Genomic DNA, 57,671 nt, shown 5'->3' on the forward strand with positions numbered 1-57,671 from the left:
CAGGCTGCTGAATACGTTACCCTGTCACATCAAGTGGATTGATGAACGCGCGGCGTTGCTTGCCAACGCGCCGGAAGGCGTCACCGTCTGCCACAGCGACGACCCGGCGGCGTATGTCGCCCGGTTGCCCGCCGACAGCTACTTTGTGGTAATGACCCATCATCATCCGCTCGATCTGGCGATCTGCGAGGCGATTCTGCGGCGCGACGACTACCGCTACGCCGGGGTGATCGGTTCCCAGACCAAACGCCAACGCTTCGAATATCGTCTCAGCGGCAAAGGCTTTAGCCCGCAGCAGCTGGCGCGCCTGCGCTGTCCGATCGGGCTGCCGGAGGTGAAGGGGAAGCTGCCGGCGGAAATCGCCGTTGCCGTCGCAGCAGAAATTATTGCTGTTTATCAGCGGACGGCGAATGCTGGCATGGGCGGGTAACTGCACCTATGATTCTGACTTTACAGGCAAGGAACAGGAGAGTAAGGATATGCGGTTATCGGTGTTATTTTTCGCCGTCGGTCTGGCGTTGAGCGGCAACGCTCTGGCGGCCGATGCGACAGCAGACCACGTTCGGGAGAAAAATATGTCAGTCCAGCACAATCCCTTCAGCCAGCCCAGCACATTGCCTTTCCAGGCGCCGCCGTTTGATCGCATCAAGGACAGCGACTATCTGCCCGCTATCGAAGCTGGCATTGCCGAAAAACAGCAGGAGGTAGCGCGCATCGCCAGCGACCCGCAGCCGCCGACCTTTGAAAACACCTACGTGGCGCTGGAAAAAAGCGGCCAGCTGCTACAGCGCGTAATGAACGTGTTCGGCGCGATGACCTCCGCCAATACCAATGACACACTGCAAAAAATTGACGAAGAGACCGCGCCGAAACTGGCGGCGCTGGATGACGAGATCCATCTTAACAGCCAGCTTTTCGCCCGCCTCGATGCGGTGTATCAGCAGCGCGACCAGCTGAAGCTGGATGCGGAGTCGCGTCGCCTGGTGGAAGTGACCTGGCAATCTTTCCAGCTGGCGGGCGCCAGCCTGAGCGAACAGCAGAAAACCGAGCTGAAAGCGCTCAATCAGGAAGCGGCGACCCTCAGCACCCAGTTTACCAACCGTTTGCTGGCGGCGACCAAAGCGGGCGGCCTGGCAGTTAGCGATAAGGCGGCGCTCGCCGGACTGAGCGAAGGCGAGATCGCGGCGGCGGCGGAAGCGGCCGAGGCGCGCGGCCTGAAAAACCAGTGGCTTCTGGCGTTGCAGAACACCACCCAGCAGCCGGAACTGCAAAGTCTGTCAAACCGCAGCACGCGCGAAGCATTGTTTAACGCTTCCTGGAACCGTGCGGAAAAAGGCGACGGCAACGATACGCGCCAACTGATCGCACGCCTGGCGGCAGTGCGGGCGCAGCAGGCGAAACTGCTGGGCTTTAACAGCTATGCGGAATGGAAATTGCAGGATCAGATGGCGAAAACGCCGCAGGCGGCGCTCGATTTTATGCGTAATATCGTACCGGCGGCCACCGCGCGCGCCACGCGTGAGGCTGCGGATATCCAGGCGGTGATTGACCAGCAGAAGGGCGGCTTTAAGCTGGCGCCCTGGGACTGGACTTTTTATGCTGAACAGGTGCGCCGCGCCAAATACGATCTTGATGAGGCGCAAATCCGTCCTTACTTCGAGCTGAACAACGTTCTGGAAAACGGCGTGTTTTACGCCGCCAATCAGCTGTACGGCCTGACCTTTAAACAGCGCAAGGATATTCCGGTTTATCAGCCCGACGTGCGCGTCTATGAAGTGTTCGATAAGGACGGCAGCTCGCTGGCGCTGTTCTATACCGACTTCTTTAAACGCGACAACAAAGGCGGCGGCGCCTGGATGAGCAACTTCGTCGACCAGTCGCGGCTGCTTGGCACCAAACCGGTTATTTATAACGTCGCCAACTTCAGCAAACCGGCGGCGGGCCAGCCAGCGCTGCTCTCGTGGGACGACGTGATCACCCTGTTTCATGAGTTCGGCCACGCGCTGCACGGCATGTTCGCCGATCAGCAATACCCAAGCCTTTCCGGCACCGCCACGCCGCGCGACTTTGTGGAGTTTCCGTCGCAGTTCAACGAGCACTGGGCCAGCGACGAGAAGGTATTCAAACATTTCGCCCGCCACTACCAGAGCGGAGAGCCGATGCCGCAGGCGCTGCACGATAAAATCCTGAAAGCGGATAAATTCAACAAAGGCTACGACATGACCGAACTGCTGGCGGCGGCGTTGCTGGATATGCACTGGCACAGCATCAGCGCCGGTCAGCCGCTGCCGGACGTGGATAAGTTCGAGCAGGAGGCGCTGGCGCAGGATAAGGTCAACCTGCCGGAGGTGCCGCCGCGCTACCGTTCCAGCTACTTCCAGCATATCTGGGGGAACGGCTATGCGGCGGGCTACTACGCCTATCTCTGGACCGAAATGCTGGCCGACGACGGCTTCGAGTGGTTTAAAGAGCATGGCGGCCTGACGCGTGAAAACGGCCAGCGCTTCCGTGATATGATTTTGTCGCGCGGCAACAGCAGCGATCTGAAGCAGCTCTATCACGACTGGCGCGGTCAGGAGCCGCAAATCGAACCGATGCTGATCAACCGGGGCCTGAAAGAAGAGTAAGCTTCTTCCCGGTATAGCCAACATAAAAAGGGCAGCGATGCCCTTTTTTTATACCCGTTTAACAGGAGATGTGGATGCGTAATAAAAGTGTATGGCGTGGTTTACTGCTGGCTGGTTTGTTGAATCTCAGCCTGGGTTCTACCGTCGCGCTGGCTGATAACACCGCGCTGACGCAGAAGCTGGCGGCGCTGGAGAAATCCACCGGCGGCAGGTTGGGCGTGGCCTGGATCGACGGCGACGGTCTGCGCTACGGCTACCGCGCCGATGAGCGCTTTCCGATGACCAGCACCTTTAAAACGCTGGCGGCGGCGGCGATTCTGCATAATAGCGTTAGCCAGCCGAATCTGCTGGAGAAGAAAATCCGCATCCGTGAGGCGGATCGGGTGGCATGGACGCCGGTGACCGGCAACTATTTCGGCAAAGAGATGAGCATCGCCGCGCTGTGCGCCGCCGCCATTGAGTACAGCGATAATCTCGCGGCCAACTATCTGCTGAAAGAGCTGGGCGGGCCACAGGGCGTAACCGCCTATGCGCGTTTACTGGGAGACACGCTGACGCGGCTCGATCGTCAGGAAACCGAGCTGAACAGCGCCGCGCCGGGCGACGAACGCGATACCAGCACGCCTGCGGCGATGGCGGAGAATCTCTCTAAGCTCACGCTTGGCGATGCGTTGCCGACGGCGCAGCGTCAACGCCTGATAAGCTGGCTGAAGCAGAACACGACCGGCGATCAGAGCATTCGCGCCGGCGTGCCCGCAGGCTGGACGGTAGGCGATAAGACCGGCGCCGGCGCTTACGGCACCACGAACGACTTGGCGATTCTCTGGCCGGAAAAAGGCGCGCCGAAAATTCTGGCGATCTACTTTACCCAGCCGCAGCCCGACGCCGCCAATAATAAGGCGGTGCTGGCGTCAGCGACGCGGCTGGCGATCGACGCGTTAGGCCGCTGATATCAGACCGGACACGGTTGTCCATTAACCGGCTCCGCTTCCAGTCAACGTTGAGCGGCGCAACGGTGATTAAACTGCCGCTTCTGGCATAGCAGCGTGTTGTGACATTGTCACTGAAACGCGCCGTCTGTCTTGAAAAGCAGCGTTTCAGGCCAGCGGGCCGCCAAGGATGGTCTCCCGCATACCGTTAAGAATACGTTCGCCGGTTTCCTGCTTCAGCTCCTCATACCAGGCGCGCGTCGCTTCAGGTTCCTTACCGTGAGTGACGTCACAGCGCTTGCGCGCCTTCAGCACCAGATCCTCGACTCGCGCCGCCCGGCGCGCCTGATAGCGGCGCAGCGCGTCCTCAATGCCCAGCGAATGCGTCTGTAACGTCATCGCCAGCACCACCGCATCCTCCATCGCCGCGCAGCCGCCCTGACCGATATCGGGCGTGGTGCTGTGCCCGGCATCGCCCAGCAGCGCCACGCGGCCATTCACCAGCTGCGGAAAAGGATCGATATCATGGATTTCGATTCGGTTGGTGGTATGGGGATCGATCGCGGCAATCAGCTTCTGCACCGGATCGGCCCACCCACTAAAATAGCGCAACAGATCCGATCGGACGCTGCTGCGATCTTCCGCCAGTCCCTTCGGCAGCGGCACATCGAAAAAGAAGTAGAAGCGGTTGCCGCTCACCGGCATCAGGGAGACGCGCTTGCCTTCGCCGACAAAGGTGGTCCACTGGTCGGCGGGCGCGATACTTTCATCCATCGCCACCAGACCGTTCCAGTTCACGTAGCCCGCATAGCGCCGTTCGGCGCTGTGGCCGGTGACCTGGGCGCGGATCACTGAATGGGTGCCGTCGGCGGCGATCAGGAAATCACCGCGCGCGTCGCTGCCGTCGGTAAACCAGGCGGTGACGCCGGAAGCGTCCTGCTCAATATGGCTGACGCGCTTGCCGAAATGAACGCGCTGCGCGCCGTAGCGGTTCAGCAGCATCGCCTGCAGGTCGGCGCGCGCCACCGGACAGGGCCGTTCGCCGACGCTTTCCACCAGCGGCTGCATGCTGAAGCGGGTAAGCACCTCGCCCTGGCGGAAATCGTGGTAGGCCATCATGGCCATATTGCCGCCCAGCGCCCGCAGCTGTTCGCCCAGCCCAAGGTAATTAAGGCACTTCACGCCGTTTGGCCAGATGGAGATCGCCGCGCCGACCGGCTTGATCACGCTGACCGCCTCGTAGACCTCTGTCTGATATCCGCTTTTCTCCAGCGCCAGCGCCGCGCACATGCCGCCGATGCCGCCACCGATTACAATCGCTTTCATTGCCGTCTCCTTTCTGTTGATAATGAGAGACTGCAACTTTTGTACCAGCTCTGTAGCGGCCTGCGCGCCGCATTTGCGGCGGTTTGGCAATCCTTGTTGCGCCTGAACGGGGCAAGACGCGCTAAAACGGGGCGCGCGCTGAAACCTTTGTTTCAGCGTCGGCTCAGAATATCGAACAGCCTAACCGTTCGGAAAACAGCTCCAGCGCGGCGGTGCCCGCCAGCGAATTGCCGGAGGCGTCAAGTCCCGGCGACCAGACGGCGATCGTCATCTTGCCAGGAATGACGGCGATAATCCCGCCGCCGACGCCCGATTTGGCGGGCATGCCGACGCGCCAGGCAAATTCGCCCGCGCCGTCATACATGCCGCTGGTGATCAGCAGGGCATTGACCTGGCGCGTCTGGCGCACCGTCAGCATCGACGGCGCATCGCCGAGGGGGCGGCCCTGATTCGCCAGATAAAAGAAGCAGCGCGCCAGCTCCACGCAGCTCATCGACAGCGCGCAGTAGTGGAAATAGGTTTGCAGTACCGTCGGCACGTCGTTTTCAAAGTTGCCGAACGACTTCATCAGCCAGGCGATGGCGGCGTTGCGCGCGGAGTGATCGAACTCAGAGCGGGCGACGTGGCGGTCATAGTTGATGGACGGCTCGCCGCAGAGCTGGCGCACCACTTCCAGCATACGCTGACGCGGCGCGGTCAGGCGGGTTTCCAGCATATCGCAGATCACCAGCGCGCCGGCGTTGATAAAGGGATTGCGCGGCTTGCCGCGTTCCAGCTCCAGCTGCACCAAAGAGTTAAACGGCTGGCCCGACGGCTCTTTGCCGACGCGCTGCCAGATCTCCTGTTCCTGATAGCGCGTCTGCGCCAGCGTCAACGACAGCACCTTGGAGATGGACTGGATCGAGAAGCGTTCGTTAGCATCGCCCGCCTGATACAGCGCGCCGTCGTGTGTCAGCACGGCGATGCCGAGCGCGTCGGGCTCAACCTGCGCCAGCGCCGGAATGTAGTCGGCCACCTTTCCCTGACGGGTCAGCGGGCGCACCTGATGCAGGATCTCTTCCAGTAAAGCATTGCTGATTTCAGCCACAGCACTCATCTCCGTTACGTGAGCTAATGGCGCAGCATGATCGGGGCTTGTCGTCGCTTCGTCAACGGGCGGAGAGAAAAAGCGCGGCGTAAAAGGCGGGTAAAGGGCAAAAGCGCGCCGCCGACGCATAATGCGCGGCGGCGGCAGGCATCAGGAAGGGATGATGCGGTTTTCTTTCAGCTTATCAAACAGGGCGAAGAAGGCTTCGCGCGTCGAGCGGTAGCCGGTGAAGCCGGCGTTGCGGCTTTTGCTGATATCGGTAAATACCTCCATCGGGCGGCCCAGATCGGCATCGGTATGCCACCAGGAGGCCAGACGGGCAACGTCCGACTCGCGCAGCTGATATTTTTGCGCAATCTGCCGCCAGTCATCTTCGGCGGCCAGCATACGACCTTCCAGCGGCTGCATTTCGCCGGGGAACGGCGCGGCTTCGATGCCGAAGTAGTCGGCGATCTGCTGCCACATCCATTTCCAGCGGAAAACGTCGCCGTTCACCACGTTGTAATCTTCATTCTGCGCGGCGGGCGTGGTCGCCGCCCATTCCAGCTGTTCCGCCAGCAGCCCGGCATCGGTCATATCGGTGACGCCGTTCCACTGCGCTTCAGAGCCAGGGAAGATAAACGGCTTGCCGGTCTCTTTACAGATCGTGGCGTAGACCGCCAGTGTCTGGCCCATATTCATCGCATTGCCCAGCGCATAGCCGATAACAGTGTGCGGGCGATGCACGCTCCAGGTGCAGCCATATTTCTCGGCGGCGGCGAACAGCTCATCTTCCTGCGCATAGTAGAAGTTATCTACCGGCTGGCGCCCCTGTTCTTCGCGGAACGGGGTCATCGGCACGCTGCCTTTGCCGTAGGCGTCGAAAGGGCCAAGGTAGTGCTTCAGGCCGGTCACCAGCGCGACATGGCTGCCTTTCAGGCGATCGCCCAGCGCTTCCAGCACGTTGCGCACCATCGCGCCGTTAACGCGAATGTTCTCTTTTTCATTCGCCTGACGCGACCAGACGCTGAAAAAGATGCTGTCGAACCGCTGACCGTCCAGTGTTTCATTGACAGACTGCGCCGAGGTCAGATCGGCGGTAAGGGAGTGACAGCCCTGCGGTACCGGCGCGCGGCCGCGTGAAAGACCATAAACTTGCCAGCCGTCCGACTGTAGTTTTTCCGCCAGTGCGCTGCCAACCACGCCGCTGACGCCCACGATTAATGCTTTTTTACTCATTACGCCTCCTGTAACAGTTACTGATAAGCATAATGCGGAATTTAATTCTTATCTCAGGTATAAATTCACAAGATTTCAGAACAGGATTCACAAATCATGGTAGGGAACGATCTGCTGAAAGGCATTATGCCGTTTGTGGCGACGGTGGAAGCGGGCAGCTTCAGCGCCGCGGCGGGACGGCTGAATCTGACCAGTTCAGCCGTCAGTAAAAGCATCGCCAGGCTGGAGGAACGGCTGGGATCGCAACTGTTTGAGCGCACCACGCGCAGCCTGAAGCTGACCGACGCTGGCGAAGCCTACTATCAAACCTGCCAGCGCGTGGTCAACGAGCTGAGCGAGGCGGAGTCGGTGCTGGCGGCGCAGCGCACCCATACCGTCGGGCGGCTGCGGGTAGCGGTGCCGATGACCTTTGGCCGCACCCATGTGATGCCGGTGATCAACGCGTTTTGCCGCGAACATCCCGATCTGCATATCAATATGACCTTCGCGGATCGCTTCGTGGATCTGTTTGACGAAGGGGTGGATGTGGCGGTGCGCATCGGCGGCCCGGCGGACTATCCCGCCTCGCTGGGCGTGCGCCATCTGGGCAACGAGCGGCTGGTATTTTGCGCCTCTCCGGACTATCTGCGGCGTCACGGCACGCCGCAGCATCTCGATGCGTTACAGCAGCATCGCGCGGTCGCCTATGAACGGGTGGACGGCTCTACCACGCCGTGGCGCTTTATCGCCGCCGACGGACGCATTGCCAGCCGCACGGTTAATCATGCGCTGGCGTTCGGCGACAGCGAAGCGCAGCTGAGCGCGGTCTGCGCCGGGCTTGGCATCGCGCAGATGGCAACCTGGCTGCTTCAGGAGGCGGAACAGGCGGGAAGGGTAAAGATCATCCTGCCGCAGCTGGCGCTTGACGGCCTGCCGCTCTATCTGGTCTGGCCGCGCAAGAAGCAGCTGTTGCCGAAAGTGGATGCGCTGTTGCAGGCGTTCCGGCAGCTCACTATTCGCTAGCAGCCTGCGGCGATAAAGTCGCCGTTGGGACTGACCGGCACCACGGACAGAAACAGCACCAGGGCGAAAAACAGCAACAGCAGGCCGCCCGCCACGCGCGCCAGCGCCACCAGGCCATCGAGCCGCGCGGGCGTATCGCGTAGCCAGATTGCAGTGACGGTGTCACGCATACGGTTAACCGCCAGCGACAGCAGCAACAGGGAAAGTCCGGTGCCAAGCGCCATCGTCATCACCGCCAACATCCCCCAGCTCACAATGCCGATGGCGTTAGAGAAAAGCAGTACGGTAATTGCGCCGCTACAGGGACGCAAACCAATGGCGGCAATGACGCTCAGCCGCTCTTTCCAGTCCGCCGGCTGGCTGGTCGCAATATGATGATGACCGCAGCCGCAGGCGTCATGATGATGAACGTGCTTTGCCGAGGAACGAAACGCACGTAGTCCACGCAGCAGCAGCCAAAAGCCGAACGCGGCGATCAACAGGGCGCTGGCCTTTTCTAAATACCAGCGGCTGAGGCTGAGATCGCCCGCCACCAGGTTAAAGCCCACCGCCAGAATAAAGACAAACAAAATAGCGCTTACTCCCTGCAACAGTGAGCCCGCCAGCGGCACCGCGCGCAGTGCGCCGGATGAGGGCGCCTGCTGGGTGCTGAGCCAGGTGGTCACTACAAATTTGCCGTGTCCCGGCCCGACGGCATGCAGCACGCCATAAATAAAGGTAAAGAACAGCAGCCACAGCCCGCCGCCGTACTGCCCGTTATTGATTTGCAGCAGATGCAGCACCAGATAGCGGTGCAGCGTAATCTGCGTCGTCAGGCTCCAGGCGAGAAATGCGCTCCAGTGCCACCAACAGAAACCGGCCAGCAGCGTGAAAAGCACGGCGAGGATCGTCAGGCTCTGCCTGCCGGAAGGAAAAGATGAAAGGGAGCGCGTCAGCATAGAAAATCCTTAAGGTCAGCCTGACCACAGTATAGATGCAGAGCAGACGGGCCTGCCTGTTCCGCGCATGGGCTTTTCGCATGCCATAAAAAAACCGCCACGCAGGGCGGTTTCATCACAGGAAACGGGCAGGATTACCAGCCTTTAATAATATCGCCTTTATAGAGCTCGTTAGCTTTATCAAGCACTTCCTGCGACTGGAATGCCTGCTTCAGCTTCTGAATGTTCGGGCTGTCTTTATTATCTTCGCGCGCCACAATCGCGTTGACGTATGGGGAGGCTTTGCCTTCCATAAACATGCCGTCGCGCGAGGCGGAGAGATTAACCAGTGCCGCGAAATTGTTGTTGATAATCGAGAGATAGACCTGCGGATCGTCCAGCGTGCGCGCCAGCTGCGGCGTATCCACTTCGACAAACTTCAGTTTTTTCGGGTTGGAGGTAACGTCCAGCGTGGTCGGCAGCAGGCCCGCTTCAGGCTTAACGGTGATCAGTCCCTGCGCCTGTAATAACAACAGGCTACGGCCCAGCGTCGTCGCCTCGTTGGAGAGGGTGACCGTTGCGCCGTCCGGCAGCTCTTTCAGCGATTTAATCTTGCGCGAATAGCCTGCAATAGGGAAGACAAAGGTATGGGTGACTACGGCGAAGCGATAGCCGCGCTCTTTGGACTGCATCTCTAAATAAGGCAGACTCTGGAAGGCGTTGGCGTCCACATCCTTGTTAAACAGCGCTTCGTTAGGCTGTACATAGTCGTTAAACGCGATCACATCGACATCCAGCTTATATTTATCGTGCGCCACCTGCTTAACGGTTTCCCACAGCGCCTGATCCGGGCCAGTATTGATCGCCACTTTAATTTTGCTGTCTTCCTCTTTATTGCAGGCGCTGAGCAGAGTGACGGACGCCGCCAGAAGGGCCGTGAGCAGTGTTTTTTTCATTTATGGTGTTCCCTTATAAGTGTTAGGAAATCACTATAATATACATCCAGACGTCTGTACATCCGTGGAAAATGCGTTTGCTCAAAAATGCGCCGCCTGAATTTTAAGCGGTGAGGCCGCACAGATTCTTACCGTTGCGTCGGCGATCCGGCGGAAAAGCAGAGTAAAAGAAAAACCCCCGTCACGTTCTACGGGGGTTTTCTCTGATGAACAGTTACTGAGCCGCCAGCTTCATGCGCTTGCGACGATAGCGTTTCCATAAAGGCGGCACTAACAACACGGCGATGGCCAGCGCCAGCAACACCTTACAGATCAGGCTTTCCCACAAAATAGGCAGGTTGCCGTTGCTGATCGACAGCGCGCGGCGCAGGTTCTGTTCCAGCATTTCGCCCAATACAAAGCCCAGAATCAGCGGCGACATCGGGAAATCCATCTTGCGCAGGATATAGCCGAAGATGCCCAGTCCCACCATCAGCATCAGATCAAAGGTGGTGCTGTGGACCGCGTAAACGCCCACCGCAGAGATCGCGGCGATAGCCGGCACTAAAAACCACAGCGGAATGTTCAGCATCCGGGCAAAGACATTGATCATCGGAATATTCATAATCAGCAGCATCACGTTGCCGATTAACAGCGCGGCGATCAGGCCCCAGACAATATCAGGCTGCTCAACGAACATCGCCGGGCCGGGCGTGATGTTATACAGGGTTAGCGCGCCAACCATCACCGCCGTCGTACCTGAGCCGGGAATGCCCAGCGTTAACATAGGAATGAAAGAGCCGCAGGCTGAGGCGTTGTTGGCCGCTTCCGGCGCCGCGACGCCGCGAATATCACCCTTACCGAATTGATCGCTGCCGCTGATCTTTTTCTCGGTCATATAGGCGATAGCGCTGGCGATCGTTGCGCCTGCGCCAGGTAACACGCCGACAAAGAAGCCGATAAACGAGGAGCGTAGGGTGGCGCCGGTCGACATGGCCGCCTCTTTCATATTGAACATCATGCGTCCGCTGGCGCGCACCGCTTTCTGCCCGGTGCTGGTCGACTCCAGCATCAGTAAAATTTCGCTGACGGAAAACAGGCCGATCACGACCACCACAAACTGAATGCCGTCAGAAAGGTGGACGCTGTCAAAGGTAAAGCGGTAAACGCCGGTATTGGCGTCGACGCCGACCGTAGCCATGCTCAGCCCAATCAGGGCCGAAAGGAATGACTTCAGCGGATTATGGCTCATCATGCTGCCCAGGCAGGCGATGGCGAAGACCATTAGCGCGAAATATTCCGCCGGGCCGAACGCCAGCGACCAGCTTGCCAGCAGCGGCGCGAACAAAATAATGCCGATGATAGCGATGGTCGAACCGATAAACGAACTTACCGCCGAGATAGAGAGCGCTACGCCCGCTTTGCCCTGTTGCGCCATCGGATACCCATCCAGCGCCGTCATAATCGCGCCCGCATCGCCGGGCACGTTGAGCAGAATGGAGGAGATGCGGCCGCCATATTCACAGCCAAGATAGACGGTCGCCAACAGGATCAATGCCGTTTCCGCAGGAAGGTGCAGGGCGAAGGCCAGCGGCATCAGGATCGCCACGCCGTTGATAGGCCCCAGTCCCGGCAGCAGCCCCACAATGGTGCCGATAAAGCAGCCGATCAGCGCAATCAGCAGGTTTTCCGGCGTCAGCGCAACGCCGAAGCCCTGCATCAAAAAATACCAGGTATCCATAACGCTCTCCTTAACTCAGCCAGCTGCCGACCGGAAGTGTCACTTCCAGCAGCCTGTCAAAGGCATAAAATAACGCCACGCCCATTACCACGCCGGAAATCGCCGCCGCCCACCAACGCGCGCCGAACAGCAGGCCGATGCCAAACGTCAGCAGCGTAGTGCAAAGCGCGAAGCCCAGGGTTTCAAACAGCCAGCCGTAAATCATCATCATCACCGCCAGCGCCACTAAACGTTTAAACGTGCTGCGGGCGGGCCAGTGAATAACGTCGGGTTTGCGAAACAGCATCAGCAGAGCGCAGATCGCCATCAGACCAAGTATTCCCATAGGGAACGGGCGTGGGCCGACCGGTTCGTAACTGTATTCGCTATGAATTTGCCAGGCTACCACCATGCCGCCAAGGCAGAGCGCAAGCCACAGCGCTGCAAAAATACGATCGCTCATTATCTGCTCCGCTTATTTGGCCAGCCCAAACGATTTCGCTTTTTCGCGGTAATCCGCCACCTGCGTTTTTACGTAGCTGTCGAGCTCTTTGCCAAACAGGTTGAACTCAAACAGGCCGCGCATATCACGCTGCTTCTGGAATTCAGGGGTATTGACCAGCTTTTTAAAGGTCTCTTCCCACCACTGATAGTCGGCCTCGCTGACTTTCGGCCCCAGATAAAAGCCGCGGATAATTGGCCATTCGACGTCAAAGCCTTGCTCTTTGGCGGTCGGCACGCTGGCCAGCTTCCCTGGCAGGCGCTTATCAGACATGACCGCCAGCACGCGCAGCTTGCCGGCTTGCAGATGCGGCACCATTTCGCTCATATCGCCGGATACCACCTGAATATGGTTGCCGAGCAGGGCGGTGACCGGTTCGCCGCCGCCTTCAAAAGCGACATAGCGCATTTTGCGCGGATCGATGCCCGCCTTGCTGGCCAGCAGCGCGGTTTTCATCCAGTCCTGACTGCCAATCGAAGCGCCGGCGCCGACCACGACTTTGGTCGGATCATTTTTCATCGCCGTCATCAGCTCGCCCAGCGTTTTCCACGGGGCGTCATCACGGACCGCGACCATGCCGTAATCGGTGCCGACCGCAGCCAGCCACTTAACGTCATCGACGGAGTAGCGGCCAAATTTGCCCTGCGAGAGATTCAGCAGCGAGCCGCCTGAAAAGGCGACGACGGTGCCCGCTTCGGCCGGACGCTGCGCAATAATCGCGTTATAGGCCACTGCGCCCACGCCGCCGGGCATATAGGTAACGCGCATCGGCGAGGAGATCTGTTTCGTTTCCTGTAGCGAGACCTGTAGCAGCTTACAGGTCAGGTCGAAACCGCCGCCCGGTTTAGCGGGGGCGATACATTCGGTACGTGAGGGCGCTTCTGCCGCAAAGGCGGTTGAAACGGAAAGGGCCATCAGGGTTGAGGTCAGGGCCGTTATAATTTTCATCTTTCGCTCCATTCTTCTTCCAGAGTGTGATTACTGCCGAAAATTTATCGTTACCAAATTGTTAAAGCAGCTACCTTTCATTTACCTTTCATTACCCGGAATTAATGTCAGGATGTGATATGCGTCTCTTACTGGTTGAAGATACGGTTGAGCTGGCGCGTTGGTTACAGAAGGCGCTGACGCAAAAAGGATTTGCTGTCGATTGGGTGGCGAACGGCGTCGCGGCAGACCATATGCTGCATAGCGAGGAGTACGCTCTGGTAGTGCTGGATGTGGCATTGCCCCGTATGGATGGCCTTGAGGTACTCTCACGGCTGCGGCGGCGCGGACAAAATATGCCGGTACTGCTGTTGACCGCGCGCGGATCGCTGGACGACAGGGTGCGCGGCCTTAATCTCGGCGCTGACGATTATCTGACCAAGCCCTTCGAGCTGGATGAGCTTGAAGCGCGGCTGCGGGCGCTGCTGCGGCGTAGCCAGAATCATTCATCACAGCAACAGGCGCTGGGGCAGTTAGTCCTTGATGCCGAAGGCTATTTTCTGCTGGCCGAGAAGCCGTTGGCCCTTACGCCGCGAGAAAGCAGCATCCTGACGACGCTGATGCAGCGACGCGGCAGGCCGGTTTCACGGCAGCATCTTTATGAACAAACCTTTACGCTCGCTGATGATGTCAGCCCGGAAAGCATTGAACTTTATATACACCGGGTACGTAAAAAACTGGCGGGAAGTGATGTGGCAATCGTAACGCTGCGTGGCCTTGGCTATACGCTGGAAACGCTAACGTGAGGCTTATTCACTCTTTGCGCGGCGAACTGCTTGCCTGGCTCGGCGCGCCGCTGCTGCTGCTGTGGGGACTTTCGGTTTATACGCACTATCAAAGCGCTGTCCATGCGGCGAATCAGGCTTACGATCGCTCGTTACTGGCGTCGGCGCGAACCGTTGCTGAGCGGCTGGTGGTAAGAAATGGTCATATCGAAGTGGATGTGCCGTGGGTGGTGCTCGACAGTTTCGAGCGCAATATGAACGATCAGCTCTTTTATCAGGTGATTTCGCCGGAGGGCAAAACGCTGTCGGGCTACGACGATCTGCCAGCCATTCCGCCAGCCAGCGCGCCTTCAGAGCTCTATCCGGCGCTGGTGCATTTCTATGATGCGCGCTATCGCCAACAACGCATTCGGGTTGCCGCGCTCTGGCAGCCGGTGAGCGAGGAGGGCGTTAACGGCATGGCGCTGGTACTGGTGGCGGAAACGCTGAATTCCCGCCGCGCTTTTGCCGACGGTTTGCTGCATACCGCGCTGCTCAGCCAAACTTTTCTGGTTTTGGTGACGCTGCTGCTGGCGGGACTGATGCTGCGCCGGGTTTTGCGTCCACTGCGCCAGTTATCGCGTCTTCTGTCACGGCGCGACGGCAGTGAATTAACGCCGCTGCCTTCGTTGCCCTGGTCTGAACTGCAACCGTTGATTATCGCTTTTAACCGTTATCTTGAACGTTTGCGCAGCCTGCTGGCGCGGCAGGATCGTTTTAGCGCTGACGCCGCGCATCAGCTCCGCACGCCCCTGGCGATCCTGAAAACGCAGGTAGGCGTGGCGCTGAGCAGCGATCGTCCTGAACAGTGGCAGGAGAGTTTGCAGGGAATGCGGCATACGCTGGATGACACCATTCTGCTTACCGATCGGTTACTTCAGCTGGCGCGGATTAAGGCGCACCACGGCGAAGAACTGCCGCGCGTCAGCGTCGATTTAGCAGCAATTCTGCGTGACGCCTGTTTCAGCAGCTATACCGCCGCAAGAAATAAGCAGATCGACCTCGGCTATGAGGGGGATGAGAAATGTGCGGTATTTGGCGACGCGGTTTTACTTGGCGAACTGTGCGCGAATCTGCTGGATAATGCGATTAAGTATACGCCGGACGGCGGGGTCATTACGGCGCGTTTACAGGCGGGCAGGTTAGCGATCGAGGACAGCGGCCCAGGCATTTCCGGCACCGAGCAGGAAAAAGCCTTACAGCCGTTTTCCCGACTCGATCACGGCAGTACACAGCCCGGCGCGGGAATCGGTTTAGCTCTGGTGAAGGATATTTGCGCCTGGCACGGCGCGACGATGACGCTGGAACGTAGTCCGACGCTGGGCGGATTAAGGGTGGTGGTTACCTTTACAAGCTGACCTGGTTTCTACAAAAGGCAAACATGATTCAATTTATAGCTCAATATCAAATCCCAGAACTGTCCCTTTATGGATTTAAAATCGTTCATTGAATCATTAAGTTATTGCGAAGAAAGCAACAAATCATTAAATGTAAAACTGCTCGTCTGCCTGGCCCTGGCTGAGTATTTTAAGATTGGGCTAAGGTACGACGCGCAAAAGCGTTATAACAGCCTCACTGTATGGTCGCATTGCCAATGCAATAAAGTCATTTACAATCAGGAAATTACGGTATGGATACAGTCGAAGAGCTTAACAACACCTATTTTTCCATGGGGAATAAAGCTACCGTCTGTTATTGGTGGTTATCCACCTCATAAACTAAAAATTCTCATGGTTAGAAAAATTAGCACCTTTACTGGCAGGGCTATACCTGTGCTGGGCTGGATTATTCTGGCGTCTGATGTCTCACAAATAGCGTACCGTACAGTCAGGGATTACAACCGCATAGCCAGAGGAAACGATAAAATATGATAGATGCAGATGCTGTTGAAAAGCGGGTTTACGACATTGTCCGGCCGTGGAATGGACGCTCATGGCTGACATTTAAAATGCCTTCTTTAAATGGCGATACATCACTAAACCACACCATGAACATGGACGAAGAAGAGGCGCAGGATTTGCTTGATGAGATTTTTACTGAGTTTAATCTCAAACATGCCGATCTCGATTTCAGTATCTATTTTCCTGTGAAAAATCGTAAAGATGCAAAGCCACTGACCATCAACATGCTAATTGAATCTGCTAAAGCGGGTCGCTGGCTATATGATTAACTCAGTTGGAGAGCTGCTTTTCGCTCTCCGCTATAGCCTGAATAATGAACCACAAATAAACGTCAACTTTGAGCCTCCGTTACCTTGGTGCGCATAATGTATATTATGTTAAATTAGATATCAGCTTATGTACCCGCAAATAGCTACCTGTTTCCTTCCTATCCCTTTGCGTCTTATTGCCTGGTGATGCCTGCCTGGTTTTGGTTCTACGCCCAATCGACTGGCCCGTCGCCTGATTCTGCCCCGCTCCCGATCCTTTTAGCGGAACCCCATTAAACGTATAGGTGCAGCATCGACAATGCACCGTCACATCGCTGGCGCAAATGGCCGAATTCACCTTTTGGCGTTTTCCCGCTTCATCAACATAGAAGCCGTGGTAACGGGAAAAGGCTGACCAAGAATAAAAGCCTTTCAGTTCTGCCAGTTAATCATCTCGTCAAGGCCGGACAACAACGCTGGGAAGTAGCTCTCATCTATGCCAAAAGAATCTTTTACGATAACACTTTCCGCCGGATTTTCAGGCCTGAGCGTTAAATCCACTGCGACAGAATTTCCAGGCATAGGAACAAAATGCAAATTTAACTGATTTTCTGTGCTTTTAAAGATCACCTCAGGTGGTCTGCTCCCATCAATCAACCCCCGATAAAAAGAAACCATATTTCTTCTAAAATCAGTCAGTTCCCCGACACAAAATGATGCCTGATATTGTGTCTTCAACTCAGGAAGTTGATATTCAACGTATGTTCTTATCCAGTCATATTCAGGGGCTTCTGGGGTATTTTGCCTTTCGAATGGCGAAAGACGTAATATCCTTGAACCACTTACGATTTCTATCATAGTACCCCATCATTTATACACAAAATGAGTGATCGTCCAGTCCTTTTCACGAACCACGATTTCAAATTTAAAACGTTTATGTTAGTGAGATCGCGCTACGTGAATTTTGTGAACTTAACAGCACCATGCTCCTGCAAAATGAACGTAGACGCGCCAAAAAAAACAGACGTAACGGCGTGGTTTTCCGCCAGTAAATCCAGCCGGTCGATAAAGACCGGCCATATGACACGCAGTTTCAGCCCGTATCGAACGCGGCGGCTGAACAAACGACAAATTCGCTAACCGCTAACGCCAGCCCAGTTCCGGCGCGACCTGCGTTAATACCGCTTCAATCACATGAGCGCAGTAATCGACGCCAAGCTGATTGGGAATCGTCAGCAACAGCGTGTCCGCCTCGGCGATCGCTTCATCCTGCTTCAGCTGCGCGATCAGGCGTTCCGGTTCGGCGGCGTAGCTGCGGCCAAAGATGGCGCGCGTCTTCTCGTCCAGATAACCGACCTGATCGCCCTCTTCTCTGCTGGCGCCAAAATAAGCGCGGTCTTGATTATTGATCAACGGGAAGATGCTGCGACTAACCGAAACGCGCCCCACGCGCGCATGTCCCGCTTCCAACCAGGCGGCGCGCCAGGCGCGGATCTGTTTCGCCTGTTGAATATGAAACGCTTCGCCGGTTTCATCATCCTTCAGGGTCGAGCTTTGCAGATGCATGCCCAGCTTCGCCGCCCATATCGCCGTGGCGTTAGAACCCGATCCCCACCAGATACGCTCGCGCAGTCCTTCGGAAAACGGCTCCGGTCGTAGCAGTCCGGGCGGATTAGCGAACATCGGCTGCGGATTGGGTTTGGCGAATCCTTCGCCGCGCAATACGTCCAGCAATACTTCAGCATGGCGGCGTCCCATATCCGCATCGCTTTCGCCCTCCTGCGGCTGATAGCCAAAATAGCGCCAGCCGTCGATCACCTGCTCCGGCGAGCCGCGACTGATCCCCAACTGCAAACGTCCGTTGCTGATCAGATCCGCCACGCCCGCGTCCTCCGCCATATAAAACGGATTTTCATAGCGCATATCAATCACGCCGGTGCCGATCTCAATACGTTTGGTGCGTGCACCAATCGCCGCCAGCAGCGGAAACGGCGCGCTGAGCTGACGGGCGAAATGATGCACGCGAAACCAGGCGCCATCCGCGCCAAGTTCTTCAGCCGCGACCGCCAGCTCGATCGATTGCTGTAGCGCATCCGCCGCGCTGCGCGTCGCCGACTGGAACGAGGCTCCCCAGTGGCCAAACGACAGGAATCCGATTTTTTTCATGCTTTTACCCTTATCTGTAAGCGGCCGCCTGTTCAGGCGATAATCGTGTATGCATCAATTAACTTTAGCTATCTGCTGGCAGGAACGCACTCTGTTAACGCCACGATCTGAATGATGCGTAACAGCGAGTCAGCCGCTGGGCTGTACGACGTTATCGTCGGGTTTGGCGCAGGCTATTACCTCGGCGCCGTGCTCTATGAGCATCTGTAGCAGCCACCGATTGGCTGTTGCCCGCCCACAGCGGCTTTCATCACTGTTATGGATATTTGACGGAGTGTAAACTTTCGCTTACCCTGCGCAGCACTTAACGATAGCGAAGCTTAAATTCAGAGGAAGGCGTGAGGAATCGCACTTTTGGCAGTATTTTTATTGTTGCAGGCACCACCATCGGCGCAGGCATGTTGGCGATGCCGTTAGCCGCCGCTGGCGTGGGTCCCGGCGTCACGCTGCTGTTGCTGGTCAGCCTGTGGGCGTTAATGTGCTATACCGCGCTGCTTCTGGTTGAAGTTTATCAGCACGCATCGGCAGATACCGGCCTGGGTACCCTGACGCGCCGCTATCTTGGACGTCCGGGCCAGTGGCTGACCGGCTTCAGCATGCTGTTTTTGATGTACGCGCTGACGGCCGCCTATATCAGCGGCGCTGGCGAGCTGCTGGCGGCAAGCCTGAGCGAGTGGTTTTCCGTTTCCATCTCCACCAGCGGCGGCGTGCTGCTGTTTACGCTGATTGCCGGCAGCGTGGTCTGTATTGGTACGCATATGGTCGATATGTTCAACCGCGTGCTGTTCAGCGCCAAAATCATTCTGCTGGTTGTGATGCTGGCGCTGATGATGCCGCATATTCATCGTACCAATCTGCTGACGCTGCCGCTGGAAAAAGGGCTGGTGCTGTCGGCGATCCCGGTGATTTTCACCTCCTTCGGCTTTCACGGCAGCGTACCCAGCGTTATCAGCTATATGAATGGCGACCTGCGCAAGCTGCGCTGGGTCTTTATTACCGGCAGCGCGATCCCGCTGGTCGCCTATCTCTTCTGGCAGCTGGCGACGCTGGGCGCGATCAACGCCGACGCCTTTAGCGCCCTGCTCGCCCATCACGCCGGGCTGAATGGACTGTTACAGGCGATCCGTACCGTCGTCGCTTCGCCGCACGTTGAGCTGGCGGTCCATCTGTTTGCCGATCTGGCGTTGGCCACCTCGTTCCTCGGCGTCTCTTTGGGCCTGTTCGATTATCTGGCGGATCTCTGTAAGCGTAACGGTAACGTTACAGGCCGACTACAAAGCGGCCTGCTGACTTTTCTGCCGCCGCTCGCCTTCGCCCTGTTCTATCCGCAGGGTTTCGTGCTGGCGCTCGGCTATGCTGGCGTAGCGTTGGCGGTGCTGGCGTTAATCATTCCCGTGATGCTGGTATGGCGCAGCCGCAAGCAGCACGGCGTGGCGGCATACAAAGTGATGGGCGGCTCGCCCCTGCTGATATTGGTCTTTCTCTGCGGGATCGGCGTGATCGCTATTCAGGCGCTGATCGCGCTGGGTTGGCTGCCTGAGGTGGGATAATAAGGCCAGACCGGCAAAAATGCCTTCTGCCGCCAGGAAACCGGGTTAAAGGCCCGGTTTTTCACAGATGTGATAAAAAACGGGCCAATGGCCCGTTTATGCGTTAATCGCGCCGGCACGCGCTTCCAGCGGCGCATTTCGGCTTAATGAGCAAAGTCAGTGGCGTCGGAAGCCGTGCGCCAGGCTTCGAGATCCTGACGCGCAGCCCGCATCTTCTGTTCTGCAAGCGTGTTGGCAATGGCGCCAACAAACAGATGCACCGGCGGCGTCTCAGCGGTAGCCGTCTGCAAGATGAGCGCGGCCACCTTCTCAGGATCGCCCGCCTGTTTCCCGTCCAGGCTATTGAGATGAAGATCGAGTGAGGCCTGAGCCTCGGTGTAATCGGCTATCCTGTTGCGGGCAACGGCCAGACTCTCCTGAGATAAAAAGCCCGTCCGCACCGGCCCCGGATAAACGACGGTAGCCTTAATCCCCAATTCAGCCACTTCAGCCGCCAGCGTTTCCGTTATTCCGGCGATGGCGAATTTGCTGCCGACATAGCTGCCCCAACCCGCATAGCCACCCTGAAAGCCGACAATTGACGCCACGTTAAAGATGTGTCCGCTACGCTGACGTCGCAAATGCGGCAAGGCATAACGCAATACATGCAGCGGCGCGAAAACGTTAACGTCAAAGTTGCGCCGCAGTTCGTCATCGCTTAATGCTTCGATCGTGCCCTGCTGACCATAACCAGCGTTATTGACTACGCGGTCAATGCGGCCAAACTTGCTGATAGCTTTCTCTATGGCCGTTCGCACGCTCGACTCATCGCAAAGATCGACTTCCAGCGCCAGCAGGGTCGCGCTCTCTTTACCCAGCGCCTGTTGCAAGCTGGCAAGGGTGCGCGATGTGGCGACCACGGCGTCTCCCTGGGCCAGCGCCTGACGCGCCAGCGACAGTCCGATACCGCGTGCGGCGCCAGTGATAAACCAGACGTTGACGTTATTTGATGGATTCATACGCGTTATCTCCTGCACACATTAATAGGGGCTGGCGGTAGGACGCACAATGATTTCACTGACGTCGACGCCGTCCGGCTGCTCAACGGCATAGCCAATCGCCTGGGCGATAGCCTGCGGCGGCAGCGCGACGCGGCGAAACTCGCGCATGGCGTCGCGCGCCACGTCGTCGGTGATGTGATCCGCCAGTTCCGACTCCACCACGCCCGGACAGATAACCGTCACGCGCAGGTAATCGCTCTCCTGACGCAGCCCGTCGGAAATCGCCCATACGGCATATTTACTGGCGCAGTAGACCGCCGCAGTCGGGGAAACCGCATGGGCGCCGATAGAGGCAATATTGATCACCTGCCCCTGTTTCTGCCGCTCCATGACCGGCAGTACCGCTGCGATGCCGTGCAGTACACCTTTGATATTGACGTCGATCATCTGATTCCATTCATCGATTTTCAGCGCCGAGAGCGGCGAAAGCGGCATCACGCCAGCGTTATTCACCAGCACATCGATTTTCCCGTATTTCTCCATGGCGAAATCGGCCATCTTCTGCACGCTGTGCGGCTGGGTAACGTCCAGTTCAAGCGTATCGATAGTCGCGCCCTGCGCCCGCAGCTCATCGCACAGAGCGGCAAGCCGATCGGTGCGGCGCGCGCCGGCGATCAGCCTATGCCCCTGTAAGGCCAGATGTCGGGCCGTCGCCTCGCCAATACCGCTGCTGGCGCCGGTCAGTAAAATAACTTTGGATGCGTTTACGTCGTAAGATTTCACAGGCAGATCCTCCAGGTTTTACATGCCGGAGCCGGTAGCGGCGCCGGGTGTGTGGAACTGAGTGAAAGCTTAGAGCCGCAGAGCAGGATGAAACAGGTCGATACCTATGGCATCATTGCCTAATCCTATAGAGATGATTATTTTTAAAACGCTCTGTGCCATAATCATTGCATGTTTATGTCATCAACGGGTTACGTGCGCCATGTTTGTTCCTGCCTCCGTTCAGCAAAAAGAGATGATCGATCTGATTAAGCAGCTTGCGCCCCATGAAGGCTATACGCGCACGCTGCTGGAAAGCGTGCGCCTGATGCGCGCCGATCATCCTTTAGGGCGCACGCCGGTGCTGTATGAGCCGAGCATTGTGATCGTCTGTCAGGGAAGCAAGCGCGGTTATGTGGCGGACAGGATCTTCTCCTATGACGCCCAGCACTATCTGGTGCTGTCGGTGCCCTTGCCTTTTTCGACCGAAACCTTCGCCAGCAAAGAGGAGCCGCTGCTGGCGATTTCAGTGCGGCTCAATATGACCTCGATAGCGGATCTGGTATTAGAGGTCGATCGACAGGCCAGCGGCGCGATGGCCGATCCGATGGGGATTGTGTCCACGCCGCTTGACGGCGCGCTTGCCGACACCGCTCTGCGCCTGCTGCGGGCGCTGACCGATTCTCTTGAGGCGCGAGTGCTGGGGCCGGGAATTGTCAGAGAGCTTTGCTTTCGCGTCCTGACCGGCGTACAGGGCGGCGCAATACGGGCCGCCTTAGCCAGTCACGGCAGCTTTGGCCGCATCGCGCGCGCCCTGAAGCGCATTCATGACGACTATGCGCAGGCGCTGGATGTCGGTCTGCTGTCGGGCGAAGTGGGCATGAGCATTCCCACCTTCCACGCCCATTTTAAAACCGTCACCGGCACTTCGCCCGTACAGTACATAAAATCGGTTCGCCTGCACCAGGCGCGGCTGCTGATGATCCGCGATAACCTGACGGCGGCGGGCGCGGCCGTGCGCGTCGGTTATGAAAGCCCTTCGCAGTTCAACCGGGAGTTCAAGCGCACCTTCGGGCGAACGCCCGGCGAAGAGGCGCGCGAAATGAAAATGCTTTTTGCGCTGATGCCGATAACGCAGCTGGAAGGCATTGCCGCCACCCACTAGCGACGGGCGCGTTAGCGGACGGGGGTGACAGACAGGATGGCGTCAATAAAAGGCAGGCAAAAAAACGGAGGCCGCAGCCTCCGCATCTTTAACGGCGGAATTATTTATCTTTGCCGAAGCCCTGCTTCACCAGCGCAGGCAGCACGTCCGGGAAGTAGATGTTTTTGTAGTAGTTGGCTACGGTATGGCTCCAGTTCTCGCCGCCATCGCGGTTGATGGTTTTCCAGTGCTGTTCCAGCTCGTCGTTGAACTGAGCAATCTGTTCCACCATACCTTCAGTCTGATATTTCTCTTCATGACGGAAAGTAGAGAGCGGCAGACGCGGCTTCAGGTCGGCAGGACGATCGACATAGCCCAGCGCCATACCCACCAGCGGGAACGTCAGCGGCGGCAGATTGAACAGCTCAATAAACGCCGCCGGACTTCTTCTCATACCGCCGATCGGCACCACGCCGAGGCCCTGCGCGCGCGCCGCCGCCATCGCGGACGCCAGCGCAATGCCGACATCGGTGCTGCCGGAGACGATGCTTTCAATACTTTCGTGGGCGATCTGCTGTTCGCCAATCAGCGCCATCGCTTCACGGGTTTTATGCATATCCAGCACAAAAGTAATAAAGACCGGCGCCTGCGCGATCCAGGGCTGGCCGCCTGCCAGCTCGGCGATTTTCGCTTTGGTCGCTTTGTCGCGCGTGACGATCACCGACACCTGCTGCGAGTGAACCGAGGTCGGGGCGCGGTACGCAGAAAGGATAATGTCATCCAGAACGGCATCAGGAATTGCTTTATCAAGATAGCTACGATCGCTGCGATGAGTGATCAGTGTTTCAATAACCGGATTCATTATTCCTCCTCTGGTGTTAAATCCTGCCGGATTGTAGAGGAGCCCTTTCTGCGCAGCTTGCCACTCTGTGCCGTCCCGGCGTTAAAACGCCGAAGGCATCTCCCTGAGCGCGGGCGGCCAGTCGCCGGGCCAGACATAATGATCTTTCAAAATGCGGCTGCTGTAATCCAGGCAGATACGCAGGGGCAGATCGGGATAGAGGCGATCCATATTTTGCTGAAGCGCTTGCGCATCGGCCGACAATGCCAGCTGCGCAAAGAAATCGTCAATGTAGCGACGGGTAAAATCGATGGCCGACGGCAACAGATGCAGGGAAGATGAGGAGTGCCCTGGGATAACCACATCCGGCCTCATTTCTTTCAGCCGCTCCAGCGTATTAAGCCATTGCTGCAAACGTTCAGGCGTACGCATATCCGCCAGCCAGACGTGACAATCGGAAAAGACCAGGTCGGAAGCAATAAGCGTTCGGGTTGTGGGTATCCACAGTGGCGCAATTTCAATGCAGTCGCCACACATGATGCCCGGAATTTCTATCGCCTGACCTTCCAGCCAGATAACGGAATCTTCCAGCCTTTCGGCGGTAAACTTAATCGTTGCGCCATTTTTTTGCAGTATCGTTTTGCCCCAGTAAGCGATTTTGAAATCCCAGGCGTCGTTAATGGCATCCGCTATCTGCCGGTAGGCGACAATACGCGCCTCTGGCCAAACCTGTTTGATAACTTCAATGCCCAGATAGTGATCGGGATGAAGGTGCGTAATAAATATTGTCGTCAGCTCTCGCTTCAGTTCCAGCAGTTCGGCTACCAGCCGGTGCGCATTAGCCAGGGTAAACTGCGCATCAACCAGTATCGCCTGACGCTCGCCGTAAATAAGGGTAGAGGTGACGCCAAAGCCATCATTTTGATCGCTACTCAGGAAAACTTTTGTTTGGGGCTGAACATGTTTCACGCTATACCTCCTTTTAATAATTGTTTTCCATCTTAATTAACTCACCCGTCGAATAAATTTAATAGTGGATAATCATTCATTTCGTTTAGGGAAACCTTCCCCACGGTTAACACCGATCGCCGTCGTAACGCAGGACCAGGCTTAACGACAAAAAATACCATTAATAAATGTATGGACATTGCATTATCGGGAAACTGGACTAACTTTATTAACGAGTTCCTGTGTAACCCTTTGCTGTAGACGCTTTTTCGTCATCCGGTTCCGGTTCATTGCCACGGAGCCGGATTTTTTTTATCCACTGAATGTCGCCGCCAACGGCTATTCTCTCCCTTCCCTGCGTAAATCACTGGCCCTGGCAGTAAGATGAAAAGCCATAAAAAAACCGGCCCCGTCTTATCAACAGGGCCGGCTTTATCGTTACGGCTTAGCGGCGGGCGCGCACCAGCTGGTAGCGGCGCGTGAAGTATTCAAACGGCGCGCTCCAGACATGCACCAGGCGGGTAAAGGGAAACACGAGGAAAATCGTCATGCCCAACACCAGATGAACGCGATAAATCCACTCCACGCCATCCAGCCAGGTTGAAGCGTTGCCCTGGAAGGTGACCACCGATTGTGCCCAGCCGACCAGCTTCATCATCCCCACGCCGTCGAGATGCCGCAGCGAAAAGAGAATCGAGGTCAAACCGAGGATCAGCTGCACCATCAGAATGCCGAGAATGACAATATCAGCGCGGGTCGAGGTGGCGCGGATGCGCGGATTGAACAGGCGACGCTTCAGTAGCATCAGCCCGCCGACCAGCGCCATCAGGCCAAACACGCCGCCCGCAACCATCGCCAGTTTTTGCTTGGTGGCGATGGCAAGAAAGGGTTCATACACCCAGTGCGGCGTCAACAGCCCGAACAGATGGCCGAAGAAGATGCCGATAATGCCGATATGGAACAGATTCGAGGCGAGGCGGAAATTGCCTTTGTCCAGCATCTGGCTCGATCCGGCGCGCCAGGTGTACTGCCCGTAGTCGTAGCGCAGCCAGCTGCCGATAATAAACACCGTGCCGCACAGGTAGGGATAGATCTCGAAGAAGAAGATGTTGAGGTAGTGCATTATTTAGCTCCTCCGGCTGACAGGTCCAGATATTGCGGCATCGTCTGCTGCTGAATGCGCTGCTGATGCGCTTTCTCCGGCGCGGAGTCGCACTCCTGCGCCCGATCATCGATAAACTTAATCTGCGCCTCCTCCCAGACCGCATCCAGCGCCTGTCGGGTATCGTCACGCGGCTCCTTGCTCACCTGCGCGGCGACGCTGCTGCTGCGCAGCGGGCTGTCCGCCCAGACGAGCAGCGCGTCAAACAGCTGGCTGAAGGCGCTGCCGCGCTGTTGCAACCGCCCGCCGAGCAGCGCCAGGATCGGGGCGACATCCTGTAGCCCCTGGCGCGCCGCCGGTTCCGGCTGAAGACTGAGATATTCCAGATAGAGCGGCAGATAGTCCGGCAGCTCACGGCAGTTCAGCAGCAGTCCCGCCTGCTCATACTGCGCCAGCAGATCGACCATCGCCTGGCCGCGATCGCGCGATTCGCCATGTACATGTTCAAACAGCAGCAGCGAGGTGGCGCAGCCGCGATCGAAGGTCTCGCACCACTCCGACTGGCGATCGAGCAGCGCGCCGCCAAGCCAGCCGTCGACAAAGCCCTGCAACATCGGCGCACGCTGCGCCACCAGCGCGCACAGCTCCTCGCGTTCTTCCCACAGCGCTTTTTCCGGGTATTCCAGCAGCAGCGCGACAATTTTCAGCATCTGCATTACTCGCCCTCCGCTTTGTGGGTGATGTTGATGGCATCGATGCGGCGGCTGTTGAACAGGTTGAATTTGCTGTCGCTGCCGTGGCAGCCGTCGCCGAAGGTAAAGCCGCAGCCGTTGCGCTCCGGGAAGGCGTCGGCCGCCAGCTCACGGTGGCTGGTGGGGATCACGAAGCGATCCTCATAGTTGGCGATCGCCAGATAGCGGTACATATCCTCTACCTGCGCCAAGCTCAGCCCGACCTCTTCGATGGCGCGCGTATCAGTCACGCCCTCAACCGTCTGCGAGCGCTTGTAGTGGCGCATCGCCATCATACGCTTGAGCGCGCGCAGCACCGGCGCGGTGTCGCCCGCGGTCAGCAGGTTCGCCAGGTACTGCACCGGAATGCGTAGCGATTCTACCGCCGGCAGCACGCCGTCGCTTTTCGGCAGCTGACCCGCGTCCGCCACCGACTGAATCGGCGACAGCGGCGGCACATACCAGACCATCGGCAGCGTGCGGTATTCGGGATGCAGCGGCAGCGCCAGCTTCCAGTCCATCGCCAGCTTCCATACCGGCGATTTCTGCGCCGCCTCCAGCACGTTCTCCGGGATGCCCTGCGCCAGCGCTTCGGCAATGACGACCGGATCGTTGGGGTCGAGAAACACCTCCAGCTGTCGTTCGTAGAGGTCGGTTTCATGCTCGGTGCTCGCGGCATCGGCGATGCGGTCGGCGTCATACAGCACCACGCCGAGATAGCGAATGCGCCCGACGCAGGTTTCCGAACAGACGGTCGGCATGCCCGATTCGATACGCGGATAGCAGAAAATGCACTTCTCCGACTTGCCGCTTTTCCAGTTGAAGTAGATTTTTTTGTAGGGGCAGCCGCTGATGCAGAGGCGCCAGCCGCGGCATTTATCCTGATCGATCAGTACGATGCCATCCTCTTCGCGCTTGTAGATGGCGCCGCTGGGACAGGTCGCCACGCAGCTGGGGTTAAGGCAGTGCTCGCACAGGCGCGGCAGGTACATCATAAAGGTGTTTTCAAACTGGCCGTACATCTCCTTCTGCATGGCGACAAAGTTGCTGTCCTGCGAGCGCAGGCTGAATTCGCCGCCCAGAATCTCCTCCCAGTTTGGGCCCCACTCAATCTTTTTCATGCGCTGACCGCTGATCAGCGAGCGCGGACGCGCGGTCGGCTGATATTTACCCTCCGGCGCGTTATGCAGGTGCTGATAGTCGAAGCTGAACGGCTCGTAATAGTCATCGATGCCCGGCACTTCGGGGTTGGCGAAGATTTTCGCCATGACGCCCGCCTTGCCGCCCAGCCGCGGCTCCAGCTTGCCGTTGATTTTCCTGATCCAGCCGCCTTTCCACTTCTCCTGATCTTCCCAGGCTTTCGGGTAGCCGATGCCCGGCTTGGTCTCGACGTTGTTGAACCAGGCATACTCCATCCCTTCGCGCCCGGTCCAGACGTTTTTACAGGTAATGGAACAGGTGTGGCAGCCGATGCATTTGTCGAGATTCATCACCATTCCGACCTGTGAACGTATTCTCATTTTCTCTCCCCCTGCACCTGATCCTGACCTTCGCCATCCAGCCAGTTAATGTTTTTCATCTTGCGGATCATAATGAACTCGTCGCGGTTGGAGCCTACGGTGCCGTAATAGTTAAAGCTGTAGGCGAGATGGGCATAGCCGCCGATCATGTGGGTCGGTTTCGGGCAGATGCGGGTCACGGAGTTATGAAAACCGCCGCGGATGCCGGTCACTTCGGAGCCGGGATATTGGTGATGCGCTCTTGGGCGTGATACATCATGGTCGAACCCGGCTTGACGCGCTGGCTCACCACCGCGCGGCAGGTCAGCGCGCCGTTGGCGTTGAACACCTCGACCCAGTCGTTGTCTTTGATCTCCAGCTCACGCGCGTCATCCTCGCTCATCCAGATAATCGGCCCGCCGCGCGACATGGTCAGCATCAGCAGGTTTTCGCTGTAGGTGGAATGAATGCCCCATTTCTGATGCGGCGTCAGGAAGTTCAGCGCTTTCTCCGGGTAGCCGTTCGACGGAATATGTTGCAGCTGCGTCACGCTGCGGGTATCGATCGGCGGACGATAGGCGACCAGGCTTTCGCCGAAGGCGCGCATCCACGGGTGATCCTGATAGAGCTGCTGGCGACCGGACAGGGTACGCCACGGGATCAGCTCATGCACGTTGGTGTAGCTGGAGTTATAGGAGACATGCTCATCCTCCAGCCCGGACCAGGTGGGGCTGGAGATGATTTTGCGCGGCTGCGCCTGAATATCGCGGAAGCGGATCTTTTCCTCCTCCTTGCGCCGCGCCAGATGGGTATGCTCGCGGCCGGTGATCTCGCCCAGCGCTTCCCAGGCCTTCACCGCCACCTTGCCGTTGGTCTCCGGCGCCAGCGTCAGGATCATCTCCGCCGCGTCGATGGCGCTGTTGATCATCGGCTGACCTTTCGCCGGGCCGTCCGGCTTGACGTAGTTCAGCTGGCGCAGCAGTTCCACTTCGTTCGCCGTCTCCCAGTTGATCCCTTTGCCGCCGTTGCCGATTTTCTCCAGCAGCGGGCCGACAGAGGTAAAGCGATCCCAGGTAGCGGGATAGTCGCGCTCAACGACAATAATATTCGGCGCAGTTTTACCGGGGATCAGGTCGCACTCGCCTTTATGCCACTCTTTAATTTCATAGGGCTGCGCCAGTTCTGCGGGCGAATCGTGCTGAATCGGCTGCAACACCACGTCGGTTTCCTGTCCGAGATGGCCGACGCAAAGCGTGGAGAAAGTTTTGGCGATATCCTTGTAAATCTCCCAGTCGGTGCGTGATTCCCAGACCGGATCGACCGCAGCGGAGAGCGGATGAATAAACGGATGCATATCCGTGGTGTTCATATCATCCTTCTCATACCAGGAGGCGGTCGGCAGCACCACGTCGGAGAAGAGACAGGTGGTGGACATGCGGAAATCGAGCGTCACCAGCAGATCGAGCTTGCCCTCCAGCGCTTTCGTCTGCCACTCCACCTCTTCCGGGATAGCGTCGCCCTTGCCGACGCACTCTTCCCCCTGAATGCCGCTGTCGGTGCCGAGCAGGTATTTCAGCAGGTATTCATGGCCTTTGCCCGACGATCCGAGCAGATTGGAGCGCCAGATAAACAGGTTGCGCGGATGGTTATTGCCATCGTCCGGCTGCTCGCAGGCGAAGCGCAGCCTGCCGCTTTTCAGCGCCTCTACCGTATAGTCCACCGGCGACTGGCCCAGCAGCTTCGCCTGCGCGGCGATGCGTAGCGGATTGGTATTCAGCTGCGGCGCCGACGGCAGCCAGCCCATGCGCTCGGCGCGCACGTTGAAATCGATCAGCTGGCCGCTGAAGCGCTCCTTCTGCGCAATCGGCGACAGCAGCTCGCTGATGCTCAGCTTTTCAAAGCGCCACTGGCTGGCGTGAGCGTAAAAATAAGAGGTGCTGTTCATCTGGCGCGGCGGACGGTTCCAGTCGAGCGCGAACGCCAGCGGCATCCAGCCGGTCTGCGGGCGCAGCTTCTCCTGGCCGACATAGTGCGCCCAGCCGCCGCCGGTCTGCCCGACGCAGCCGCAGAACACCAGCATATTGATCAGGCCACGGTAGTTCATATCCATGTGATACCAGTGGTTGAGACCGGCGCCGACGATAATCATCGAGCGTCCGCGCGTTTTGTGGGCAGTCTCGGCGAACTCGCGCGCGATAGTCTCCAGATGCTGACGCGGCACGCCGCTGATCTGCTCCGCCCAGGCGGGCGTATAGGCTTTTACGTCGTCATAGCTCTGCGCGCAGTTGGCGTCGTCCAGTCCGCGATCCAGCCCATAGTTGGCCAGCAGCAGATCGTAGACCGTCACCACGCGGCCCGCCGTGCCGTCCGCCAGGGTGATATGTTTCACCGGCAGCTGATGCAGCAGGATCGGGTCCTGTTTCACATGGCGGAAGTTAGGGCTTTCATTGCCGCCGTAATAGGGAAACGCCACCGGCGCCACGTCGTCGCGGTGGTCAATCAGGCTGAGACGCAGCGTTACCTCCTGGCCCGCCGCCAGCGGTTCCAGGTTCCATTTGCCCTTTTCGCCCCAGCGGAAACCGGCGGAGCCGTTCGGCGCCACCAGGTCGCCGGTTTCGCTGAAGGCGACGGTTTTCCATTCCGGGTTGTTGGTTTCGCCCAGCCCGTCGGCGAGATCGGCGGCGCGCAGCAGGCGGCCGGAAGTGTAGTAGCCCGCCTCGTTCTCCTCCAGCAGCACCAGCATCGGCATATCGGTATAGCGTCGCGCGTAGCTGAGGAAGTAGTCGCTGGGATTGGTAAGATGAAACTCTTTCAGAATAACGTGGCCCATCGCCATCGCCAGCGCGCTGTCGGTGCCCTGCTTCGGCGACAGCCACTGGTCGCACAGCTTGGCCACTTCCGAATAGTCGGGGCTGATGGCGATGGTTTTGGTGCCTTTATAGCGCACCTCGGTAAAGAAATGGGCGTCGGGGGTGCGCGTCTGCGGCACGTTGGAGCCCCAGGCGATGATATAGCTGGAGTTGTACCAGTCGGCGGACTCCGGTACGTCGGTCTGTTCGCCCCAGGTCATCGGCGACGCGGGCGGCAAATCGCAGTACCAGTCGTAAAAACTCAGGCTGGTGGCGCCGATCAACGACAGATAGCGCGTGCCGGCAGCGTAAGAGATCATCGACATCGCCGGGATCGGCGAAAAGCCCGCCACGCGATCCGGCCCGCACGTTTTAATTGTCCAGATGTTGGCGGCCGCGATCAGGGTGTTTAGCTCGCGCCAGTCGGAGCGGATAAAACCGCCGTGGCCGCGCGCCTCTTTATAGCTGCGGCTTTTTACCGGGTCAGTGACGATCGAGCCCCAGGCGTCGACCGGATCGCTGTGCTGCGCCAGCGCCTCGCGCCACAGTTCTACCAGACGTTTGCGCACCAGCGGGTACTTCAGACGGTTGGCGCTGTAGATATACCAGGAGTAGCTGGCGCCGCGCGGACAGCCGCGCGGTTCATGATTGGGCAGGTCGGGACGGGTGCGCGGATAGTCGGTCTGCTGCGTCTCCCAGGTGACAAGGCCGTTTTTAACGTAAATCTTCCAGCTGCATGAACCGGTACAGTTAACGCCGTGCGTCGAACGCACAATCTTATCGAACTGCCAACGCTGACGATAGCTGTCCTCCCAATCGCGGTTGCTGTTCATCAGCTGACCGTGACCGTCGGAGAACGTGTCGCTTTTTTGCCTAAAATAACGAAACTTGTCCACTAGCTTGCTCATTACCTGCTCCTTGCAGAGGGGGCACCCCTGCGGTTACATGGTTCATTGCATAGCCTGAAAAACAGGCAGAAAGGGAACATCGCTGTGATTAGTTTTTAGAGGTGCGGCGACCGTAAACCAGCCAGGTCACCAGAATGCAAACGATATAAAACACCAGGAACACCTTCATCGCGCCGACCGGCGAGCCGGTCATCGCCAGCGAGGTGCCGAACGCTTTTGGAATAAAGAAGCCGCCGATAGCACCGATGGCGGAGATAAAGCCGAGCGCCGCCGCGGTTTCCGTCACCGCGATATGCTGCGCCTGCGCTTCCGTACCGCCCGCGGCCAGCACGCGTTTGCGCGTCAGGGTGCGAAAAATGACCGCGATCATCTGAAAGGTCGAGCCGCTGCCAAGACCGGCGGTTAAAAACAGCCCCATAAACACGGCGAAAAAGGCGATGAAGTTGCCCGTACCGTGGCCTGGCAGTGTGGAGAACAGCAGCAGCGTAAACAGCGCCATCAGGATGAAGTTGATCAGCGTAACGCGGATGCCGCCGAGCTTATCGGAGACGATGCCGCCCACCGAGCGCGCCAGCGCGCCGAGAAAGGGTCCGAAAAAGGCGAGCCGCAGAATATCAACGGAAGGAAACTGCGTTTTCGCCAACATGGCGAAGCCGGCGGAAAAGCCGATAAAGGAGCCGAAGGTCGCCAGATAGAGCAGGCTCAGCAGCCACATATGGCCGCGCTTCAACACCACAAGCTGTTCGCGCAGCGACGCCTGCGCGCCCGCCAGCGTATCCATGCAGAACCAGGCGGTCGCAACCGCTATCGCCAACAGCGGCACCCAAATCCAGGCGGCGTTCGCCAGCCACAGCGCGCCGCCGTCCGCCTGGTCGACGCCATGCACGCCGAGAAAGGCGAACAGCGGCAGCGTAATCACTACCGGCGTTACCAGCTGCATCACGCTGACGCCGAGATTGCCCAGCCCGCCGTTAATGCCCAGCGCGCTGCCCTGCCGCGCCTTGGGGAAAAAGAAGCTGATATTGCCCATGCTGGAGGCGAAGTTCGCGCCGGCGAAGCCGCACAGCAGGGAGATAATGATAAACACGCTATAGGGCGTGGCGGTGTTCTGCACGGCGAAACCGAGCCAGACGCAGGGAATAATCAGGATGGCGGTGCTGATCACCGTCCATTGCCGTCCGCCGACCAGCGGCACGGCGAAAGAATACGGCACGCGCAGGATAGCGCCAGAAAGCGAAGGCAATGCAGTAAGAAGAAACAGCTGATCGGTGGTGAAATGAAAGCCGACTTTGTTGAGGTTTACCGCCACTGCGCTGAATAACATCCAGACGCAGAAGGCCAGCAGTAAGGCGAAAACCGAAACCCAGAGGTTACGTCGCGCGATCTTTTTTCCGGTCTGAGCCCAAAAACGTGGGTTTTCAGCGTCCCAGCCACGCAGAGAGGCGTGCGTGTTGCGTTGATCTAAAGCCATGTTCATATTCCCTGTCAAAATCAATGAAGGTGGAATGAAGCAAAGCGACAAATTCCCGTAAGCGTAGACGGGTTATTTAGAGGGATCAATAAACGCCAAGAAATAATAAAAAATGTTACAGTTAGATTGCGAAACAAAATAAATGCAGCAAAAACAGTCACTACCAGTAAAAAAGCAGCAATCACTTATTTACCTTGAGGGCAATTAACGGCAAAGACCGTTAAGTTTGGAGGGATAAAGGTCCGTTTTTGTGATCGCTGCCACGCGCCAGCGCATGTTCTCATGGCCATGCGCCATGACCACTTCGGTTTAACATCGCCGCGCCTCTTTCAGTATGCTTTTCCACTGGATAACTTACTGCGGCGCCGCCGCTTAACCTTAAGGTGCATTATGTCCTGTTTTCAGCCCGTCGCGCTTAACCATGCCAGCCGCCTGCTCAATCACGGCCCTACGGTCTTGATTACCAGCGCCGACGCCGCTTCCGGCCGTCGCAACGTGATGGCCGCCGCCTGGTCGACGCCGGTGGAATTTATCCCGGCGCGTATCGCTATCGTGGTGGATAAAGGCGCCTGGTCGCGCGACATCATCGAGCAAAACCAGGCGTTCGGCATCTGTATTCCCACGGCGGCGATCGCCGATCTTACCTGGGCGGTCGGCAGCGTCTCCGGGCGCGAAGAAGATAAATTCGCGCGCTACGGTATCGAAGCGCTGAGCGGCCCTGAGCTGGGCCTGCCGGTTATCGAACAGGGCTGCGCCGCCTGGCTGGAGTGCCGTCTGCTGCCGGAAACCGAGGCGCAGCAGCGGTACGATACGCTGTTCGGCGAGGTGGTCTCCGCCGCCGCCGATGCGCGCGTGTTTAGCGAAGGACGCTGGCGTTTTTCCCCGGAGTGCCCTGAAAGCCATACGCTGCATCACCTGGGCGCTGGCACCTTCGTCACCAGCGGCCCGCTGGTGCAGGCGAAACCGCTTGATGAGGTTGGCCAGCGCAGGCCAACCGCTTAGATTGCTCAGAAACGCCAGGCGGCGGAGAGGTTGCCGCTGACCGCATGATAACCGGCACCGCGCAGTTCGCTGTCAACGCCCGCGCCCAGCGTCAGTTTCGGATTCACCTGCCAGTTTACGCCCGCTTTAATGCCAAGCGCATCGCGCATTGCGGGCTGGTTTTTGCTGCTGAACGCCGCTTTGTTATAAGAAGCAAAATGAGCGTTTTGCGTTGCGGTGCCTGAAAGCAGTTCCCGATCCCAGCTGAGCTGTAGCGTTGTGCTAACGGCGCCGCCAGCGGCAAGAGGTTGCTGCCAGCTTGCGCCTGCACCAAGGCTGGACCGCAGAGAGTCAAAACTGCTGGCATCCAGACGCAGGCGGCTGGCGTCGCTACCCGATTCGGTTACGTCCGGCCGATAAAACCTGGTGTAACTGAGCGAAGCGATCGGGCCGAACATCAGTCGATCGTTTAACGCGAAGCGATAGCCTCCGCCGGCAGTCAGCGCGCCACTCCAGCCCGTCCAGCGGGCGCGGTGACTGACGTTAAAATCGTCTGTGCCGATGCGGCGGGTCATGTCGCTCTCTTCCACGCCGATACGCCCGTTGCCGAACAGATAACTCCCCTTCTGCGCCCCGGCGTTATAGCGCGCCTGTACCCCTAAATCAAAAGAGGTGGTTGTTCCGCGTCCATTTTCCGGCGCGTTTACCGTCACCGACTGATGACCAACGGCGCCATGAAAGCCCCATAACCAGTCGCGATAGCGTTCGCTGCGTTTTTCGGCTCCGGCGACCGTGCCATAGCTGCTCAGCTGGTAGCCCAGCCGCGATCCGGCGCGCTGCTGCTGAAACCCGCCGCCGAATGGGTGAGCGAAGCCGTGCCAGCCGTCGTCCTGTGGCGCCTGTGCCGCAAAAGACGTGTTAATCCGCTGCGCAATCTGCCGCTCGCGGTAGAGCGAGCCAGCAAAGGACGCGCTGTAGGCGGCGGGAGAGAGTTGATGCAGCGTGCTATCGATCTCTTTACCGTCCGGCGAGGAGAAGTCCAGCGCGCGGTAAAGCGGCTGGATATCCGAGCCTACCGCCGTTACGATGCGGTCCAACGCGCGTCCCACCTGCTGTGCATTGCCGTCACTGCCATAACGGCTGTAGGCGTCGGCGGCGCGGCGCATGGTCAACTGCCAGCGTCCCGCTTCGACCGGCTGGGCTGTCAATGTCAACGTCGGTGAATCAAGCAGCCCGGCAACCTCGCTAAATTCGCCGCTGTACGATGCGGCGTTGAACAGCGTCTGCGAATCAAGCTGCCAGTCGGATGCATACCAGTCGCGCTGAGGGACAAATGACAGCTTTCCGGCCAGTTCGGCGTCGCCGTTAACCGTAAGCGTGTCATGCCCGCCGCGCGCGTTAAACTCCAGCTGTAATTCTCCACTCTCGCCCTGCTGATAATCGCCGTTAATGGTTACCGTTCCCAACGAATTGCCCGGCGTCAGCAATCCATTATTAACGAAGCTCCCCTGAGCGTTGAGGGTGTAATCACCGTTGCCTGCGAGCGTGGCGCCCGGCGCAATAGCCAGACTGTAGATTTCGTGACTGCCGTTCAGGGAGGTCACGCCGCCCTCAAGCTGTAGCGCAAGGTTGTTGATGCCGGTGATATTCCCCCGGTAGCCCAGGCGAAAAGCGGGATCGGCCTGTTCTGTCGCGCGCCCCTGATCATCAGCCAGCCGGCCGAAAGTCAGCTGCGTAAGCCGCTGTTGGCCATCTTCAGCTTGCTCTGCGTAATCGGAATAAATATTTCCCGCCAGCGTTGCACCGCGTAACAAATTAATCTGGTTCACCAACGCATTCTGCGAAATATAAATTGCTGCGCCTTTTCCTATTACGCGCCCGCTAATATCAACGTTATTAACCAGTGCGCCGCTTAGCTCAGGTAATACATCATCATAATAACCTTCGACATAATGAATCCAGGAACCGCGATATTCTTTTTCGTCGCCCAGCAGATTATTGCCGAAATCGAAATTAAGCGCGATACCATAATCTCCGTTAGCCTGTATATCGCCGCGCTGAATAAGGTTATGATCTTTTCCATAGGCAAATATAATGCCGCGACCATTCAGCCCGTCAGCATAAATACGTGTGCCCGGCTCAATAATCAGGGTGTTATTTTGTCCGTCGACGCGAATACCGGCGCCGCCATCGCCTTTGGTTAACAGATCCGCCTGCTGGGAGATGCGGTTATTACTGCCATAAACATGCAGTCCCATCCCCAACAGCGCCGTATTATATTGGCCAGGCAAGTAGGCGTCGCCCTGCGCATTGCGCTGGAAATAACCGTGACGGTTAACCAGCGTTTGTCCGTCACCGTAGACGGAAAAGCCGAAAAAATTACGCCGATCAATGTGATAGCCCAGGTCCTGGAGGATTGCCAACTCCGCTTCCATGAAGGTGGTGTAATTGCGGTAGTCCTGGTGGCTCATCAGGCTGTTTTTCAGTTCGCTATGACTCATGTAGTTATCGTCAAGGGTGCCATCATCACTCAGCATTCTTACCGGAACACCGGGCAGCGCGCCCGCCAGCACCTCCTTAACATGCTCGCCGGCGAAGTAGCCTTTATCCTTGCGCACGTCAAAACCCTGCGCATCCGGGGAGTTATCGCAATCATCGCACAGAACAATCTGGCCGGGATGCGCGGGATTACCGTTATCGTCGCGCAGATGAGCATCCCACTGCGTCAGTGGAAAATCAGCGTCGAATCCCGGTGTGCCTTCGCCATTTTGATCGGAGATCAGCCCGCCAATGCCCAGTCCATGCGCCAGTTCATGCAGCGCAACACTGTTCAGGTCAGCGTTGCCGGTGCGCGGTATCTGTGCGGGCAAATAGTTTTCGTTATCGAAATCCAGCTTTCCAAGCGCAAACTGCCCATGCGAGCCAAAGGTTAATTCACCCGGTTTCTCGCCTTGCAGCGCCATCGCCAGCATGTTAATCAGTGAGCCGTCTTTAGCTACGGGTTCACTGTTGCCTACGGCATTTTCCTCGTCAAAAGTGCCGACGTTAATAATCGCGGGAAGCGCCCCCGGCTGGGGTGTAATCACCTGCGCCCAGTAGCGTAATGCCTGTAAGATTTTATCTTTTTGCTGTTGATCCAGGCTCCAGGTTGAGGTCAATGGCTGTGATTGTTCAGTTTCCCCCGACATAAAGGGACCATCCCCTGGTTCGAAAAAACGTACCTGAAAAACCGGATTATTTTGTGCGCCATAAACGATGTTATTTTCCATGGCGTAAAGTGGCTGGGTTAAATATAAGGCGGCCAGCATAGTGGCAATGGCTGTTTTTTGCATAAGTATCATCCCTGTGGGCGAAGAGAGTGAAAGGCTCCGCCCGTTATCCGTTATATAAATATTACTTTTAATTTATGTTAAAGGACGGGCGCGCTTGTTTGCTTTTTGGCGCTCCCGCATGTGCTAATAAATAACATTCAACCTAAATGCTTTATCAATAAAACAACATTAATAACGTCAGCGCCCAGGCTAACCTGAAAAAAGTGGGTATGGCCAGCGTCATTTCTCAACGCATAATAAACAAATATATCGCCCACAAAAAAAGCGCCCGCAGGCGCCTTAATAATAACCATCAGTATTTACTTCAGGCGGAACGCAACCACGCTGTCGCCCTGTTTGGTGCCCAGCGAGCCGTGGCCGCCAGCGGCGATCACCACGTACTGTTTACCGTCGTTGCCCAGCCAGGTAGACGGCGTCGCCTGCGCGCCCGCATCCAGCTCGGTCTGCCACAGCAGTTTGCCGGTGCTGATGTCATAGGCGCGGAAGAAGTTATCCGCCGTCGCGCCGTGGAATACCAGGTCGCCCGCGGTGGTCAGCGGACCGCCGTGCGCCACCATGCCCATCGGGAAGCCGATCGGGAAGCGGCCCGGCAGGAAGCTGGTGTTCAGGTTTTTCGTGGTGCCGACGCGACGCAGCCATTCGGTTTTGCCGCTTTTCAGATCCACGCCCACCATGCGTCCCCACGGCGGCGCAATGCACGGAATACCCAGGCTGGAGGCCAGCTGCTGAATATGAATCGCATAGTCGCCGTGGAAGTTTTCGTTCCAGTAAGGCTGGCCATCCTGCGTGAACATACGTTTGGTGGCGGTTTCCGGCGTACGCTTGATCAGGGTGTATTTATAGGCCAGGCGCACCGGCGAAGCGATCAGGATCTGACGCTCCGGGTCTATAGCCACTGAACCCCAGTTAAACACGCCGATATTGCCAGGGAAGACAATCGAACCCTGCTCGGTCGATGGCGTCCAGGGGTTGCCGTCGTAGCGCAGCGATTTGAAATCCATGCGGCACGCCATCTGATCGAACGGCGTAATGCCCCACATCGATTTCTCGGTCAGCGGCTCTGGCAGGAAGTTCAGGCTGGAAACTGGCTGAGTAGCGGCAAATTTCTCGCCCGCGACGCCGTCGGTGGAGACCGGCACCTGTTTAATCGGGTAAACCGGCTGACCGGTCAGGCGATTCAGCACAAACAGGTTGCCGGTTTTGGTCGGCAGCACGACAACCGGCTGGCGGTTGCCCTGATAGTCGATATCCAGCAGCGAAGGCTGCGACGGGTTATCGCGATCCCACAGGTCGTGGTTGGAGCTCTGGAAACGCCATTTAAAGGCGCCGGTTTGCAGATCGAGCGCCACCAGCGCATCACGGAACTTCTCGGTATTGCTGTTGGCGTCGCGCTCGATGCCCAGCTCATCCGGCGAGGCGTTGCCAAACGGCACATAGACCAGACCGTTTTTCACATCGGCGCTCAGGGTGCCCCAGGCGACCGGCGTGTCATAGGGATAGTTCTGGCCTGCGGCGATCGGCTGGGTCTGCGTCGGGTTGGCCGGATCGAAGTTCCAGACCAGACGGCCGCTCAGCACGTCATAGGCGCGGATCACACCTGACGGGTTGCCCTTGTCGAAGCCGTTATCCATGACAGAACCGCCGACGATCACCAGGTTGCCCGCCACCAGCGGCGCGGCGGTCTGCATCAGTGCATGGGGACGAATTTCGCCCATGTTGGCGCGCAGATCGACAATGCCGTCGTTGCCGAAATCGGCGCAGCGTTTGCCGGTATCGGCGTCGAGCGCCACCAGTTTGGCGTCAGTGGTGGCGTTGAAGATGCGCTTGCGGCAGAGAGCCGGGGCCGCCGTCGCCTGCGCCTGCTGCGCTTCGCTCGGCGCATAGTAGCTGACGCCGCGGCAGGTCTGATGCTGCTGCAAATAGGAGCGATCTTTCTCCGGGACATATTTCCACTTCAGCGCGCCGGTTTCCGGCACCAGCGCATGAATTTCGTTATGCGGCGTACAGAAGTAGAGTGTGTTGTTGACCTTCAGCGGCGTGGCTTCAAAGGTATATTCGCTGGCGTCGTCGCTCTGACGCAGGTCTCCGGTGTGGTAGGTCCAGGCGACCTCCAGATCCTTGACGTTCTGCTTGTTGATCTGGTTTAGCGCCGAGAAACGCAGACCGTTGCTGGTACCGCCGTAGGCCGCCCAGTCATTGTGCGCGACGGCGGCGTCGGCAGGCTGACGGGCGTTGGTGATGGTTCCTTCCTGCGGCAACGGATCGTAGAACATCATGCCGATCACCAGCGCCACGATAATAATCAGCGTGGAGCCCAGAAACGGATGGAATTTGCGGCCGGTCAGCGGGCGCACCACCCACGGCATCGCCAGCCAGACGCCAATCAGGCCGAGAATGTCGCCGCGCGGAATCCACTGCCATTTATCAAAGCCCACTTCATAGATCATCCAGAACAGCGTGACCCACAGCAGCACGGCGCACGCCGTTAAGGCAATTTTCTTGTTCATCATCAGCGTGACGGCAATCACCAACAGACCTGCCGCCATGATCGCGTAGAACGGGCTCCCCCCAAGCAACAGCAGCTTGCCGCCCATATAAAGCATTGCCGCACCGATCAGGGCGATAACAATGCCGGTAATCTTATTAACCATGTTCCCCTCGTAATAATTTACAAAAATAGAGAATTAATTAAAAAACATTACATCAAATCAACACGATTTTAACTTTGCGTCCTCTTTATTAAAATTAAACAAAATCTTATCTGTTAAGAATTAATGATGTTTTAAACGGTTGTTTCACGCTACGTTGAAATTTTTACGCGGTTCTGAGCTCGTAAAAAAAACGTCAGCAATGAAAATAGTCATTTTTGTTTTATAAGGGGGTGAAAATTCCCACGTTTTGCTAAAGCAGCGCCTGCAATAAAGAATTTTATTTATTTTCTGTGGGAATCGCGCGCTGAAAAGCGGTGGAATACTCGTCTTTTAGCGCGCAAATGTTGAGGAAAAATAATTGATGGCGGTTTTGGTAACGTTTACACTTGGCGTTTTTCCGTACTCGCCCGTGCCATTTTGCCAAGCAGCTGAACAAATGTTTCCTGTTCATCCGCTGTCAGACGACTAAGAAACGCCCTGTCCACCTCATTTGCCAGCGGCATCGCCTGTTTCAGTTGCACTTCACCTTCCGCCGTCAGGTAGACGAAACGACGACGCTTATCTTCCGGCGCATGTTCGCGTCGGATAACACCGCGCTTCTCCAGCCGCGAAAGCATCTCCGCCAGCGTCGCCTTGGTGCTGACGGCGGCGTCCATCAGCTCAACCTGCTCAATGCCCGGCTTATCCGCCACCGCGCGCAGCACCGAATATTGCGGCTTGGTCAAATCGGGCAATAGCTGCTGCCAGCAGGCGGTATGCTCCTGAAACAGCTGCCGCATCAGATGAAACGCTTCTCGGTCCAGCACCGGGTGCATAGGCGAATATCCCTTATTGATCAACAGAGTCAAAGTATAAGCCGGATAGCAATTGGATTGAATAATAGTTTGATTTCACAATTATTTGCCGCCCTGCTTTACGCCTGACGCTCCGCTTTCTACATCGCGCGCGGCAGGCACTTTGTTCTTGCACGAACTTTTTTACGTTTTCCTCCTTGCGAACGACATAACGACGTCCTAAGGTAAATGTATTCGTTCGCACACGAACAAACTAAAGGGGGAATGATGAGACTGATTGTCGGGATGACCGGCGCAACCGGCGCGCCGTTAGGCGTGGCGCTGCTGCAAGCGCTACAGGCGATGCCGGAGGTGGAAACGCATCTGGTGATGTCGAAATGGGCGAAAACTACCATTGAGCTGGAAACGCCGTGGAGCGCGCACGATGTCGCCGCGATGGCTGACGTCTGCCATAGCCCTGGCGATCAGGCGGCCACCCTCTCATCCGGTTCGCTCAAAACCGACGGCATGGTGATTATCCCCTGCAGTATGAAAACACTGGCAGGCATCCGCGCTGGCTACGCCGACGGGCTGGTGGGCCGCGCCGCTGACGTGGTGCTGAAAGAGCAGCGCAAGCTGGTGCTGGTGCCGCACGAAACGCCGCTCAGCACTATTCATATGGAAAATATGCTGGCGCTGTCGCGTCTCGGCGTCGCCATGGTGCCGCCGATGCCCGCCTGGTACAACCACCCCGCTACCGTTGCAGACATTACCCATCATATCGTGGCGCGCGTGCTGGATCAGTTCGGCCTCTCTTATCCGCAGGCCCGGCGCTGGCAGGGGCTGACGCACGCCCGGCAACAGGACAACGAGTAACCTACCTTTCAGGAGAACCTTATGGCATACGATGATTTGCGCTCCTTTTTACAGGCGCTGGATGAACAGGGACAGCTGCTGAAAATCAGCGAGCAGGTGCAGGCCGAGCCCGATTTGGCGGCGGCGGCCAACGCCACCGGACGCATCGGCGAAGGCGCGCCCGCGCTCTGGTTCGACAATATCGCCGGCTTTACCGATGCGCGCGTGGCGTTGAATACGCTGGGATCGTGGCAGAACCACGCCATCGCGCTCGGCCTGCCCGCCAGTACGACGACGCGCGCGCAGATAGATGAGTTCATTCGCCGCTGGGACAATTTCCCGGTCGCCCCGGTGCGGCGCGACAGCGCGCCCTGGCAGGAGAACAGCGCGCAGGGCGATGAAATCAACCTGTTCGATATTCTGCCGCTGTTCCGCCTGAACGACGGCGATGGCGGCTTCTATCTCGATAAGGCCTGCGTGGTGTCGCGCGACCCGCTGGACCCGGATAATTTTGGCAAGCAGAACGTCGGCATCTACCGCATGGAGGTAAAAGGCAAACGCAAGCTCGGCCTGCAACCGGTGCCGATGCACGATATCGCCCTGCACCTGCATAAGGCAGAGGAGCGCGGCGAGGATCTGCCGGTGGCCATTACGCTCGGCAATGACCCGATTATCACCCTGATGGGCGCCACGCCGCTGAAATATGACCAGTCGGAATATGAGATGGCGGGCGCGCTGCGTGAAGCCCCCTATCCCATCGCTACCGCGCCGCTGACCGGCTTTGACGTGCCGTGGGGCTCGGAAGTGATCCTCGAAGGGGTAATCGAAGGCCGCAAGCGCGAAATCGAAGGCCCCTTCGGCGAATTTACCGGCCACTACTCCGGCGGACGCAATATGACGGTGGTACGCATCGATCGCGTCAGCTGGCGCAGCAAGCCGATCTTTGAATCGCTCTATCTGGGCATGCCCTGGACCGAAATCGACTACCTGATCGGTCCGGCGACCTGCGTGCCGCTTTATCAGCAGCTGAAGGCGGAGTTCCCGGAGGTACAGGCGGTCAACGCCATGTACACTCACGGCCTGCTGGCGATCATCTCCACCAAAAAACGCTACGGCGGCTTCGCCCGCGCGGTTGGTCTGCGCGCCATGACCACGCCGCACGGTCTCGGTTACGTGAAAATGGTGATTATGGTGGATGAGGATGTCGACCCGTTCAACCTGCCGCAGGTGATGTGGGCGCTGTCGTCGAAGGTGAACCCGGCGGGCGATCTGGTGCAGTTGCCGAATATGTCAGTGCTGGAGCTGGACCCCGGTTCGTCGCCAGCGGGCATCACCGACAAGCTGATTATCGACGCCACCACTCCTGTCGCACCGGATAATCGCGGCCACTACAGCCAGCCGGTGAAAGATCTGCCGGAAACCGGCGCCTGGGTAGAAAAACTCAATGCGCTGCTCGCCAACCGTAACTAAAAGGAGAATCCCATGATCTGTCCCCGCTGTGGCGACCAACATATCGAACTGATGGCGACCTCGCCGGTAGAGGGCGTCTGGACGGTGCATCAGTGCCAGCGCTGTCTCTATACCTGGCGCTCTACCGAGCCGCTGCGTCGCATCGGCCGCGAACACTATCCGCAGGCGTTTCGCATGACGCAGCAGGATATCGATAATGCGCCGGAAGTGCCCGCCATTCCGCCGCTTTTAGCGGACGACGCGCGCTAGGCTGCGCCATCAGGGCGCCCTCTCGCCAGGGCGCCTGCCCAACTCCGGTGCAGTCTGCGCCGCTTTACGTCCGTTAACCCCGCCTCCGCGCCGCTTTTCGATAGCTGGCATCCGCTTTGCTTAATGCAACTGACGATGTTCTTCAGGAGAAAAGCTATGCGCACAACCGCTGCGGCCAGCCGCTACCGTTTTAAAATCTTCGCCCTGCTCTTTTTTATCGCGCTGATCAACTATATCGATCGCGGCGCACTCTCCTTCGCCGCCAGCGCCATCGCGCAAGAATACCGCTTTACCCAGGTGCAGCTCGGCGCGGTACTGGGTTATTTCGGCTTCGGCTATCTGTTCGGATCGCTGTGCGGCGGCTTTCTCGCCGATCGCTTCGGCACCAGAAAGGTCTGGCTGATGGCGGGCGTGCTCTGGTCTGTGCTGGAGATCCTCACCGCCTGGGCAGGCGACCTGGGGCTGGCATTGTTCGGCGGCTCGGCGATTATGGGCTTCGCCGCGCTGCGCGTGATGTTCGGCTTTGCCGAAGGCCCGGCCTACGCCCTGATGAATAAGGCGATCGCCCACTGGGCGCCGGACAACGAACGCGGCATGGCGCTGGGTATCGGCCTGCTCAGCACCCAGGTCGGCTCGCTACTGACCGCGCCGGTGGCGGTGACGCTGCTGCTGCTGACCAATGACTGGCGGATGATGTTTATTCTACTTGGCGCGTTGTCGCTGCTGGCTATGGTGCTGTTCGCTCGCGCTTTCAGCGATACGCCGGCGGATCAGCCGCGCGTCAATGCGGCGGAGCGCGCGCTGATCCGCGACGGTCAGCAGGCACAGCCAATCCAGGACACGCCGCTGCCCTGGTGGCGCTTTTTCACCAGCCGTACGCTGGTGTGCAATGCGCTGGGCTACTTCTCTTTTCTCTATATCACCTTTACCCTGGTCACCTGGGCGCCGAAGTATCTGATGGATAACTTTCATTTCGATCTGCATGCGCTCGGCTACGTGGCGATGATCCCCTGGAGCGGCGCCTGCATTACCGTGTTGCTGGGCGGCCGTATCGCCGATCTGCTGCTACGGCGCTTCGCCAGTCTGCGCCTGGCGCGCAACCTGTTTGCCGCGGTGACGCTACTGCTGGCCGGCAGTTGTTTTCTGGCGATCCCGTGGATGCCCTCGGCAAGCGCTATTATCGCGCTGATGACGCTGGGCAATGCGCTGAACGCGCTGGTCAATAACGTCTACTGGTCGGTGGTGATTGATGTGACGCCGCGCGCCAGCGTCGGCGCCTACAGCGGCATTACGCTGGCGATCGCTAACCTGGCGTCGATTATCTCGCCGATGCTGAGCGGCTGGCTGGCGCAGCATTACGGCTATAACGCCATGTTTACCGCCACGGCGCTGATCGCCTTCGCCAGTATGCTGGCGATGACGCTGTTGCAACCGGAGAAAAAGCTGGCCGCCTCGCGCGTCGCCACGCAGCTGACGGCCGCCTGACGCGCGTTGGTAAAATAAAAAGGCGCCTTCCGACGCATGCGCGGAAGCGCCTTCTTAACAGGGCGCGATAAAAAAAGATTATTTTTGCTGGCTCAGATAGTCGGTCAAAAAATGCTGGGCGTTGCCATATTTTGAAAGCAGATCGCTGTAGCTAATACGATAAGGATGCGGCTCATTCGGCAAATAGAGTTCGCCAATGTTCGTTCCATCCATGCTTAATACGACAAACCTGTTACCGTTAAGCGTTACGGTATATTTCTTTTTTTTGTTCTCCCTTACCACATCCATTATTTGAATCTTACGATTCCAGGGGTGATCGATATTTACCAACTGCACCAGCGCTTTATTTTCTTCGCGCGGACCGTAGCGCAATATCCAGACTTCCGTGCCCTCTTCGCCCTGCCAGGCTTTGACCTGCTCTGCAATTTCAGGCCGTTGTTGCTTGCCATGCGCGGGGCGGCTATCCGGCGAGGCGATACCGGATTGTAAAGGGAGAAAGGTAAGGGAAGCTAAAATAAGGGCGGTCGTTAATTTTTTCACTGAACAGTTCCTTCTTTATTTTCAGGCAGCGGAAATAATAATCCATATTTATTTCCCGTCAATGTTCATCGTTCTAAAATAAGCGACAAAATCAAAAACAAAAGCGTGAAAGCAAATATATTTCCAGACAAGACTTGTAGATTTTAACAGAGTTTAATTATTTATTAGTAGATTCATTTATAAATGACCGGCCAGAGAAATGGCCGGTCATTTTATTATATAATTTCCTGGGGTTAAAACGCTTCCCAGCTATCCATCTGCGCCGTCGCCTGTACCGGTTTGTTGCGCGGCGCTGTCGGCTTCACGCTGGCTGGCCGCGCGGATACGGCGCCCGCATCGATGCGGAAGGTGGCGACCGTCTGGTTGAGATGCTGCGCCTGTTCCTGCAACAGGCTGGCGGCAGAAGAGGACTCTTCCACCAGCGAGGCGTTCTGCTGCGTCACCCGATCCAGCTCGGTCACCGCCACGCCAACCTGCCCAATACCCCGGCTCTGCTCGTCGGAAGCGGAAGAGATCTCATCCATGATGTCACGTACCTGTTTTACGCCAACGACAATGGCTTCCATCGACGCTTCCGCCGCCGCCGCCAGTTTGGTGCCCTGTTCAACGCGTGAGGAGGACTCCTCAATCAATCCTTTGATATCTTTCGCCGCGACGGCGCTGCGCTGCGCCAGGTTGCGCACTTCACCCGCCACTACCGCAAAGCCGCGTCCGTTTTCACCGGCGCGAGCCGCTTCCACCGCCGCATTCAGCGCCAGAATATTGGTCTGAAAGGCGATGCTTTCGATGACGCTGGTGATCTCGGCGATTTTCTTCGCGCTCTCTTCCATGCCAAAAATGGTTTTGATCACGCCATCCACAATGTCGCCGCCCTGCTCAGCGGTATCGGCGGCGCTGACCGCCAGCTTCGACGCCTGCAGCGCGTTATCGGCGTTCTGTTTTACCGTGGCGGTGAGCTGCTCCATGCTGGCCGCCGTCTGCTCCAGCGACGCGGCCTGTTCTTCGGTGCGCGCAGAGAGATCGGCGTTGCCGGCGGCGATTTCGCTGACGCCGGTCAGAATAGTGTCGGAACCGCTGCGCACGTTACGGACGGTATTCACTAGCGCCAGCTGCATGCGCGCCAGGCCGTTATGCAGCCGCCCCATTTCGTTACGCGCCTGCGGATTTTCTTTCACCGGATGCGTCAGGTCGCCATGTTCGATGGCGTCGATATGGTTCAGCGCCGCCGCCAGCGGACGCAGCAGCACCTGTTGTAGCACGCGCCAGCAGAGCGCAACGCAGAGCAACACCAGCACCATAACCGCCGCCATCAGCATTTTCATCTGGCTGAATGCGTGCTGGCTCTGCGCCGACGCCTGACGGGTGAGCGTGTTTACCGCTTCGCGCCAGCGATCGTAATCCGCCATCATCTCCTTCTGCTTCGGCGCAGCGTTAATGGCGAACATCCCTTCCAGACTGTGGGTGTCGGCGGTGTTCATCAGCTGCTGCAACAGCGTGGAGAACGCCTTATAGCTGGCGTCCAGCCGCAGGGTCAGCGCCGGGTCAAGCCCATGAAGCGGCGCGCCGGATTGATAAATCTGATACCAGCGCTCCGCCTCCTGCAGCTGCTGGCGGCCATGGGCGATCATGCCCGGCAGCTTCGCGCTGTTCGGGCCTTCCTGCTGGAGCCAGATCACGATGCGGTTAGCGTCGGCCCGCACGTCGTTCAGCGCATACCAGGCGTTGGTCAGCGCGGTGACTTTGTCATTGGCCGCCGAGGCGGTGGAAAAATTATCTTTGTCATTGCTGAGTGAATGAAGAAACAATCCACCTGAGGCGAGCTGTAACAAGCCAAATAGTGCGATGCAGCCAATCAGAAAGGTGGACGTTTTAATGCGGCTAAAAAAGGACATAGCTCCCTCAAAAAAAGTGATAAGCATCACATTTATCGGCAGCTTTACCGGTAACATTAGTTTATCTGCTTATTAAATATCCAGGCAAATTAACGATAATCAATGGATTGCACTTCTTTACCTGAATAATCCTACCGTTAACGCGCAAAATCAGTTAAAAAACGCTAAGCGTTCTCTTTGTCGTCGCGCTGAGCGCGGCATGCAGGATAAGGCGCAGAGTTAACCCGTCATCAGGCTGGATTGTCAGACAGGGATAGACGTATGATGATGCCGGTCAAACGGGCTGCGCGCCCTGCCGCCGCCGCGAGACGCAACCGCCTCTCGCAGCGACAAAGATTGACAATGAATCTTTGCGTAAGGCCGAAAACGATCTATGCCGTAACAAGACCTTGTTGACTTGTTAGGTTTTACTTATTGATTCAATAATGGATACGCATTAGATCTTAATCACAAATTTCGGTAACTTTCACGCTAACCTAATATGGAGGAGTAACTGATGTCTATCATTAACACCAAAATCAAACCGTTCAAAAACAGCGCGTTCAAAAACGGTGAGTTCATTGAAGTGACTGAGAAAGATGTCGAAGGGAAATGGAGTGTTTTCTTCTTCTACCCGGCTGACTTTACTTTCGTTTGCCCGACCGAGCTGGGCGACGTTGCTGACCATTACGCAGAATTTCAGAAAATGGGCGTGGACATCTACTCCGTTTCTACCGATACCCACTTTACTCACAAAGCGTGGCACAGCAGCTCTGAAACCATCGCTAAAATCCAGTACGCAATGATCGGCGACCCGACTGGCGCACTGACCCGTAACTTCGACATCATGCGCGAAGATCAGGGTCTGGCTGACCGTGGTACCTTCATCGTTGACCCGGAAGGCATCATCCAGGCTGTTGAAATCACCGCTGAAGGCATTGGCCGCGACGCATCTGACCTGCTGCGCAAAGTGAAAGCGGCTCAGTACGTTGCAAGCCATCCGGGTGAAGTTTGCCCGGCGAAATGGAAAGAAGGCGAAGCGACGCTGGCTCCTTCTCTCGACCTGGTTGGCAAAATCTAAGTTAACCGAAAGCTGTTCGATCTTTTCATCGGGTGCTGCGGCACCCGATTTTTTGCCTGGAGACCCTCATGCTCGACACCACGATGAAAAACCAACTCAAGGCCTATCTTGAGAAATTAACGAAGCCTGTTGAGTTAATCGCCACCCTGGACGACGGCGCTAAATCCGCTGAAATCAGAGAACTGCTGGGCGAAATCGCCGAACTCTCTGACAAGGTGTCGTTCCGCGAAGACAACGCGCTGCCGGTGCGTAAACCGTCATTTCTGATCACCAACCCAGGCAACACGACCGGCCCGCGTTTCGCCGGTTCGCCGCTGGGTCACGAATTTACCTCGCTGGTGCTGGCGCTGTTGCAGACCGGCGGTCATCCGTCTAAAGAGACGCAGGCGCTACTGGAGCAGATCCGCCAGCTGGACGACGACCTGCATTTCGAAACTTACTACTCGCTCTCCTGCCATAACTGCCCGGACGTGGTGCAGGCGCTGAACCTGATGGCGATCCTGAACCCGCGCATCAGCCACACGGCGATCGACGGCGGCGTCTTCCAGAGCGAAATCCAGGACCGCAACGTCATGGGCGTGCCGGCGGTATTCCTGAACGGCAAAGAGTTCGGCCAGGGGCGCATGAGCCTGGCGGAAATCGTCAGCAAAGTTGACGTCAATGCCGACAAACGCGCCGCGGATGAGCTGAACAAGCGCGACGCCTACGACGTGCTGATCGTCGGCAGCGGCCCTGCGGGCGCGGCGGCAGCAATCTACTCCGCGCGTAAAGGCATCCGCACCGCCCTGCTGGGCGAGCGCTTCGGCGGTCAGGTGCTGGATACCGTCGATATCGAAAACTATATCTCCGTGCCGAAAACCGAAGGCGCGAAGCTGGCCGGCGCGCTGAAAGCGCACGTCAGCGAATACGCTATCGACGTCATCGACAGCCAGAGCGCCAGCAAACTGGTGCCGGCGAAAGTAGAAGGCGGCCTGCACGCTATCGAAACCGCCTCCGGCGCGGTGCTGAAATCTCGCAGCATCATCGTGGCGACCGGCGCGCGCTGGCGCAACATGAACGTACCGGGCGAAGAACAGTATCGCACCCGCGGCGTGACCTACTGCCCGCACTGCGACGGCCCGCTTTATAAAGGCAAACGCGTGGCGGTGATCGGCGGCGGCAACTCCGGTGTGGAAGCCGCGATCGACCTGGCCGGCATCGTTGAGCATGTCACCCTGCTGGAGTTCGCGCCGACCATGAAAGCGGACGCGGTGCTCCAGGAAAAAGCGCGCAGTCTGGAAAACGTGGATATCATCCTCAACGCGCAGACGCTGGAAGTGAAAGGCGACGGCAGCAAAGTTACCAGCCTGGAATATAAAGATCGCGTTAACGAGACGGTGCATCAGATCGACGTGGCGGGCATTTTCGTGCAGATTGGCCTGCTGCCGAACACCACCTGGCTGGACGGCGCGATTGAGCGCAACCAGATGGGCGAAATCCTGATCGACGCCAAGTGCGAAACCAACGTCAAAGGCGTGTTCGCCGCCGGCGACTGCACCACGGTGCCGTACAAGCAGATCATCATCGCCAGCGGCGAAGGCGCGAAAGCCTCGCTCAGCGCGTTTGACTATCTGATCCGTACGCAGCCGGTAGGCTAAGACATTACCACGTAAAAGCGGCGCCCCTGGGCGCCGCTTTTTTTTGCCTGCGTTTAGCGCCGCTACCGCTGGTCGAGAAAGCGCTGCGGATGGTCGGCGGCGATGGCGCGCACGCCGTCATAGCGGCCAAACAGCCGGTAGCGGTTGCGGGCGATAAGATCGTAACAGCGGTTGCTGAGCGCCGAAGGCAGAAAGCGCAGCGCCGCCAGCAGGCGCCACGGCCAGGGCAATCCGCCCATCACGCGAAAAATGGCGTCGGCGCGCAGGTAAACCTGACCGTGGGCAATCAGCACGATGGTGCTGATCTTATCCTCCGGCAGTCCCGCCCAGCGCAGCAGCGTCTTGCCCTGCTCGCTCTGCACCGCCGCCAGCCTCACGGTGCGATAGCGGTCATAGCGCAGCAGAAAGTTGACCCAGCCGTTGCAGAGCTTGCAGGTGCCGTCATACAGCACGACCTGCTCCTCCGGCCGGATCAGCGGCGGCGTGTCGCTGTTAGTCATTGCGGATGCCGGTATCTTCATCGCTCACCGGCACCGGATCTTCCTCTTCGGTGCCGCTGCCCAGTTCGTGCAGGCTAATCTGTCGGACCGGGGCCTGCCCGATTTGGTCGCGCCAGCGATCGCTGTGGTCCGGCAGGCTGGTGAACTGGCCGTCGAGAAACAGGAAATCGAGCTGGTCGCCCAGCGCCTGCAACATCTCTTCCGGCGACGAGAAGTTTTCGCCATGCAGATCGCTGCCGTCAATCTGATACCCGATCAGCCCATCGTGCACCTCAGCCTGACCCAGCTCGATGATATGGCCGTCAATGTTCTGCGCCAGTATGGTGCCGTCGCAATAGAAAAGGTTATAGGGCATTAAATCCTGGTTACGGTTATCGGGCATAACTCCTCCTGTTTGGCTTTCAGGTGGATAAGTATAGCCGGGCTACGCCAGCCCGTTTTCTTCGCGCTGCGCCAGCTGCGTCATCATGGCGATAAACGCCTCTTCCGACACGCCGTAGAGCGAATGCTTCATGCCGAGGCGAAATTCCTCATGCAGTAGCTGATAGAGCGCGCGCAGATCGTCGAGACTGCGACGCTCCGGCTGCGCGCCGTAGCGACTGAAGCGGCGGTTCTCCAGCGCCAGCTGCCCGCCGTCCGGCAGATAACGCGCCGCCAGCAGATGGTGGCGGAAGTGAGAATGAGGCCAGGTTGAGACGAAATGGTTCGCCATCAGGTAATCAGAAGGAAACTGCGTCACCAGGTCAAAGCGGTAGAGCGGCTGCCATTCGCCGCCGCGTCGCTGGCAGAGCAACCACTCCTCGCCCAGCGATTGCAATTGATACTCGCCATGCGGCGTCTGCTGCGCGCGGTCGGCCAGCAGGCGTATCGGCGCGCTCAGCGTCGGACCGCCGAAGCCCGCGTCGGCGATCCAGAATTCTTCATCCAGCTGCACCAGCAACAGCATATGGGTGCGCGGCGGCACCGAGGGCGGCTGCGCGATGACCACGCGCGCCGCCAGACCACGGGCGTCGAAGCCCATCGCCAGTAACGCCTGTAACAGCAGCGAGTTATGCTCATAGCAATAGCCGCCGCGCCGGGCGACGACCAGCTTTTCCTGGATCGCTTCGGTTTCGATATGAATCGGGCGATCAAGCAGCACATCGAGATTTTCAAACGGAATCGTGCAGACGTGCGCATGGTGGATCTGCTGAAGCGCAACAAGCGAGGGACGGGTCGCGCCGCTGTAACCGATGCGCGCCAGATAAGCATGAAGATCAAACGACATAATTTCATCCTGGTGAAAATGATGCTTTTCTTATAGCTGATATCTGGCGCGCCGGTTGTTCTGCAATGCGCTGGGGCATCCATTCATTTTATTTGACCAAACGCACGCTGTTTTTCAATAACTGCCGCGCGCGCCAGCAGTTAATCACCAGTTCGTCATCATCGGCGCTGTCAGCCAGCCCCGATAATCGGCTGCAAAGCGCATCATAGCTTAATGGCCTTCTCTCCCGCGCCAGCGCAACGACTGCCTTGCCGACCAGCGCTAAAAACTCTTCATCCTGTTCGACTTCATCGGATAACAATGCCAATTTTTTCGCCCTCCTGTAAAAAAACATCCTTTAAATATGTACGCTCAAAAAATTTGGGGATTGCTGTAATCGATTTCTGAGACTTATCTCACGTCAGCCGACGGAACGGCAGCGCGGCGGCTGGGCAAAGCGGACGGGAAAAACTATACCTGGAAGACGAGCTAACCCCCCGTTTTCCAACTGAAATGAGGTAACGATGAAACTGACCCGCTGCGCCGCACTGTTAATGATGCTGAGTTGTCCTACGCTGGCGGCTGAAAGCCCGCCTTCCGTCGACGCATTGCCGCTGTCGCCGCCGCAGACGATGCCGGTTAGCGCCTGGCAAACGCGGGTAAATGAGGACCGCAGCATCACCTGGCGGCTTTACGCCCCGCAGGCCCGCAAAGTTTCCGTCGTCACCGGCGCCACGCCGGAGAGCTATGTTTCTCATTCGATGGAAAAAGCGGGCAACGGCATCTGGTCATGGCGCAGCGCGCCGCTGGCGCCCGACCTCTATGAATATTTTTACAACGTCGACGGCCTGCGCATTGCCGATCCCTCCAGCGCGCCCCCCAAACCGCAGCGCCAGGTGAACACCAGCCTGATTCTGGTGCCGGGCTCGCTGCTGGACGTGCGTCAGGTGCCGCATGGCGAGCTGCACGCCCTGTCCTACCATTCGCGCGCGCTTAACCGCGAGCGGCAGCTTTACGTCTGGACGCCGCCGGGCATGGAAAACAGCAAGGCGCCGCTGCCGGTAGTCTATTTCTGGCACGGTTTTGGCGACAGCGGGCTTTCCGCCGTAACCCAGGGACGCATTCCGCAAATCATGGATAACTTGTTGGCGGAGAAAAAGATCGTGCCGATGCTGGTGGTGATGCCCGATACCGAAACCGATGCGGCGGGCCTGGTGCCAGAAGATTTTATTCCGGCGCAACGGCGCAAGGATTTCTATCCGCGCAACGCCGATGCAGCGGATCGCGAACTGATGCAGGATATTATTCCGCTGATTTTACAGCGCTACCACGTGCGTGAGGATGCGGAAGGCCGCGCGCTGGCGGGCCTGTCGCAGGGCGGCTATCAGGCGCTGGTCAGCGGCATGAACCATCTGCAACAGTTCGGCTGGCTGGCGAGCTTCAGCGGCGTCACTACCGAAACGGTGCCGAATCAGGCGGTCAGCGCGCAGCTGGCGCAGCCGCAGGCGGTAAACCGCCAGCTAAAGAATTTCACCCTCGCGGTGGGAGAACGGGATAAAGTGACCGGCGCCGATATCGCCGGACTGAAACGACAGCTGGAGCAACAGGGCATCCATTTCGACTACGATCCTTATCCGCAGCTGGGCCATGAAATGGCGGTCTGGCGTCCGGCGTGGATTAAGTTTGTGCAGAAGCTGTTCCGTTAACCGACGACGGCAGACGTTTCATCAGGGGTCAGGCAGTTTTCGCTTGCCATCTGCCGGTAGCTGACATTGTCGACGCAGTCATAGATCAGGCGCAGGCCGCGTCCGCTCTCCGACAGCAGCGTCAGCGCCGCCTCGGCGTCGCTCTGCTCTTCCGTCAGCGTTTCCAGCGCGGTGGCGGCGGTGAGCAGCGCGGCGGAGATCGGCTTACCGCTGTCGCGCAGCGTAGCGATCGCCCGTTCCCTTGTCGGTTTAAGTGACGTTGTCACTTTACAAGTGCGCCTTTCGGTAGTTGTGATGAAGATTATCAGTCACCGTGTTACACAGCGCGGCAAAAACCCGTTTTTCCTGAGTGTTTAAGTGACAGTGTCACTATAAGTTCTGATCGTATTGCTGTTGCCAACGGCCCAGGCTGGGCTGCTTTCATCGTGACGCCGATAACGAGCGTCGGCGGTCAGGACCGCCTGCAGGCAGAAAATCAGATGACTCTGCGCCCAGCCGCGACGCCGTAAGCATATATATCAACTATGCTTAAGCAACGAAGTCAGCAAGCAATAGTGTAAAAAGGAGCGGTAATGAACAAGCGACTGGCGGTACTCCTGTTAATGGCAAGCTGCGGCGTGGCGCAGGCAGCCCCGGAGGTAAGCAACGAAGCGGAATCCTATATCGTGGGGCTGTGCGCCATGACCAGCGAGCAGAAAGCGACGGATCAATCGCAGGATCAATATGTACAGAAGCTGAAGGATATGGCGAAGCGTGGCAACTCCCCGTATGCCATGGATAAGCCGGAGTTTAATGAGGATGAAGCGGAAAAAGTCGCCGCCGCCTATATGAAACTGCCTGAGGCGGTAAAAGAGAAAAATCGCCACGATGCGGACGCCTGCAAAAAAGCGACGATGGCGCAGTACCAAAAAGCGGAGTAAGGATAACGGACCACGAAAAGCGGGCTGCGGCCCGTTTTTTATGGGCGAAGCTGAGTCCGCGTCAACGGCAAACAGCCTGTTCGGCGTCAACGGCAAACAGGCGGCGCAGCGCGCGCCGCCGAAGAATGGCTGTTCTCTGGCGCTACTCTTTGCCGGTCAGGAAACGGTAGATCACCGAAAGGTCCTGCTCGCCGTAACCCGCCTCAACCGCCTGCTGCCACAGCTGCGCAATATGCTGCATGCCCGGCATTGATTGATCTTCGGCGGCGTCCAGCGCCAGCTGCGCGTCCTTCAGCGCCCAGGTCAGCTGCATCTGCGGCGTAAAGTCGCCCTCTTTGATGGTGTCGAGCTTCACTTTGGCATAGGGCGCCGCCAGCGGCCCGCCTTCGAGCACCGACCAGAGATCATCGGTAGTGAAGCCAAACTGCCGCGCCAGGCTGGCGCTTTCCGCCAGGCCCTGCATCATGGCGATCAGCCAGGCGTTGACCACCAGTTTCATGCGCGATCCAGCACCCGCCTCGCCCAACCAGCGCGCGCCCTTGCTGATAGCGGCGAAAACCGGCTCGAGCTTCTCCGCCCGCTGCCGGTCACCGCTGGCCAGCACCAGAATTTGCGCGTTTTCCGCCGGCGCTTTGGTGCCCGATACCGGCGCATCGATATAGACCACGTCCGGGCGCTGCTGCGCCAGATAAGCGATCAGCCGATCGGTCGCCTCTACGCCGATGGTGCCCATCTGACAGAACACCGCGTTCTGCCGCAGCGACGACGCAATTTGTTGCAACACGCTTTCGGTCGTCGGGCCGTCAGAGAGCATCGCCAGCACCACGTCCGCGTCGGCGACCGCCTGCTGCGGTGCATCGTGCAGCGTCATGCCGTTCGCCGCCAGATCTTCGCCGCGCGCGCGGGTGCGGTTCCAGCCCGCCACCGGGAAATCTTTTTTTACCAGATTTGCGGCGAAGGCGTGTCCCATCGCACCGAGTCCCAGAACTGCTACAGAGGGATGCTGATTCATCTCGAAATCCTTCTTCATATTAAAAGGTCAGTTAATCCTGGCGCATTTTGTCACAGCGTAAATCCCCGTCGCCCCGATTGCTATCAATTCAGGCAAAAGCAATGACATATCGCCTGGCCCTGAGCGCCGACGCGCACGCCTGGCACAGCTTATGCGGTGCTAAATCAACTTTATGTGATGATGTTTTGCAAAATATGACAGACGTGCCAGGCTTACGCGCAGATGTTACGGATGGTTCATTATTATTTCCGCAGGACGCTATTGATGAAAATGATCCCTGTTGCTCAGCGGCCGGTTCGCCTTCGCACTGCGCCGGTCCTGCTTGTGTTGTGCTGCGCCAGCGCCTGGTCCGCCAGCGATGAGTCGACTATGGTCGTCAGCGCCGCGCCCGGCGGCCTCTCCGAACTGGATACGCCCGCCGCCGTCAGCGTAGCGTATGGCGACGATATTCGTCAGGCTGCGCCGCGCGTTAATCTGTCGGAAAATCTCTCCGGCCTGCCCGGTTTGCAGATCCAGAATCGGCAAAACTACGCGCAGGATTTACAGATCTCCATTCGCGGCTTCGGCTCGCGCTCTACCTACGGCGTGCGCGGCATGCGCATCTGGCTCGATGGCATTCCGGCCACCATGCCGGACGGCCAGGGGCAGACGTCCAATATCGATCTGAACTCTGTCGATCGGGTGGAAGTGCTGCGTGGGCCGTTTTCCGCGCTCTACGGCAACGCCTCCGGCGGCGTGATCAATATCGAGACCCAGAAAGGCGCACAGCCCGCCAGCGTCGAGGCAAGCAGCTATTACGGCAGTTTCGGCAGCTGGCGCTATGGGCTAAAGGCGCAGGGCGCCACCGGCGACGGCGACGGCGATCAGGCGGGCGACGTCGACTATACGGTTTCCGCCACCCGCTTCAGTACACATGGCTATCGCGACCGCAGCAGCGCGCACAAAAACCTCGGTAACGCGCGGCTCGGCGTACGTATCGATGATGTCAGCACCCTGACGCTGCTGTTTAATAGCGTCGATATTAAAGCGCAGGACCCCGGCGGCTTAACCCGCGCTGAATGGCGAGATAATCCGCGCCAGTCGCCGCGTGCGGATCAATATGATACGCGTAAAACCGTGAAGCAAACGCAGGCGGGCCTGCGCTACCAGCGCCAGATGAGTGAAAACGACGACCTCAGTCTGATGGCCTGGGCAGGCGAACGTGAAACCACGCAGTATCAGTCGATTCCCCGCGCGCCGCAGCTCAGGCCGAGCCACGCCGGTGGCGTGATTGAACTGACGCGTCACTATCAGGGCGTCGACGCGCGCTGGACGCATCGCGGCGCGCTGGGATCGCTGCCGGTGACGCTGACTGGCGGCCTCGATTATGAAACCATGAGCGAACGTCGCAAAGGCTATGAAAACTTCGTGCTGAACAACGGCGCGCCGCAGTTTGGTGAAAAAGGCAACCTGCGCCGTAACGAGCGCAACCTGATGTGGAACCTCGATCCCTACCTGCAAACCTCGTGGCAGCTGACCTCCGCCCTGACGCTGGATGCGGGCGTGCGTTTCAGCACGGTGAATTTTGACGACAATGACTTTTATGTCCGCCCCGGCAACGGCGACGACAGCGGCGAAGCGCGCTATCACCGCTGGTTGCCCGCAGCCTCGCTGAAATATGCGCTGACCGATAGCTGGAATATCTACGCCTCCGCCGGACGCGGCTTTGAAACGCCGACCATCAACGAGCTTTCTTATCGCGCGGACGATCAGGGCGGGCTGAATAACCGGCTCCAGCCTTCGACCAGTGATACGCTGGAGATCGGCAGTAAAACCCGCATCGGCAACGGCCTGCTCAGCGCCGCGCTGTTCCAGACCGACACCAAAAATGAAATCGTGGTCGACAGCTCAAGCGGCGGGCGCAGCAGCTATAAAAACGCCGGACAGACACGCCGCCGCGGGCTGGAGCTGGCGCTCGATCAACAGTTTGCTGACGACTGGCGGCTGCGTATGGCCTGGACGCTGCTCAACGCGACCTACCGCGACAGCGTCTGCGGCGATCCGACATGCAGTTCTGAAAAACAGGTGCCGCGCGGCAACCGGCTGCCGGGCATCGCGCGCAATATGGCGTCGGCGGCGCTAGAGTATGCGCCGGAAACGGGCTGGTACGGCGGTGCGGAGCTGCGCTATATGAGTCAGATCCAGACCAACGACCGTAACAGCGAGCAGGCGCCCGCCTATGCCGTCACCGCGCTGAACGGCGGCTATA

The 57,671-nt window shown here is 58.0% G+C and carries 50 protein-coding genes and 1 pseudogene (2 of these 51 running past the window's edge); 20 read left to right on the forward strand and 31 right to left on the reverse strand.

All coding sequences use genetic code 11. The annotated features are described in order from the left end of the window. The 3 genes from xdhC to bla form a co-directional block, all read left to right on the forward strand. Positions 1-430, forward strand: partial view of a xanthine dehydrogenase accessory protein XdhC gene (xdhC, locus tag C2E16_RS10275; RefSeq protein WP_084970117.1) — the 3' portion only. The gene continues 362 nt to the left of window position 1, outside the view; the window shows 430 of its 792 coding nt (coding positions 363-792); its start codon lies beyond the left edge, outside the window; it ends in the stop codon at positions 428-430. A gap of 49 nt (positions 431-479) precedes the next feature. Next, positions 480-2,627, forward strand: coding sequence for a peptidyl-dipeptidase Dcp (dcp, locus tag C2E16_RS10280; RefSeq protein WP_084970120.1), 2,148 nt, complete (start codon positions 480-482; stop codon positions 2,625-2,627). A gap of 74 nt (positions 2,628-2,701) precedes the next feature. After that, positions 2,702-3,577, forward strand: a complete 876-nt coding sequence (gene bla, locus C2E16_RS10285) for a class A beta-lactamase (RefSeq protein WP_038626187.1) — start codon at positions 2,702-2,704, stop codon at positions 3,575-3,577. A gap of 147 nt (positions 3,578-3,724) precedes the next feature. On the opposite strand, the gene hpxO is transcribed toward bla, so the two are convergent. From hpxO to C2E16_RS10300, 3 genes are all read right to left on the reverse strand, one after another. Next, positions 3,725-4,882 (reverse strand): FAD-dependent urate hydroxylase HpxO, encoded by a 1,158-nt coding sequence (gene hpxO, locus C2E16_RS10290; RefSeq protein ID WP_084970116.1) that lies wholly within the window; start codon positions 4,880-4,882, stop codon positions 3,725-3,727. Between the two features lie 163 nt (positions 4,883-5,045). Next, positions 5,046-5,969 carry a glutaminase B gene (gene glsB / locus C2E16_RS10295; protein WP_244947395.1) on the reverse strand — a complete coding sequence of 308 codons (924 nt, stop codon included), beginning with the start codon at positions 5,967-5,969 and terminating at the stop codon, positions 5,046-5,048. Positions 5,970-6,119: 150 nt separating this feature from the next. Continuing rightward, positions 6,120-7,187: an SDR family oxidoreductase gene (locus C2E16_RS10300; RefSeq protein ID WP_084970114.1), complete on the reverse strand. Its 1,068-nt coding sequence runs from the start codon at positions 7,185-7,187 to the stop codon at positions 6,120-6,122. Positions 7,188-7,283: 96 nt separating this feature from the next. On the opposite strand from C2E16_RS10300, the gene C2E16_RS10305 reads away from it, so the two are divergent. Beyond that, positions 7,284-8,189 (forward strand): LysR family transcriptional regulator, encoded by a 906-nt coding sequence (locus tag C2E16_RS10305; protein WP_103790985.1) that lies wholly within the window; start codon positions 7,284-7,286, stop codon positions 8,187-8,189. Here C2E16_RS10305 and C2E16_RS10310 read toward each other — a convergent pair. The 5 genes from C2E16_RS10310 to C2E16_RS10330 all read right to left on the reverse strand — a co-directional run bounded on the left by C2E16_RS10310 (position 8,186) and on the right by C2E16_RS10330 (position 13,223). After that, positions 8,186-9,127 carry a nickel/cobalt transporter gene (locus C2E16_RS10310; RefSeq protein WP_084970113.1) on the reverse strand — a complete coding sequence of 314 codons (942 nt, stop codon included), beginning with the start codon at positions 9,125-9,127 and terminating at the stop codon, positions 8,186-8,188. The two genes, C2E16_RS10305 and C2E16_RS10310, sit on opposite strands and share 4 nt — an antisense overlap. A gap of 134 nt (positions 9,128-9,261) precedes the next feature. Beyond that, positions 9,262-10,062 carry a MetQ/NlpA family ABC transporter substrate-binding protein gene (locus C2E16_RS10315; protein ID WP_038626175.1) on the reverse strand — a complete coding sequence of 267 codons (801 nt, stop codon included), beginning with the start codon at positions 10,060-10,062 and terminating at the stop codon, positions 9,262-9,264. A 214-nt stretch (positions 10,063-10,276) separates the two neighbouring features. Continuing rightward, positions 10,277-11,782 carry a tripartite tricarboxylate transporter permease gene (locus tag C2E16_RS10320; protein ID WP_038626173.1) on the reverse strand — a complete coding sequence of 502 codons (1,506 nt, stop codon included), beginning with the start codon at positions 11,780-11,782 and terminating at the stop codon, positions 10,277-10,279. A gap of 10 nt (positions 11,783-11,792) precedes the next feature. Continuing rightward, entirely contained in the window at positions 11,793-12,224 is a 432-nt protein-coding gene (locus C2E16_RS10325; protein WP_038626172.1) for a tripartite tricarboxylate transporter TctB family protein, read from the reverse strand. A 12-nt stretch (positions 12,225-12,236) separates the two neighbouring features. Further along, entirely contained in the window at positions 12,237-13,223 is a 987-nt protein-coding gene (locus C2E16_RS10330) for a Bug family tripartite tricarboxylate transporter substrate binding protein (protein WP_038626171.1), read from the reverse strand. Positions 13,224-13,330: 107 nt separating this feature from the next. On the opposite strand from C2E16_RS10330, the gene tctD reads away from it, so the two are divergent. From tctD to C2E16_RS10350, 4 genes are all read left to right on the forward strand, one after another. Further along, entirely contained in the window at positions 13,331-13,996 is a 666-nt protein-coding gene (gene tctD, locus C2E16_RS10335; RefSeq protein ID WP_038626170.1) for a transcriptional regulator TctD, read from the forward strand. Next, a complete protein-coding gene (locus C2E16_RS10340; RefSeq protein WP_038626169.1) occupies positions 13,993-15,372 on the forward strand; it encodes a sensor histidine kinase in 1,380 nt (459 codons plus the stop codon). Before tctD ends, C2E16_RS10340 begins: the two co-directional genes overlap by 4 nt. Before the next feature lie 69 nt (positions 15,373-15,441). Then, positions 15,442-15,885 (forward strand): hypothetical protein, encoded by a 444-nt coding sequence (locus C2E16_RS21125; RefSeq protein ID WP_244555271.1) that lies wholly within the window; start codon positions 15,442-15,444, stop codon positions 15,883-15,885. Then, positions 15,882-16,184 (forward strand): DUF1493 family protein, encoded by a 303-nt coding sequence (locus C2E16_RS10350; protein ID WP_084970112.1) that lies wholly within the window; start codon positions 15,882-15,884, stop codon positions 16,182-16,184. Before C2E16_RS21125 ends, C2E16_RS10350 begins: the two co-directional genes overlap by 4 nt. A gap of 411 nt (positions 16,185-16,595) precedes the next feature. Here the strand turns inward: C2E16_RS10350 and C2E16_RS10360 are convergent, their stop codons facing one another. Next, positions 16,596-17,021: a WapI family immunity protein gene (locus C2E16_RS10360; RefSeq protein ID WP_084970111.1), complete on the reverse strand. Its 426-nt coding sequence runs from the start codon at positions 17,019-17,021 to the stop codon at positions 16,596-16,598. Positions 17,022-17,306: 285 nt separating this feature from the next. Next, the gene (locus C2E16_RS10365) at positions 17,307-18,329 is read right to left on the reverse strand and encodes an LLM class flavin-dependent oxidoreductase (RefSeq protein WP_038626163.1); all 1,023 of its coding nucleotides are present in this window, start codon (positions 18,327-18,329) and stop codon (positions 17,307-17,309) included. 338 nt (positions 18,330-18,667) lie between these two features. Here C2E16_RS10365 and tyrP point away from each other — a divergent pair, with 338 nt between their 5' ends. Then, the gene (gene tyrP, locus C2E16_RS10370; protein ID WP_038626161.1) at positions 18,668-19,879 is read left to right on the forward strand and encodes a tyrosine transporter TyrP; all 1,212 of its coding nucleotides are present in this window, start codon (positions 18,668-18,670) and stop codon (positions 19,877-19,879) included. A 143-nt stretch (positions 19,880-20,022) separates the two neighbouring features. Here tyrP and C2E16_RS10375 read toward each other — a convergent pair whose 3' ends face one another. Together C2E16_RS10375 and C2E16_RS10380 are read right to left on the reverse strand one after the other, a co-directional pair. After that, complete coding sequence (locus tag C2E16_RS10375) at positions 20,023-20,877, reverse strand: SDR family oxidoreductase (RefSeq protein WP_104951491.1); 855 nt, start codon at positions 20,875-20,877, stop codon at positions 20,023-20,025. Positions 20,878-20,898: 21 nt separating this feature from the next. Then, positions 20,899-21,642, reverse strand: coding sequence for an SDR family oxidoreductase (locus C2E16_RS10380; RefSeq protein ID WP_038626157.1), 744 nt, complete (start codon positions 21,640-21,642; stop codon positions 20,899-20,901). Between the two features lie 202 nt (positions 21,643-21,844). On the opposite strand from C2E16_RS10380, the gene C2E16_RS10385 reads away from it, so the two are divergent. Next, on the forward strand, positions 21,845-22,786 hold the full coding sequence (locus tag C2E16_RS10385; protein ID WP_244555268.1) for an AraC family transcriptional regulator: 942 nt from the start codon (positions 21,845-21,847) through the stop codon (positions 22,784-22,786). 100 nt (positions 22,787-22,886) lie between these two features. Here the strand turns inward: C2E16_RS10385 and C2E16_RS10390 are convergent, their stop codons facing one another. The 7 genes and pseudogenes from C2E16_RS10390 to narU all read right to left on the reverse strand — a co-directional run bounded on the left by C2E16_RS10390 (position 22,887) and on the right by narU (position 33,114). Further along, positions 22,887-23,627 carry a nitroreductase family protein gene (locus tag C2E16_RS10390; RefSeq protein WP_038626153.1) on the reverse strand — a complete coding sequence of 247 codons (741 nt, stop codon included), beginning with the start codon at positions 23,625-23,627 and terminating at the stop codon, positions 22,887-22,889. An 81-nt stretch (positions 23,628-23,708) separates the two neighbouring features. Next, a complete protein-coding gene (locus tag C2E16_RS10395) occupies positions 23,709-24,575 on the reverse strand; it encodes an MBL fold metallo-hydrolase (protein ID WP_084970109.1) in 867 nt (288 codons plus the stop codon). Between the two features lie 424 nt (positions 24,576-24,999). Then, the gene (narI, locus tag C2E16_RS10400) at positions 25,000-25,680 is read right to left on the reverse strand and encodes a respiratory nitrate reductase subunit gamma (protein WP_288013931.1); all 681 of its coding nucleotides are present in this window, start codon (positions 25,678-25,680) and stop codon (positions 25,000-25,002) included. Beyond that, entirely contained in the window at positions 25,677-26,372 is a 696-nt protein-coding gene (gene narJ, locus C2E16_RS10405; RefSeq protein WP_038626147.1) for a nitrate reductase molybdenum cofactor assembly chaperone, read from the reverse strand. The genes narI and narJ overlap by 4 nt, the downstream gene beginning before the upstream one ends. Further along, a complete protein-coding gene (narH, locus tag C2E16_RS10410) occupies positions 26,372-27,907 on the reverse strand; it encodes a nitrate reductase subunit beta (RefSeq protein ID WP_084970108.1) in 1,536 nt (511 codons plus the stop codon). Before narH ends, narJ begins: the two co-directional genes overlap by 1 nt. Further along, positions 27,904-31,643: pseudogene (locus C2E16_RS10415) on the reverse strand (nitrate reductase subunit alpha). Before C2E16_RS10415 ends, narH begins: the two are co-directional and overlap by 4 nt. Before the next feature lie 88 nt (positions 31,644-31,731). Then, entirely contained in the window at positions 31,732-33,114 is a 1,383-nt protein-coding gene (narU, locus tag C2E16_RS10420; protein ID WP_084970107.1) for a nitrate/nitrite transporter NarU, read from the reverse strand. Between the two features lie 390 nt (positions 33,115-33,504). Here narU and C2E16_RS10425 point away from each other — a divergent pair, with 390 nt between their 5' ends. Further along, positions 33,505-34,116, forward strand: coding sequence for a flavin reductase family protein (locus tag C2E16_RS10425; protein WP_084970106.1), 612 nt, complete (start codon positions 33,505-33,507; stop codon positions 34,114-34,116). A 5-nt stretch (positions 34,117-34,121) separates the two neighbouring features. Here C2E16_RS10425 and C2E16_RS10430 read toward each other — a convergent pair whose 3' ends face one another. The 4 genes from C2E16_RS10430 to C2E16_RS10440 form a co-directional block, all read right to left on the reverse strand. Further along, positions 34,122-37,283, reverse strand: a complete 3,162-nt coding sequence (locus C2E16_RS10430; RefSeq protein ID WP_306552662.1) for an autotransporter outer membrane beta-barrel domain-containing protein — start codon at positions 37,281-37,283, stop codon at positions 34,122-34,124. A gap of 281 nt (positions 37,284-37,564) precedes the next feature. Next, positions 37,565-37,720 (reverse strand): hypothetical protein, encoded by a 156-nt coding sequence (locus C2E16_RS20825; protein WP_167401665.1) that lies wholly within the window; start codon positions 37,718-37,720, stop codon positions 37,565-37,567. 6 nt (positions 37,721-37,726) lie between these two features. After that, a complete protein-coding gene (locus tag C2E16_RS10435; protein ID WP_084970105.1) occupies positions 37,727-40,078 on the reverse strand; it encodes a membrane-bound PQQ-dependent dehydrogenase, glucose/quinate/shikimate family in 2,352 nt (783 codons plus the stop codon). A gap of 380 nt (positions 40,079-40,458) precedes the next feature. Then, complete coding sequence (locus C2E16_RS10440; protein ID WP_084970104.1) at positions 40,459-40,893, reverse strand: MarR family winged helix-turn-helix transcriptional regulator; 435 nt, start codon at positions 40,891-40,893, stop codon at positions 40,459-40,461. A gap of 246 nt (positions 40,894-41,139) precedes the next feature. Here C2E16_RS10440 and C2E16_RS10445 point away from each other — a divergent pair, with 246 nt between their 5' ends. From C2E16_RS10445 to C2E16_RS10460, 4 genes are all read left to right on the forward strand, one after another. Beyond that, the gene (locus C2E16_RS10445; RefSeq protein WP_084970103.1) at positions 41,140-41,727 is read left to right on the forward strand and encodes a non-oxidative hydroxyarylic acid decarboxylases subunit B; all 588 of its coding nucleotides are present in this window, start codon (positions 41,140-41,142) and stop codon (positions 41,725-41,727) included. Between the two features lie 21 nt (positions 41,728-41,748). Beyond that, the gene (locus C2E16_RS10450) at positions 41,749-43,176 is read left to right on the forward strand and encodes a non-oxidative hydroxyarylic acid decarboxylases subunit C (RefSeq protein ID WP_084970102.1); all 1,428 of its coding nucleotides are present in this window, start codon (positions 41,749-41,751) and stop codon (positions 43,174-43,176) included. A gap of 12 nt (positions 43,177-43,188) precedes the next feature. Further along, positions 43,189-43,425: a non-oxidative hydroxyarylic acid decarboxylases subunit D gene (locus C2E16_RS10455; protein WP_084970101.1), complete on the forward strand. Its 237-nt coding sequence runs from the start codon at positions 43,189-43,191 to the stop codon at positions 43,423-43,425. Positions 43,426-43,581: 156 nt separating this feature from the next. Beyond that, positions 43,582-44,910, forward strand: a complete 1,329-nt coding sequence (locus tag C2E16_RS10460; RefSeq protein ID WP_038626130.1) for an MFS transporter — start codon at positions 43,582-43,584, stop codon at positions 44,908-44,910. Positions 44,911-44,988: 78 nt separating this feature from the next. Here the strand turns inward: C2E16_RS10460 and C2E16_RS10465 are convergent, their stop codons facing one another. Together C2E16_RS10465 and C2E16_RS10470 are read right to left on the reverse strand one after the other, a co-directional pair. Continuing rightward, positions 44,989-45,450 (reverse strand): hypothetical protein, encoded by a 462-nt coding sequence (locus C2E16_RS10465; RefSeq protein ID WP_038626128.1) that lies wholly within the window; start codon positions 45,448-45,450, stop codon positions 44,989-44,991. 233 nt (positions 45,451-45,683) lie between these two features. After that, positions 45,684-47,342 (reverse strand): methyl-accepting chemotaxis protein, encoded by a 1,659-nt coding sequence (locus C2E16_RS10470; protein ID WP_104951633.1) that lies wholly within the window; start codon positions 47,340-47,342, stop codon positions 45,684-45,686. A 496-nt stretch (positions 47,343-47,838) separates the two neighbouring features. On the opposite strand from C2E16_RS10470, the gene ahpC reads away from it, so the two are divergent. Together ahpC and ahpF are read left to right on the forward strand one after the other, a co-directional pair. Next, positions 47,839-48,402, forward strand: coding sequence for an alkyl hydroperoxide reductase subunit C (gene ahpC / locus C2E16_RS10475; RefSeq protein WP_038626126.1), 564 nt, complete (start codon positions 47,839-47,841; stop codon positions 48,400-48,402). Positions 48,403-48,470: 68 nt separating this feature from the next. After that, positions 48,471-50,039: an alkyl hydroperoxide reductase subunit F gene (gene ahpF, locus C2E16_RS10480; protein WP_038626124.1), complete on the forward strand. Its 1,569-nt coding sequence runs from the start codon at positions 48,471-48,473 to the stop codon at positions 50,037-50,039. 62 nt (positions 50,040-50,101) lie between these two features. Here the strand turns inward: ahpF and C2E16_RS10485 are convergent, their stop codons facing one another. From C2E16_RS10485 to C2E16_RS10500, 4 genes are all read right to left on the reverse strand, one after another. Further along, on the reverse strand, positions 50,102-50,539 hold the full coding sequence (locus C2E16_RS10485) for a thiol-disulfide oxidoreductase DCC family protein (RefSeq protein WP_038626123.1): 438 nt from the start codon (positions 50,537-50,539) through the stop codon (positions 50,102-50,104). After that, entirely contained in the window at positions 50,532-50,921 is a 390-nt protein-coding gene (locus C2E16_RS10490; protein WP_104951494.1) for a hypothetical protein, read from the reverse strand. The genes C2E16_RS10485 and C2E16_RS10490 overlap by 8 nt, the downstream gene beginning before the upstream one ends. Positions 50,922-50,963: 42 nt before the next feature. Continuing rightward, complete coding sequence (locus C2E16_RS10495; RefSeq protein WP_084970099.1) at positions 50,964-51,806, reverse strand: arylamine N-acetyltransferase family protein; 843 nt, start codon at positions 51,804-51,806, stop codon at positions 50,964-50,966. 88 nt (positions 51,807-51,894) lie between these two features. Beyond that, positions 51,895-52,113, reverse strand: coding sequence for a hypothetical protein (locus tag C2E16_RS10500; protein ID WP_133052048.1), 219 nt, complete (start codon positions 52,111-52,113; stop codon positions 51,895-51,897). Positions 52,114-52,339: 226 nt separating this feature from the next. On the opposite strand from C2E16_RS10500, the gene C2E16_RS10505 reads away from it, so the two are divergent. Next, a complete protein-coding gene (locus tag C2E16_RS10505) occupies positions 52,340-53,491 on the forward strand; it encodes an alpha/beta hydrolase-fold protein (RefSeq protein WP_409365942.1) in 1,152 nt (383 codons plus the stop codon). On the opposite strand, the gene C2E16_RS10510 is transcribed toward C2E16_RS10505, so the two are convergent. After that, complete coding sequence (locus C2E16_RS10510; RefSeq protein WP_084970096.1) at positions 53,488-53,757, reverse strand: ATP-binding protein; 270 nt, start codon at positions 53,755-53,757, stop codon at positions 53,488-53,490. The two genes, C2E16_RS10505 and C2E16_RS10510, sit on opposite strands and share 4 nt — an antisense overlap. Before the next feature lie 306 nt (positions 53,758-54,063). Between C2E16_RS10510 and C2E16_RS10515 the strand changes: the two genes are divergently transcribed. Beyond that, the gene (locus C2E16_RS10515; RefSeq protein ID WP_084970095.1) at positions 54,064-54,411 is read left to right on the forward strand and encodes a hypothetical protein; all 348 of its coding nucleotides are present in this window, start codon (positions 54,064-54,066) and stop codon (positions 54,409-54,411) included. A 142-nt stretch (positions 54,412-54,553) separates the two neighbouring features. On the opposite strand, the gene C2E16_RS10520 is transcribed toward C2E16_RS10515, so the two are convergent. Then, complete coding sequence (locus C2E16_RS10520) at positions 54,554-55,423, reverse strand: NAD(P)-dependent oxidoreductase (RefSeq protein WP_084970094.1); 870 nt, start codon at positions 55,421-55,423, stop codon at positions 54,554-54,556. A 270-nt stretch (positions 55,424-55,693) separates the two neighbouring features. Between C2E16_RS10520 and pqqU the strand changes: the two genes are divergently transcribed. Beyond that, a protein-coding gene (gene pqqU, locus C2E16_RS10525; protein WP_376783270.1) for a TonB-dependent receptor PqqU crosses the window boundary here: on the forward strand, positions 55,694-57,671 show its 5' portion. Its footprint extends 170 nt past the window's final position; 1,978 of the gene's 2,148 nt are visible here — the first part of the coding sequence; the start codon lies at positions 55,694-55,696; its stop codon lies off the right edge, out of view.

It is taken from the genome of Mixta calida, from assembly GCF_002953215.1.
Taxonomy (GTDB): Bacteria; Pseudomonadota; Gammaproteobacteria; order Enterobacterales; family Enterobacteriaceae; genus Mixta; species Mixta calida.

Coding starts and splice junctions, on each gene's coding strand:
- dcp (WP_084970120.1), top strand. CDS start 480: ATGCGGTTATCGGTGTTATTTTTCGCCGTCGGTCTGGCGTTGAGCGGC.
- bla (WP_038626187.1), top strand. CDS start 2,702: ATGCGTAATAAAAGTGTATGGCGTGGTTTACTGCTGGCTGGTTTGTTG.
- hpxO (WP_084970116.1), bottom strand. CDS start 4,882: ATGAAAGCGATTGTAATCGGTGGCGGCATCGGCGGCATGTGCGCGGCG.
- C2E16_RS10300 (WP_084970114.1), bottom strand. CDS start 7,187: ATGAGTAAAAAAGCATTAATCGTGGGCGTCAGCGGCGTGGTTGGCAGC.
- C2E16_RS10305 (WP_103790985.1), top strand. CDS start 7,284: ATGGTAGGGAACGATCTGCTGAAAGGCATTATGCCGTTTGTGGCGACG.
- C2E16_RS10310 (WP_084970113.1), bottom strand. CDS start 9,127: ATGCTGACGCGCTCCCTTTCATCTTTTCCTTCCGGCAGGCAGAGCCTG.
- C2E16_RS10315 (WP_038626175.1), bottom strand. CDS start 10,062: ATGAAAAAAACACTGCTCACGGCCCTTCTGGCGGCGTCCGTCACTCTG.
- C2E16_RS10320 (WP_038626173.1), bottom strand. CDS start 11,782: ATGGATACCTGGTATTTTTTGATGCAGGGCTTCGGCGTTGCGCTGACG.
- C2E16_RS10325 (WP_038626172.1), bottom strand. CDS start 12,224: ATGAGCGATCGTATTTTTGCAGCGCTGTGGCTTGCGCTCTGCCTTGGC.
- C2E16_RS10330 (WP_038626171.1), bottom strand. CDS start 13,223: ATGGAGCGAAAGATGAAAATTATAACGGCCCTGACCTCAACCCTGATG.
- tctD (WP_038626170.1), top strand. CDS start 13,331: ATGCGTCTCTTACTGGTTGAAGATACGGTTGAGCTGGCGCGTTGGTTA.
- C2E16_RS21125 (WP_244555271.1), top strand. CDS start 15,442: ATGGATTTAAAATCGTTCATTGAATCATTAAGTTATTGCGAAGAAAGC.
- C2E16_RS10350 (WP_084970112.1), top strand. CDS start 15,882: ATGATAGATGCAGATGCTGTTGAAAAGCGGGTTTACGACATTGTCCGG.
- C2E16_RS10360 (WP_084970111.1), bottom strand. CDS start 17,021: ATGATAGAAATCGTAAGTGGTTCAAGGATATTACGTCTTTCGCCATTC.
- C2E16_RS10365 (WP_038626163.1), bottom strand. CDS start 18,329: ATGAAAAAAATCGGATTCCTGTCGTTTGGCCACTGGGGAGCCTCGTTC.
- C2E16_RS10375 (WP_104951491.1), bottom strand. CDS start 20,877: ATGAATCCATCAAATAACGTCAACGTCTGGTTTATCACTGGCGCCGCA.
- C2E16_RS10385 (WP_244555268.1), top strand. CDS start 21,845: ATGTTTGTTCCTGCCTCCGTTCAGCAAAAAGAGATGATCGATCTGATT.
- C2E16_RS10390 (WP_038626153.1), bottom strand. CDS start 23,627: ATGAATCCGGTTATTGAAACACTGATCACTCATCGCAGCGATCGTAGC.
- narJ (WP_038626147.1), bottom strand. CDS start 26,372: ATGCAGATGCTGAAAATTGTCGCGCTGCTGCTGGAATACCCGGAAAAA.
- narH (WP_084970108.1), bottom strand. CDS start 27,907: ATGAGAATACGTTCACAGGTCGGAATGGTGATGAATCTCGACAAATGC.
- narU (WP_084970107.1), bottom strand. CDS start 33,114: ATGGCTTTAGATCAACGCAACACGCACGCCTCTCTGCGTGGCTGGGAC.
- C2E16_RS10425 (WP_084970106.1), top strand. CDS start 33,505: ATGTCCTGTTTTCAGCCCGTCGCGCTTAACCATGCCAGCCGCCTGCTC.
- C2E16_RS10430 (WP_306552662.1), bottom strand. CDS start 37,283: ATGTCGGGGGAAACTGAACAATCACAGCCATTGACCTCAACCTGGAGC.
- C2E16_RS20825 (WP_167401665.1), bottom strand. CDS start 37,720: ATGGTTATTATTAAGGCGCCTGCGGGCGCTTTTTTTGTGGGCGATATA.
- C2E16_RS10435 (WP_084970105.1), bottom strand. CDS start 40,078: ATGGTTAATAAGATTACCGGCATTGTTATCGCCCTGATCGGTGCGGCA.
- C2E16_RS10440 (WP_084970104.1), bottom strand. CDS start 40,893: ATGCACCCGGTGCTGGACCGAGAAGCGTTTCATCTGATGCGGCAGCTG.
- C2E16_RS10445 (WP_084970103.1), top strand. CDS start 41,140: ATGAGACTGATTGTCGGGATGACCGGCGCAACCGGCGCGCCGTTAGGC.
- C2E16_RS10450 (WP_084970102.1), top strand. CDS start 41,749: ATGGCATACGATGATTTGCGCTCCTTTTTACAGGCGCTGGATGAACAG.
- C2E16_RS10455 (WP_084970101.1), top strand. CDS start 43,189: ATGATCTGTCCCCGCTGTGGCGACCAACATATCGAACTGATGGCGACC.
- C2E16_RS10460 (WP_038626130.1), top strand. CDS start 43,582: ATGCGCACAACCGCTGCGGCCAGCCGCTACCGTTTTAAAATCTTCGCC.
- C2E16_RS10470 (WP_104951633.1), bottom strand. CDS start 47,342: ATGTCCTTTTTTAGCCGCATTAAAACGTCCACCTTTCTGATTGGCTGC.
- ahpC (WP_038626126.1), top strand. CDS start 47,839: ATGTCTATCATTAACACCAAAATCAAACCGTTCAAAAACAGCGCGTTC.
- ahpF (WP_038626124.1), top strand. CDS start 48,471: ATGCTCGACACCACGATGAAAAACCAACTCAAGGCCTATCTTGAGAAA.
- C2E16_RS10485 (WP_038626123.1), bottom strand. CDS start 50,539: ATGACTAACAGCGACACGCCGCCGCTGATCCGGCCGGAGGAGCAGGTC.
- C2E16_RS10490 (WP_104951494.1), bottom strand. CDS start 50,921: ATGCCCGATAACCGTAACCAGGATTTAATGCCCTATAACCTTTTCTAT.
- C2E16_RS10495 (WP_084970099.1), bottom strand. CDS start 51,806: ATGTCGTTTGATCTTCATGCTTATCTGGCGCGCATCGGTTACAGCGGC.
- C2E16_RS10505 (WP_409365942.1), top strand. CDS start 52,340: ATGATGCTGAGTTGTCCTACGCTGGCGGCTGAAAGCCCGCCTTCCGTC.
- C2E16_RS10515 (WP_084970095.1), top strand. CDS start 54,064: ATGAACAAGCGACTGGCGGTACTCCTGTTAATGGCAAGCTGCGGCGTG.
- C2E16_RS10520 (WP_084970094.1), bottom strand. CDS start 55,423: ATGAATCAGCATCCCTCTGTAGCAGTTCTGGGACTCGGTGCGATGGGA.